Origin of the sequence: Flavobacterium zhoui (genome assembly GCF_042787235.1) — a bacterium.
GTDB lineage: Bacteria > Bacteroidota > Bacteroidia > Flavobacteriales > Flavobacteriaceae > Flavobacterium > Flavobacterium zhoui.
Genome location: NZ_JBHZPY010000003.1, coordinates 230687 through 288357, shown reverse-complemented (window position 1 = coordinate 288357; position 57671 = coordinate 230687). Strand labels below are relative to the sequence as shown.

Here is a 57671-nt window from a genome sequence, read left to right as displayed (position 1 = left end):
AAATAACCTAATATCCAATAAATAATTATAAAAATTATAATTGTTCCGAAACAGCCACCACCTAATTTTTTGGCACCGTAACCCGCTAGTATTGTTTTGAAGAAACCATTCATATTTTTAAAATTTTAGTATTTATAAAAGTAAAAAAAATTATGGATGAACAAAGTTAGTTCAATTCGATGAAAATTTTCTTAATTAGTGCTATTTCTTCCAGATATATTGTTTTTTTCTCGTTCGTCGAAATGACAAAATTAAATACATTGGTTTTAGTACCGTTATTATCGATTACTCAATTTTGCTTTTTCTTTGATAATATCACTGATTTTTCGGTTTTCAATTTTGCTTTCTAACCAGGAGATAATATCGAGATAAAGAAATGCTCTTTTTTCATAAGTATTTTTTTCTAATTCGATGAATCGCTCTCGCATTTTAATAAACTCCTTCTTGATATCGCCAGGATATATGGAGTTTAAGTTTTTCAAAAACTTTATGATTTCTTTTTGCACTTCATGCAAATCATTCATTTTTAATAAAAATTTATAGGTGTTTTTCAACTGATTTTCTAAATAATAATCATTACCCAATTCATAATGAGCAATTAAACTCAATAATCGGGCAAAACACATCAAATCTTCTCTCATGGAAAGATTTTTGTTGTTTATAATTTTCTCAAGATAGAATATTGATTCAACATATTTTTCATTTCCAAAATAGATGCTGGCAATTTTATAGTAAAACAACATTTCGTGATGTTCATCAAGATGCTCGCTATGCAACTTTAATTTACTTAAAATTTCTGGAATTAGGTATTCGCTTTCAGCAAAAGTGCCTTCTAGAATATGATAGTTTAATTTGTTGTTATACAAATACAAGAACGATAATGATGCAATATTATCATTTACTGGGAAACGGGGATCATTGGTAGTTTCTTCCAGTAGAAACAAATATTTTTTAAATTTGGATTTATATTTTAACATGAATAAAGACTCCAGTAAATAATGATTCCCTTTTAAGAAAAAGACCGGATTCAGATAAATCATATTGGGATTATCATAAAAAAGAGTTACCCATTTATAAGCATATTTATAACTGGCTAAAAAGTCCTGTACTAAAAAACTACGCCAAAGATTAGCATTGTAAAACCAATATTTTTCCCGAAATCCAAATTTTTTTTCATCTAATTTGGCAATATGTTTGTTGAAATAATTATCAATGTATTTATATTCTTCATCACTTTTTACATATCCTGTTTTAAGCATTATTCCGTACAACTGCAGTGATAAATTGGATAATTTACTGGAAATGGTGTTCCTGTAATTTAACTCTTTTGCTTGTATAACTAGTTCATCGGCTCGACCTTGAATACTTCGGGTGATGTATTGGGATTCAATAAGTTTTTCAAATTCGACAATTTCATAGGCCATGAGTTTTTCGTCATTTTCTAAAGCTGCAATTTTTGTTTTATCCAAGATTTTCAAACTTTGCTTGTACAAACCTTTGTTGTATAATATTGCTGCAAAATCAATTTGTTCTCTTAATTGATAACGAATGTTTTGGCTAGGAATATTCAACCGGATACTGACTAATATTTGTTTATATAAATAGGACTTTAGGTTTGATAATTGTACTTTTTTTATAACACCACTTTTCAAGATAAGCTTCTCATCGTACACGTCGGACTTGTCCAGAATGTTGAATAATTCGATAAATTTTGTATTAGAACTTGTTTCCAATCTACTTGCAAAAATCTTAAATTGTCTCTTTTCGGACTTTGAAAGGGATTTTATTAAAACAAATAAAAAATCTTTTTGATGGTTAGCCATTGTAAAATATAGAAGTATAATGCACTGTAAATAAACAACTTAAGTCTTTATTAGTTGCTTTATAAGCAGTATATTTGGTTAAAATGAATTTTATATTTAAGTATTGAAATCTATTTTTGTTATGAAGATGTGAAATTACATTAAATAAATGAAAATGAATAGAGAGAAAGTTCAAATTTTTGATACCACTTTAAGAGATGGAGAACAGGTCCCAGGATGTAAACTAGATACCAAACAAAAACTTGTTATAGCAAATCGCTTAGATGAGATGGGAGTTGACATTATTGAAGCTGGCTTTCCTGTTTCTAGTCCAGGTGATTTTTTATCTGTTACAGAAATAAGCAAGATTGTAAAAAATGCTACGGTTTGTGGTTTAACCAGAGCAGTAAAAAATGATATCGATGTTGCAGCAGCCGCTTTAAAATATGCAAAAAAACCTCGTATTCATACTGGTATTGGAACTTCAAATTCTCATATAATACACAAACTTAATACTACAAGAGAAGATGTTATAGCTAGAGCAAAATTTGCTGTTTCGCACGCTAAATCGTATGTAGAAGATGTAGAGTTTTATGCAGAAGATGCTGGTAGAACTGATAATGATTTCTTAGCAAAAGTATGTGAAGAAGCAATAAAATCAGGCGCTACTGTACTTAATATACCGGATACCACAGGCTATTGTTTGCCGGAGGAATATGGAGCGAAAATTAAATATCTTAGAGAAAATGTAAAAGGAATTGAAAATGTAATTCTTTCTTGTCATTGTCATAATGATCTTGGTATGGCTACTGCCAATTCTATTGTGGGAGCTGTAAATGGAGCTCGACAAATTGAATGTACTATTAATGGAATTGGTGAAAGAGCAGGAAATACGGCACTTGAAGAAGTAGTTATGATTTTCAAACAACATCCTTATTTGAACTTATATACTGACATCGACTCCAAACAATTGAATGAAATGAGTCGATTGGTTTCAGAAAGCATGGGAATGATTGTGCAGCCTAATAAAGCTATTGTTGGTGCTAATGCATTTGCACACAGCTCAGGAATTCATCAGGATGGAGTAATAAAAAATAGATCAACTTACGAAATCATGGATCCATTAGATGTTGGCGTAAATGAATCTTCAATAGTTCTTACAGCGAGAAGTGGTAGAGCTGCATTGGCTTACAGAGCCAAAAAAGTAGGTTACGAACTTACCAAAGTTCAACTTGATATTGTCTATATTGAGTTTTTGAGATTTGCAGATATCAAAAAAGAAGTCTTAGATGAGGACATTCATCAAATTATTGAAGTCTGCAAAATACAAAGTGAATTAATTAGAAGCTAATACAAATAGTTAGATAAAAGGTTTAGTACACAATTTTAAAAAATAATACCATGAACTTAAAAATAGCAGCACTAGCAGGAGACGGAATAGGACCAGAGGTAATCTTACAAGCGAAGAAAGCGTTATATGCTATTGGATTGGTTTTTGACCATGAATTTGTTTTTGAAGATGCCTTTGTTGGCGCTATTGCCATTGATAAAACAGGTAATCCTCTTCCGGAACAAACATTGAATCTTTGTCTTAATACCGATGCCGTTTTATTTGGAGCTATTGGTGATCCAAAATACGATAATAACCCGGATGCCAAAGTCCGTCCAGAACAAGGTTTATTAAAATTACGAAAATCACTGGGTTTATTTGCTAATATCAGACCTATAAAACCATATGCTTCTTTATTAAATTCGTCTCCTTTAAAAAAAGAAATAATCCAAGGTGCTGATTTTATCATTTTCAGGGAGTTGACTGGCGGTGTTTATTTTGGTGAAAAGAAATTAAATGAGACTGGAACAATAGCCTCGGATTTATGTGAATATTCAGAAGAAGAAATTACCAGAATTTCCCATTTAGCATTTAAAAGTGCGCAAAATAGAAGAAAAAAAGTGACTATGGTTGATAAGGCCAACGTCCTTGAAACATCCAGATTATGGAGAAGAGTAGTAAAAAAAGTAAGTGAAGATTACCCTGATGTATCGTTAGATTTCCTTTTTGTCGATAATGCAGCAATGCAAATTATTCTTAATCCAAGACAATTTGATGTGATATTGACTGAAAATTTATTTGGTGATATCTTATCTGATGAAGCTAGTGTAATCACAGGTTCTATTGGATTATTAGCATCGGCATCATTAGGGAATACAAATGCTCTTTTTGAACCTATTCATGGTTCTTACCCCCAGGCTACCGGAAAAAATATCGCGAATCCAATTGCTTCGATTTTATCTGCAGCTATGTTGTTAGAACATTTTGGACTCCATAAAGAAGCTACAAAAGTGTATGAGGCGGTAGAAAAAGCCATCGAGTATAATGTAGTTACAGTAGACTTAAATAAAGATTCAAAATTTGGAACCAATGAAGTAGGTGATTTTATTTCAAACGTCATTTTAAGCAAAGATGACTTATATTTTAAAATTGATAATATCAAAATAGGACAATCAACAATCGTTTAATGGTAAGGTAATTTCTTAGTCTTAAAACATAAAACGCATACACAAATTAACAAATAATGGAATTAAATAAATACAGCAAAATAATCACACAAGATGAAACACAACCTGCAGCGCAAGCTATGCTGTACGGAATTGGTTTGACCGAAGAAGATTTGAAAAAAGCACAAGTTGGAATTGTCAGCATGGGTTATGAAGGAAATCCTTGTAATATGCACTTGAATGATTTAGCAAAAGATGTTAAATCAGGAATTTGGGCAGAAGATTTGGTTGGGTTAATTTTTAATACTATCGGTGTAAGTGATGGTATTTCAAACGGTACTGAGGGTATGCGTTTTTCATTGGTTTCTAGAGATGTAATTGCTGATTCTATCGAAACAGTGATGGGAGCACAATGGTATGACGCCATGATTGCAGTTGTAGGTTGCGATAAAAATATGCCAGGTTCTGTCATGGCTATGGGAAGAGTTAATCGTCCTGCAATAATGGTTTATGGAGGGTCGATCCATTCTGGAAAATGGAAAGGAGAATCACTTAATATTGTTTCTGCTTTTGAAGCATTAGGAAAAAAATTCAACAATACAATTACACCTGAGGATTTTAAAGGAGTAATACAAAACGCTTGTCCAGGTGCTGGTGCATGTGGAGGAATGTATACCGCAAACACCATTTCATCTGCAATTGAAGCTTTAGGAATGAGTTTACCTTATAGTTCATCGAACCCCGCTTTAAGTCAAGAGAAAAAGCAAGAATGTTTGGATGCAGGTAAAGCTATCCGAATTTTACTAGAAAAAGATATCAAACCAAAGGATATTATGACTAAAAAATCCTTTGAAAACGCGATTACCATGGTGGCAGTTTTAGGAGGTTCCACTAATGCGGTTATGCATTTAATTGCTATGGCACATTCTGTTGATATTGAAATCACATTAAAAGATTTTCAAGACATAAGTGATAAAACGCCATTGCTTGCTGATTTAAAACCAAGTGGTAAATATTTAATGGAAGATTTACATGAAGTAGGAGGAGTTCCTGCTGTAATGAAATATTTGTTAAAAGAAGGATTTCTTCACGGTGATTGTTTGACAGTAACGGGTAAAACATTGGCTGAAAATTTAACAACTGTACCTGATTTGCAAGATGGACAAGACGTGATTCATGAAATCCAAAAAGCATTGAAAGCAAGTGGAAACATTCAAATTTTATTCGGAAATCTGGCTTCAGAAGGTTGTGTTGCCAAAATAAGCGGAAAAGAAGGAGAGTATTTTGAAGGGCCTGCCGTTGTTTTTGAAAGTGAATTTACGGTTATTCCAGGTATTCAAAGTGGAATGGTAAAACCGGGAGATGTAGTTGTTATTAGGTATTGTGGACCAAAAGGTGGCCCGGGAATGCCTGAAATGCTTAAACCTACATCAGCTATTATGGGTGCAGGATTGGGTAGCAGTGTTGCTTTGATTACGGATGGCAGATTCTCTGGAGGATCACATGGATTCGTGGTAGGTCACGTAACACCCGAAGCATATGACGGAGGTGGAATAGCCTTGGTAAAGAATGGAGATGTCATTACTATTGATGCTATAAATAATACCATCAATTTGAAAATTTCTGACGAAGAATATGCGAAAAGAAAAGCGAATTGGGTCCAACCTGATTTGAAAGTAACAAAAGGAGTTTTATTGAAATATGCAAGATCGGTCTCGAGTGCTTCAACAGGTTGCGTAACAGATAAATAAACCCCTAAACCCCAAAGGGGAAATAATAAATAGGATTGGACTTTTATTTGAAAGTAAAAAAAAAGAATACTATATCAATCTTGGCTTACTCCGCAAAGGATAGGGCTTGGATGTGAAAAATAATAAACGTACCCATGGGAACAAATAAAATATCTGGCGCAGAAGCCGTTATTAGATGCTTATTAGAAGAAGGAGTAGACTTGGTTTATGGATATCCAGGAGGTGCCATAATGCCAGTTTATGACGAATTATATAAATTTAAAGATCAATTGCATCATGTTTTAGTACGTCACGAGCAAGGGGCAACGCATGCGGCTCAAGGATTTGCAAGAGCAACGGGAAAAGTAGGTGTCGCAATTGCTACTTCTGGTCCTGGAGCAACAAATTTAGTTACGGGAATTGCCGACGCTCAAATTGATTCTACGCCAATGGTTTGCATTACAGGCCAGGTTGGAAAACATTTATTGGGTTCCGATGCTTTTCAGGAAACCGATATTATTGGAATTTCAACTCCAGTAACCAAATGGAATTATCAGATTACAGAAGCTTCTGAAATTCCGGAAATTATGGCTAAAGCTTTTTTTATTGCAAAGTCTGGACGTCCAGGTCCAGTATTGATTGATATTACCAAAAATGCACAATTTGACGAAATTGAATTTAGTTATAAAAAATGTACCAGCATTAGAAGTTACAATCCAAAACCGACTTTAGATATTGAAAAAATTAAAGAGGCTGCGGAACTAATCAATAATGCAAAAAAACCATATATCGTTTTTGGTCAGGGAATTATTCTTGGCGAAGCCGAAGAACAGTTAAAAGCATTAGTGGAGAAATCAGGAATTCCTGCTGCATGGACTATTTTGGGACTTTCTGCAATGCCGACAGATCATCCATTAAACGTAGGGATGTTAGGAATGCACGGTAATTACGGTCCAAATGTTTTGACCAACGAATGTGATGTTTTAATAGCACTTGGAATGCGTTTTGACGATCGTGTGACAGGAAATTTAGCTACGTATGCGAAGCAAGCCAAAGTAATTCACTTTGAAATTGATCCGGCAGAAATAGATAAAAACGTAAAAACTACTGTTGCTGTTTTGGCTGATGTAAAAGAATCGCTAGCTGCTTTACTTCCTTTTATTGAAAGTAAAACGCATGAATCTTGGCACAACGAGTTCAAAGAATTATATAAAATCGAATTAGAATCTGTTATAAATGAGGAATTAAACCCTACAAATGACAAGGGAATTTCGATGGGTGAAACGATCGAAATGATCAATAAACACTCAAAAGGAGATGCGATTATGGTTTCGGATGTAGGGCAACATCAAATGTTTGCTTGTCGTTATGCCAAATTCAATTCGACTAAAAGTAATGTGACTTCAGGCGGTTTAGGTACTATGGGATTCGCTTTACCGGCTGCTATCGGTGCCAAAATGGGAATGCCAGATCGTGAAGTGGTAGCAATTATTGGCGATGGAGGTTTTCAAATGACCATTCAGGAGTTGGGAACGATTTTTCAAACGAAAGTTCCAGTGAAAATTGTGGTATTGAATAATGAATTTTTAGGAATGGTTCGTCAATGGCAGCAATTGTTTTTTGACAAAAGATATGCTTCTACTGAAATGATTAATCCAAACTTTACTGCTATTGCTGAGGGGTATTATATTAAAGCTAAAAAGGTAACTAAACGAGAAGATTTAGATGGGGCTGTTGCCGAAATGATGGCTTCAAAAGAATCTTATTTTCTTGAAGTTATGGTAGAAAAAGAAAATAACGTATTCCCAATGATTCCAACAGGAGCATCGGTTTCAGACATTCGTTTGTCGTAAAATAGTTTAAAGTTTAAGGTTTAAAAGTTGTTAGAATAAAAACACTCATAGTACAAATAAGAATCGTATTCAACTTTAAACGTTAGACAAAAAAACTTTAAACAAAAAAAATGGAAAATAAAACATTCACTATTTCTGTCTATTCAGAAAACAACGTTGGCTTATTAAACAGAATATCTGGAATATTCTTGAAACGTCATATCAATATTTTGAGTCTAAATGTATCCGAATCAGAGATTGAAAATGTCTCAAGATTTATCATAGTTGTGGATACAACGGAAAAATGGGTGCAAAATATCGTAGGCCAAATCGAAAAACAAATCGAAGTAATCAAAGCCTTTTATCATGTTGATGAAGAAACAATTTTTTTAGAAAATGCACTTTTCAAAATACATTCCAGCTTACTTTTTGACGAAAGGCAAATTCAAAACATTATTAAAGAAAGTCATTCGGAAATAGTTACGGTCTCAAGAGACTATTTTGTGATTTCAAAGTCAGGAAAACGTTCTGAAATTGAAGAATTATATGAAAAATTAAAACCTTTCGGAATCATGCAGTTTGTGCGATCGGGAAGAATATCTGTTTCCAAAGAAAAAATGGAAATATCAACTTTATTAGAAGATCTTAAACTGTAATCAGTGTTTCATTGCAATGGCTCTTCGCAATTGCAAAGTGCTAATCTGTTTAATTCTCCAGTAAATAAACCTAATCAATTATTAAATTTTACATTCATTAAATATTAAAAAAAAATGGCAAATTATTTCAATTCATTACCACTTAGATTACAATTAGAACAATTAGGCGTTTGCGAATTCATGGATCAATCAGAATTCGTAAATGGTATAAAAGCATTAGCAGGAAAAAAAGTAGTTATCGTAGGTTGTGGAGCTCAAGGTTTGAATCAAGGTTTGAACATGAGAGATTCGGGTTTAGATATTTCTTACGCATTGCGTGCAGAAGCAATTGCTCAAAAAAGAGCTTCTTTTATGAATACTGCTGATAATGGTTTCAAAGTGGGAACTTATGAAGAATTAATTCCAACTGCTGATTTGGTTTGCAATCTAACACCAGATAAGCAACATACAGCTGTAGTTACAGCAATAATGCCTTTGATGAAAAAGGGTTCAACATTAGCCTATTCCCATGGATTTAATATAGTTGAAGAGGGAATGCAAATTCGTAAAGACATCACCGTAATTATGTGTGCTCCAAAATGTCCTGGATCTGAGGTTCGTGAAGAATATAAAAGAGGTTTTGGTGTACCAACACTAATAGCGGTTCACCCTGAGAATGATCCAAACAGTGAAGGTTTTGAGCAAGCAAAAGCGTATGCAGTTGCTACGGGTGGTCACAAAGCGGGAGTTTTGAACTCTTCATTTGTAGCGGAAGTAAAATCAGATTTAATGGGAGAGCAAACCATTCTTTGTGGAATGTTACAAACAGGTTCTATTTTATGTTTCGATAAAATGGTTGAAAAAGGAATCGAGCCTGCTTATGCTTCAAAATTAATTCAATACGGTTGGGAAACTGTAACTGAAGCTTTAAAGCATGGTGGAATTACAAACATGATGGATCGTCTTTCTAATCCAGCAAAAATTGAAGCTTACGAAATTTCGGAAGAATTGAAAGATATCATGCGTCCATTGTTCCAAAAACACCAAGACGATATCATTTCTGGAGAATTTTCAAAAAACATGATGATTGACTGGGACAATAATGATGTTAATTTGTTGACTTGGAGAGCTGCTACGGCAGAAACAAATTTTGAAAAAACAGCACCAACAGCAGCACATATTTCAGAACAAGAATATTTTGATAATGGTGTTTTGATGATTGCCATGGTCAAAGCCGGTGTAGAATTAGCTTTTGAAACCATGACACAATCAGGTATCATTGAAGAATCTGCTTACTATGAATCTTTGCATGAGCTGCCTTTGATTGCTAATACTGTGGCAAGAAAAAAATTATATGAAATGAACAGAATCATTTCTGATACAGCGGAATACGGTTGTTATCTTTTTGATCATGCTTGCAAGCCTCTATTGGTTGATTTTATGAAAACGGTAGACACAAATGTTATTGGAAAACCATTTTCAACTTCAAACGGAGTAGATAATGCGGTACTTATTGCAGTAAATAAAAGTATTCGTCAACATCCTATTGAAGAAGTAGGAGAGTGGTTGAGAGAATCTATGACTGCGATGAAAAAAATAGGATAATAAAAATTAGGAATTACCACGCATGAGGGTGTGTTGGGATCTGCATTATATCATTTGAATCCATAGTATTTTGAATTAGTAGCACTTATTAAGAGAAAAAAGATATCGATGCACATTACATTCACTTAACTCCAAACGAGCTGAGAGTTAAGTGAAGTAATTCCTTTATTTAAAATAGAATTGTAAAAACTATTTTCATTTTAAAAAAAGTTAATGGTTTTATTATTGAAGATTTTGGTAGTACCTATATTGTTGTAAAATCTAAATTATTTTGGTTAGTATATTTAGAAATTAGGGTTAATTATTACTAAATTATTTTGTTGTTAAATTTTGTTGAGACTAAGGGCGGGGTAGAGAAAATCTATCTCGCTTTTTTTTGTGTCAAACATTTTTATCTAAAACAATAAAAAACAAACAAATCTTCAGTAAATAGCTATTTTTTTTACGTGATAATGATTTTTTTATAGAAATTAATATTTTAAATAATTTTAGGAATAGCGAGAGATTTGATACTTTTATAAAAAATTAAAACATGAGCTATTATAAAATTGAAAATTTAGAACAATATTTTAAACATTATAACAAATCAGTTCGTGAACCAAGAAAATTTTGGGGAAAAATAGCAGAAGAAAACTTTACCTGGTACCAACAATGGGATAAAGTGGTTGACTTTAATATGGCTGAAGCGGAAGTAAAATGGTTTACGGAAGCTAAAGTAAATATTACAAAAAATTGTATTGACAGACATCTAAATAAAAGAGGAGATAAAACGGCGATAATTTTTGAACCCAATGATCCCAGTGAAAAAGCATTACACATTACTTATAATGAATTGCATCAGCAAGTTTGTAAAATGGCAAATGTATTGCGTGAACAAGGAATAAAAAAAGGAGATCGCGTTTGTATCTACTTACCAATGATTCCTGAATTAGCCATTACTACTTTGGCATGTGCCAGAATTGGTGCGATACATTCGGTAATTTTTGCAGGATTCTCATCCTCTGCAGTAGCAACAAGAATAAATGATAGTGATTGCAAGCTCGTTATCACTTCAGATGGTGGATATAGAGGGAATAAAACTATTGATTTAAAGGGAATAATTGACGAGGCATTGACAAACTGTCCTGGAGTAGAAAAAGTACTTGTTATTAAGAGAACAAATACAACAGTTAATATGAAAGCGGAACGTGACCAATGGTTGCAACCTCTTTTAGACCAAGCCTCAGACAACAATGTAGCTGAAATAATGGACGCCGAAGATCCATTATTTATTCTTTACACTTCCGGTTCTACTGGAAAACCAAAAGGGATGGTGCATACAACTGCGGGATACATGGTTTATACAGCCTATACCTTTAAAAATGTTTTTAATCATGAAGAAAATGACATATTTTGGTGCACCGCTGATATCGGTTGGATTACTGGGCATTCTTATACTTTATATGGTCCATTATTGAACGGCGGTACAACTGTTATTTTTGAAGGAGTTCCTTCTTATCCTGATTTTAGCCGTTTTTGGGAAATTATCGAAAAACACAAAGTCACTCAATTTTATACTGCCCCAACAGCTATCCGTGCTTTGGCAAAAGAAAGTTTAGAATATGTGCAAAAATATCCTTTGAAATCTTTAAAAGTGATTGGATCTGTAGGAGAACCTATAAATGAAGAAGCATGGCACTGGTACAATGACCACGTCGGAGATAAAAGATGTCCCGTGGTAGATACTTGGTGGCAAACTGAAACTGGTGGAATTATGATTTCGCCAATTGCATTTGTTACTCCAACTAAACCAACTTACGCTACTTTGCCATTACCGGGAATTCAACCCGTTTTAATGGATGAAAAACGAAATGAAATAGAAGGTAATCAAGTGGTAGGAAGTTTATGTATCAAGTTTCCTTGGCCTGGAATTGCCCGAACTATTTGGGGTGATCATCAAAGGTATAAAGACACCTATTTCTCTACCTTTCCTGGGAAATATTTCACAGGTGATGGAGCTTTGCGCGATGAAGTGGGTTATTATAGAATTACTGGTAGAGTAGATGATGTAGTTATTGTTTCAGGACATAATCTAGGAACTGCTCCTATTGAGGATGCTATTAATGAGCATCCGGCCGTTGCTGAATCAGCTATTGTCGGTTTTGCACATGATATTAAAGGAAATGCGTTATACGGTTTTGTAACGCTAAAAGAAACCGGTGAAACTAGAAATAAAGAAAATCTGATCAAAGAAATTAATCAACACATAGCGGATCATATTGGGCCAATTGCTAAGTTAGATAAAATTCAATTTGTTTCAGGTTTACCAAAAACGAGATCCGGAAAAATCATGCGTCGAATTCTGCGAAAAATCGCGGAGGGTGACTATTCAAACTTTGGAGATACATCGACCTTATTAAATCCAGAAGTTATCGATGAAATAAAGGAAGGAAAATTGTAAATAAAATTAAAAGCTGTTTGTAAATCAAGCGGCTTTTTTTAGACTTAATTACTTTTCAGATGTTAAAAATAATTAAGTTAATTATTTAGGTTTTATATTCAATTACATAGCGACATTCGCTTACAAATCCATAAATTTACTTCTGTATGAAAAACAAGGAAGTTTTAATTATTGGTGGTGGTTTAGCAGGTTTGACTGCAGCTATTCATTTATCCAAAATTGGATTTCAAGTTACCGTTGTTGAAAAAAATGAATTTCCAAAACACAAAGTTTGTGGAGAATACATATCGAATGAAGTTTTGCCATATCTCAATTGGCTTAATTTAGATATTGAAGATTTGCATCCAACACATATTACCCATATTGAATTTTCAACAGTTTCCGGAAAAACAATTAAGAACAGTTTACCGCTAGGAGGATTCGGAATTAGTCGCTATGTGCTTGACGAATATTTATATAAAAAAGCAATTGCGAATGGCTGTGAAATAATTAAAGATACGGTAGAATCGATTATTTTTGATAATGATGAATTTACAGTAACCACTTCAGATAAGACCATTTTAAAATCGGAGATTGTAATTGGTGCTTTTGGAAAACGGTCCAATATTGATCAGAAATTAAATCGTAATTTTATTCAGAAAAAATCTCCTTGGTTGGCTGTAAAGGCGCATTATTCTGGAGATTTTCTCAATCATTTAGTGGGTTTGCATAACTTTAAAGGAGGATATTGTGGTGTTTCGAAAGTAGAAAGTGACATTGTTAATATTTGTTATTTAGCAGATTACGAAACCTTTAAAAAATTTAAAAATACGGACGACTACCAAGAAAAAGTAGTTTCTCAGAATCCACATTTGAAGACAATTTTCGAAAAAAGTAACTTGCTTTTTGAAAAACCTTTAACGATTAGCCAAATTTGTTTTGAGGAAAAGCTAGCTGTTGAAAACCATATTTTAATGATTGGCGATACTGCTGGTTTGATTCATCCGCTATGCGGAAACGGAATGGCAATGGCTATTCATAGTGCTAAAATTGTTGCAGAACTAATTGATAGATATAACAGTGACAAAATAAAATCCAGGGCTGAATTAGAAGAAAAATACATTCAGGAATGGAATTTTAATTTTAGCCAACGATTGAAAATGGGAAGATTTTTATCGAATCTTTTGCAAAAGCAAAAACTATCTGTTGTATTGATGCGTATATTAATTATATTTCCGTTTTTATTGGCAATAATTATAAAAAAGACACACGGGAAACCGATAATTTTAAACTTATAAATGCTTATAAACACCAAATATAGGACGGATGAACCTGAAACGATGGACGATTTTGCCATGGAAGGAGAAATCTTACGGGACGCATTAGATAAAATAGCCAAAATCAACCAGCTTTTAGGAGGAAACCAACTAACTTTACTAGGGGTTCAGGAATTGATAAAAAACATTCCAAAAACAACAGCAATTACAATAGTGGATGTAGGCTGTGGTAATGGTGATATGTTGCGAACCTTGTCAGACTATGGGTTAAAAAATAATTTAAACCTTCAACTGATAGGAATTGATGCAAATAACTTCACGGTTAATCACGCGCAACAATTATCTCAAAATTATCCTAATATAAGGTACCAATGTGAGGACATATTTGATAAATCTTTTAACGAATTAAAATACGATATTGTTTTGTGTACTTTGACATTGCATCATTTTAAAGACAATGAAATAATTCATTTATTAAATGTGTTTAATGCCAATTCGAATATTGGAATTGTTATTAATGACCTGCAGAGGAGTGCAATATCCTATCGTCTATTTCAAGCACTGTGTTTTGTCTTTAGATTGAATGATATGTCACGAGAAGACGGATTAATTTCAATTTTAAGAGGGTTTAAAAAAGTAGAATTGATAAATTTTTCAGAAAAATTAAAGTTCAGCAACTATAAAATCCAATGGAAATGGGCTTTTCGCTACCAATGGATAATTTCAAAAATATGAGTGTAAAAATAAAAACGATAAGCAAACAATTACCAAAATATTCAAGAAATACGGACGAAATTATTCCTTTTTTGGATGCTTGGCTAGAGGGTCAGGAGGAACGTTTTATTAGAAAGGTAAAAAAAATTTTTGAAGGTGCTGCAGTCGATAAGCGCTATTCTATTATGGATCCCATTGAAGTTTTTACGAAAACATCCTTTGAAGAAAGAAATGATATTTATGTACGTGAAGTAATTGAATTAGGTGAAAAAGTACTCGAAAAAGCATTGAAAAAAGCCAATTGGAATCCTAAAGATTTGGACTATATCATTACCGTAAGTTGCACTGGAATTATGATTCCTTCTTTAGATGCCTATTTAATTAATAAATTAAAATTGCGTCAGGATATTGTTCGGCTTCCCGTTACTGAAATGGGCTGTGCAGCGGGAATTTCTGGAATCATTTATGCTAAAAATTTCTTGCAGGCCAATCCTGGAAAACGAGCTGCCGTAATTGCTGTCGAAAGTCCTACAGCAACGTTTCAATTAGATGATTTTTCGATGGCAAACATTGTAAGCGCGGCAATTTTTGGTGATGGAGCCGCTTGTGTTTTGCTTTCTTCCCATGAAGATGATGAAGGACCAGAAATTCTAGCTGAAGAAATGTATCATTTTTATGATAACATTCATATGATGGGCTTTAAGCTCACCAATTCCGGTTTACAAATGGTTTTGGATATTGAAGTTCCGGAAACGATAGCTTCTCATTTTCCGGATATCATCCATCCATTTTTAGAAAGAAATACTCTAAAAATGAAAGATATCGACCATTTAATTTTTCATCCAGGAGGAAAGAAAATTGTACAAACGGTTGAAGCTTTATTTTCTGATTTAGGAAAAAATATAAACGATACCAAAGAAGTATTACGCTTGTATGGGAATATGTCGAGCGCTACCGTTTTATATGTTCTGGAAAGAATTATGGATGGTAATCCGGAAAAAGGGTCAAAAGGATTGATGCTGAGTTTTGGACCAGGATTTTCAGCACAACGAGTATTACTGCAGTTTTAAACAATAAAATGAATAGCCAAGATATCATAGCACAATTGCCCTATTCAAAGCCTTTTCTATTTGTGGACGAAATAACCCATATTGATGAGAACGGAGTGGAGGGCAGTTACACTTTTGATGAAAATCTAGATTTTTACAAAGGCCATTTTAAGGATTTTCCAGTTACTCCAGGTGTTATTTTAATAGAAGTTATGGCTCAAATTGGGTTGGTTTGTCTGGGTATGTTTTTACTAAATAATACATTTAGTAAAAGCACTTCAATTGCTTTAACATCAACGGATATTGAATTTTTAAAACCAATTTTTCCTACTGAAAAAGTAATTGTGATTTCTGAAAAAATATATTTTAGATTTGGAAAATTAAAATGTAAAGTAATCATGAAAAATGAAAATGAAGAAGTTGTTTGTACGGGAATAATTGCAGGAATGGTAATCCGTAAATAAATGAAAAAAAGAGTTGTAATAACGGGACTAGGTGTAGTTGCTCCAAATGGAGTAGGGCTTGATGCGTTTACTCATGCAATCAAAAAGGGTGTTTCAGGAATTAAAAAAGACCCGGAATTAGAACGATTACAATTTTCCTGTCAGATTTCCGGAAAGCCTGAAATTTCTACTGAATTGTCATTGCAATATTTTTCTGAACTAGAATTGCGAAATTTTAACTCAACGGGTATTTTATATGGCGTAATTGCAGGAATAGATGCTTGGAAAGACGCGGGATTAGCAATAGAAATCATTGAGGATCCGGATTGGGATAGCGGGACCATTTTTGGCACTGGAACTTCTGGAATAGATAAATTTCGGGAAAGTATTTATAAAATTGATGATTTTCAAACTAGAAGGTTAGGAAGTACAGCCGTGGCGCAAACCATGAATAGTGGTGTTAGTGCTTATTTAGGAGGAAAATTAGGTTTAGGAAATCAGGTTACTACAAATTCTTCTGCTTGTACTACTGGAACCGAAAGTATTCTCATGGCTTACGAACGTATACAATCAGGTCAGGCAAAACGTATTTTGGCAGGAAGTACCAGCGATTCTGGGCCGTATATTTGGGGGGGATTCGATGCTATGCGCGTTTGTACTTTTAAACATAATGATTCCCCAGAGCAAGGTTCAAGGCCAATGAGTGTCACTGCTTCGGGGTTTGTGCCTGGAAGCGGAGCAGGAGCTTTGGTTTTGGAAGATTTAGAAACTGCGTTAGCTCGCGGGGCAAAAATTTACGCCGAAGTTTTAGGCGGAAATGTAAACTCTGGTGGGCAACGCGGATTAGGAACTATGACTGCGCCAAATCCTGTCGCCGTTCAGAAATGTATTAAAAATGCTATTGAAAATGCAGGAATTCATGCAAATGAGATCGATGCTATTAATGGACACTTGACAGCAACATCAAAAGATAGTTTAGAAATCCAGAATTGGAGTGAAGCTTTAGGAAGAAAGGGAATTGATTTTCCGTATATAAACTCTTTAAAATCAATGGTGGGTCATTGTTTATCTGGCGCAGGTAGCATTGAAAGTGTAGCTTCGATATTGCAATTGCATCAGGGATTTGTTTTTCCGAATATAAATTGTGAAGATATAAATCCTGAGATTACAGCTCTTATTGATGAGTCTAGAATCCCAATAAAATTAATTGAAAAAGAATTAAATATTGTTGCAAAAGCCAGTTTTGGTTTTGGTGATGTCAATGGTTGCGTGATTTTTAAGAAATATAAATCCTAGCCTAATTCAGTGTTAACTGGTAAAAAGCAGAATCAAAAATAAACATCTAATTAGAATAAATAAACGTATCAACTTATTGCCTTTGTTGGCTAAAAAATTAAATATGAATAAAGAACAAACAATTGAAGAATTAAAAAGTATTGTTAAACCGTACATTGCAAATCAGGAAGCATTTGACACATTGACGGAAGAAACTGATTTCATCAATGACTTGAAAATTAACTCTGCTAATTTAGTTGATGTTATTTTAGATATAGAAGAAAAATACAACATCGTGATTGATAATGAATCTATGGAACGAATGATCAACGTAAAATCAGCAATGGAAATTATAGACGCTAAATTATCAGAAAAAGAGTAAGAGATATTCAAAATAGATAAATAAAGGTGATTGGAAACGATATAGTAGATTTGGCTTTGGCTAAAAAAGAAAGCAACTGGCAGCGGAAAGGTTTTTTGGATAAAATTTTTACGCAACAGGAACAGCTGCTTATTACTCGTGCGAACAGTTCGGAAGTAATGGTTTGGAACTTATGGACCAGAAAAGAAGCTGCTTATAAAATCTACAATAGGGAAACCGGTATTCGGGGCTATTTTCCATTGCAATTCGAATGTCATTTTGAGAATGAAGTTTTAGGTACGGTTATTTGTAATGGAAATATGTATTTTACACAAACAGATATTTCAGATGAATTTATGCACACTATTGCAGTTGCAGAAAAAAAATATTTTATGCGAATAAAGAATTTAGATTCTGATGCTAATATCTGTAAAATGAATGGAATTCCCTTTATAATGGACCAATTGACTGAAATCACAAAACCAGTTTCAATTTCTCATCACGGGCGTTTTTGGAGAGGTATTACCCTTTGATTTATAAGGAAAAGTGTTATTTAATCCCCAATCTGGACTTTAATTTTAAGAAAAGTAAAGCAATTCTATAAGCGTCTTCGGAGGAAGAATTACGATCACTTTTGGGTAAGTTGTATATGGTACTTAATTCGTCTAATGAAAATTGCCTGTTGTTGATATCTTGAAGTTTACGATACATTACATCAATATCTAAAGCTTCATTTTTTAGGCGCCCGCAATCTAGTCTTTCTAGTGCGGCATTAATCATTTCTACATCAAAATCAATATGATGTCCTACCAATACAGCATTTCCAAGGAATTCAATCAGTGATTTAATAGCCTCAAGTTCACCTAATTTTTTCATTTTACTCTCTACGATAAATTCGTTTGAAAGTCCATTATCGTGAAGAAATTTATATTGTAACAAAACGGCTTCAAAACTATCCCCAATAACAACACTGTTATCGATTACCGCAAATGAGCCAATAGATAGAATAACGTCTTTTACCGGATTTAAACCAGAAGTTTCAGTCGATAAAATTACGAATCGTTTTGATTTTTTATCAAATTTAGTAAGATACTCCTTCCAAAATTCGGGATGCTCTTTATTTATATTTTTCAGCCAATCGATCATACTTTATGAAAATTGCGTAAGTTGAAATTTACTTTTTATTAATTCCTCTAATTCTTTCATTGGAGTCAATGCATTTTTTAATTTTTCTTTATCAATTTTTGATAATTCATTCAAATTTATAAATTGACCGGAATCATCATTTTTCAAACCTTCTATTGTTCTAAATTTTGACAAGATCAAAAAAGCTTCGGCACAATTAAGATAAATTTCTGAATTTTTGACATCGGTAATTGCTAATTGTTTGAATCTTTGGTAAGTATTGTTGATTCCTCTGATGTTGTAATTTAAAGCAAACAAACGGGCGCCATCTATTAATGGCATTAAAGCACGTGTTTTTATATCAAATTTATTTTTGTTTGGTCCTTCTTCTTCCACATTGAAATTTTTGAAAAAAGTCAAAGGAGCATTTTTTCTTAGGGCATCATTTCCTAAAAAGTCAAAGAACAAAGTATTGTTTTTAGCATTTTTGAAAACGGTATTAGTTATGGCTTCTTCAATTTTTTGTTCTCCAAACGCAATTTCATAATCAAAGAAAATACTACTCAAATCATTACTATTCTCACCGGGAGTATTCATCCAGCTGTTGTACTGTTTTATCCAGTCTGTCAGTGATTTACACCAAAGCATATTGCTTCCCATATGCCCATTTGGACATAGTTCATAACCTATTTTCTCTAAGGTTGCAGTTGTTTTCTTTCCTAATTTTAGAAAATAGTCTTTTACGTCTCTATATTTATCAGGTGTTACATCTTCAAAAATTAAAATACTATCTTGATCCGTTGGTAGTAATTGTTCTTTTCGTCCTTGACTACCAATACTTAACCACGCAAAACGAGCAGGAGGGGAGCCTAATTCTAAAATTGATAATTCGACTGAACGTTTAATAAGTGCCATATTAATTTCACTGGCAATATTATTTATATGAGAAAGAGGAATATTTTTATGAATCGAATTTTGAATAAGATCAGCGAGTCGCTCTCGTATTTGTTTTAGATCTTTTGGAGTTTGGGAACGTTTAATTTCTTTTATTAAAACACCCGGATTACTGGCTTGAGCAATGATTAGATCTCTTTCTGAAATTATTCCTTTTACAGTAGATTTATTTGTACCATCTTGGGTCACACACAAATGAGTCATATTGTGTTTTATCATAAGCAATTGGGCTTCTGCCAAGGAAACATTCTCTTGCACGGTTATCACCGGAGATGACATTATTTTATCAACAGATGTAGTAAGAGGAAACCTACCGGTTGCAATTTTTGAACGCATATCGCTATCAGTAACTATTCCAATAGGCATATTATTATCACAAACAATGACATTATTCATTACTGTTTCGGTCATGAGTTGTGCAACTTCTATAACTGTGCTTGTGATTGTTGTTTTTAAAGGCGAATTATTATAATTTAGAGATTGAAAATACTGCATTTCAGACTGTTGAACTGAGTAATATACATTATCTGAAATCAATTTTCCTCTTAAATTTTCTTTATCTTTTGGATTTGGGGTATTTGTTGCAAAGCTCTCCAGTAAAAAATTTAAAACTTCTGAATTATTAGCCACAAAAGGACGAAAAGTGGCAATTGGAATGGCATAAACAATGCTTTCTTCTCTAGCCTTGGCCGTCATCATGTAATTGTTTTTAGCAAAAAACGGACGTAAACCAAAAATATCGCCATCATGACATTTGTTTAATAATGTCTCTTCAGCATCAGCTATAACTGATAAATTGATGACGCCAGAAGCCACAACATAAAAACTATCGTGCAAAGCATCATTAATTTGAAATAATATTTTGTGCTTTTCTAAATTTACAACGCGAATGCTAGTAGCAATTTCAGATAATTCTTGAAAAGTCAAATGATTAAACGGTGGGTATTCCTTTAAGAAATCAGCAATGTGTTCAGCAATTGAATTCATAGTTCGACAAATAAATAAAGTATTGATTGTAAAAATAACAAATTAAATAATTACTATAAGATCAATTTTATAGTAAAAATAATAATTTATATAATCCTTATTTTTTTCTTAAAATTAGTAAGAATTTTTTATTAATTTAATAAAGTTATTTAAGTTTGCATTTATAACTAAAACATTTTAAATCATGGGATTACTTAGAAAAATATCATTTTTAGCATTGGCTTTATTGTTTGTGAATTTCATAAATGCTCAAGAGAAAGCTAGTCCTGCAGCGGTTGCGACAGGAAAAATTAATGGAGCGATTATCAGTATACATTACAGTAGTCCATCTGTTAAGGGAAGACAAATCTGGGGTACTTTAGTCCCATACAATGAAGTTTGGCGTGCTGGGGCTAATGAAGCTACCACATTTGAAACAGATAAAGAGCTAATAATCGAAGGATCAAAATTACCTGCAGGAAAATATTCTTTTTTTGTTATTCCAAACGAAAAGGAATGTGTTATCATTTTTAATAAAGAACCTAAACAATGGGGCGCTTATAAATATAATCCTAAACAAGATCAGTTGAGAGTTACAGTAAAACAAAAAGGTACTGCTACTATGACTGAAAAATTAGTTTACATAATAAATAATGATAACATTGTTTTAAGTTGGGAAAAATGGAACATCCCATTTTCCGTTAAATAATTTATGGTAAAGTATTATAATTTTGAAAGCATTACTGGGAAGTAGTGCTTTTTTATTTTAGTTAGCTTTAATGATTTATATAATCTGTATTATTCTATTTTACATAATATAAATTATAGTTCAATAAACTACATTGAAATATAGGACTGTTTATCTTTATTCAAAGAAACAAACATTTTCATAACTCCAATTTTAAAAAAATTTGTTTTAATTATTGGTCTATTTGCTCTAATTGTAGTTTTAGGAAAAAATAATGATTTATAAAAAAGCCTTGTTTGTTATTTTGTTCGTTATAAATTATAAAACACAATCTACGTTATACCTTTTTTTACATAGTGCATTTATAATTAAATGCTGTTCTTTAAAAAATACTATGTTGGTCCGCTTTAAATATCTGCAATCATGTTATTACTAAATAAAATAGCAATTATGTAAAATTAGCATCTAGTTTTAAAGCAACAAACCCCGGACAAGTCCGGGGTCTATCTACAAATTATAATCTAAATATTGATTAAAAGAAACCAACTGGTTCTTTATCGTAAGAAATCAACATGTTTTTTACCTGACGGTAATGGTCTAATGCCAATTTGTGATTTTCACGACCAAAACCTGATTTTTTAACTCCACCAAACGGTGCGTGAGCAGGATAAGTATTGTATTGGTTTACCCAAACTCGACCCGCTTGAATTGCTTTTGGTACTTGAAATAATTCATGAGCATCTCTACTCCAAACTCCGGCACCTAAACCATAAATGGTATCATTTGCAATTTCAATCGCTTCTTCAGTAGAACTAAAAGTAGTCAAAGCTACCACTGGTCCGAAGATTTCTTCTTGAAAAACACGCATTTTGTTATTTCCCTTCAAGATCGTCGGTTGAATGTAATATCCATTAGCGATATCGCCTTCATGATTTCCGGCAGCACCACCTGATAACACTTCTGCTCCTTCTTCTTTCCCTATATTGATGTATCCAAGGATTTTATCCATTTGACCTTTCGAAACTTGAGAGCCAATCATCGTTTCAGGATCCAATGGATTTCCTACTTTGATTTTTTTGATTCGTTCCAACATTCTTTCGATAAATTTATCAGCAATACTTTCATGCACTAAAATTCGTGATGGAGTAGTACAAATTTCACCTTGATTCAAGGCAAACATAAGGGCACCTTCGATTGCTTTACTGAAGAAAGCATCATCATGATCCGCCACTGATGGGAAGAAAATATTTGGAGATTTACCACCTAATTCCATTGTTACGGGAATTATATTTTCGGCAGCATTGTGGTATACTTTACGTCCGGTTTCCGTAGATCCTGTAAAGGATAATTTAGCAATACGATCTGAAGTTGCTAATGCGGTTCCTGCTTCATTACCAAATCCGGTAACAATGTTTAATACACCTTTTGGCAAAATATCACCAATCAGTTCCATTAAACACATAACACTCGTTGGTGTTTGTTCTGCTGGTTTAACCACCACTGTATTTCCTGCTGCTAAAGCCGGAGCAATTTTCCATGCTAACATTAATAATGGAAAATTCCAAGGAATTATTTCACCTACAACGCCTACTGGTTCATGTAAAACAATACTTACTGTGTTTTTATCATGTTCAGAAATACTACCTTCATCAGCACGAATTACACCTGCAAAATAGCGGAAATGATCAACACAATAAGGAATATCAGCTGCGCGGGCTTCACGAATTGGTTTTCCATTATCAATGGTTTCCAATGTTGCCAAATATTCTAAATTGTCTTCCATTACTTGTGCAATTTTCAACAACATATTACTTCTTTGTGTTGCAGATGTTTTACTCCAAGAAGGAAAAGCTTCGTGTGCAGCATCTAACGCAAGATTAATATCTTCTTGAGTAGAACGTGCTGCTTGAGTAAATACTTTTCCATCAACTGGTGACACGTTATCAAAATATTGACCTTTAACAGGTGCTACAAATTTACCTCCAATAAAATTACCATATTTTTCTTTAAAAACTGGTTTTGTTACATTAGCCATAATTATTTTTTTAAATTAAACAATTGTAATTTAAGACCTAAAACAGGTATCAAACTACATTGCAAATTTAAGGAGAGAGTAGCTGCATAGAGTTACCGATACAGTTCAAATACTTATTAAAAAAGTTCAAATATATTTTATCACCCTACTAAAATCATTAATATTAAGTATTAATCTATTGAAATATAGTTAGTTAATATAAATAAAATCTATTATTTAATTTCTTTTGGACTTATTCCAAATTTATTTTTAAAAGCAATGCTGAAATTGGAAAGATTGTTGTACCCACAATCTAAATAAATATCTGATGGTTTTAAAGTTCCTTCCTGTAATGTTTTTTTTGCGTTTTGTAACCGCTTATCCTGCAACCATTTCCCGGGAGACATGCTATACTCATTTATAAAATGGCGTTTAAAAGTAGAAAGACTCATATTACATAAAAAGGCAATTTCCTCAATCTTTAAATTTGAATTGATATTGCTCTCCACTATATTTTTAAATGAATAAGATTCTTTTGAAATTAAGGAATGCAGATACAATTCAAATTTAGATCCGTATTTATGAATAAGATAAAGCATTATTTCTTCAAATTTCACAGCCAGTAAATTTTCCATATAAATAGTATCTGAACCGCTTATTTCAGATAACGAATTCAAATAAGACAAGATATAAGTGTCATTTTCAATAACAAAATAAGGGATTTCTTCCTTGTTTGAGGCTGTGTTACTCGTGTGTTTAATTAAAAATTCAATGAGTTTATTTTCAGAAAAAAACAAAAGCTTACAATAATAAATATCATTCTTATCCAATAATTCGGTCCAAAGGCTGTTTCCCTTTTTAAGTAACAACGATTGTTCTTTGTTTACGGCTATTGATGTGTCGGCAAAATGGACTTGTTTTTTACCAACTTGTAGAAAACTAAACATATTCATACTTAAATTGACCTTGCTTTTAACAACATTATTAGTCATCTTAAAATCATATACAAATAAATCTTTTTTTGATTTATTTGTTTTCAAATATATTTCAGGTATGTTTTCTATGGCCATTTTAAAATTTTAAAGGCCATAAATGTAGTTCATATTTATGGTTACAATTACAATTATACCTGCTATTTATTTTATTTTATTTCAAATCGATTCATTGCAATACTTAATATTAGTCACGATTGTTGTTTGATTCGATTCATTAATATTTACCTTTGCAAAAAAAATTAAAAAAGTTCAATTTTCATGACTGATATTGCAATCACAAAGACAAAATATATAAAATTAATATTAATTTTAGGTTCATTAACAGCACTTGGTCCATTTTCAATTGATATGTATTTACCCGGTTTTGCAGGAATTGCTGCCGATTTAAATACTTCGGTTGCAAATGTCTCTATGACTTTGTCTAGCTATTTTATTGGAATTTCCGCTGGACAATTACTTTATGGTCCATTGTTAGACCGTTTTGGTAGAAAAAAACCATTATTTATGGGATTGTTAGTTTACATTTTAGCCTCTTTAGGTTGTGTTTTTGTCAAGGATATTGATACTTTTATTGGTTTACGATTTATTCAGGCTGTTGGCAGTTGTGCTGCGACTGTAGCTTCTGTATCTATGGTTCGGGATTTATTTCCTCTTAAAGATATTCCAAAAGTATTCTCCTTATTGATGCTTGTTGTTGGGCTTTCGCCAATGTTAGCGCCTACACTTGGAGGTTACATCACAGCTGATTATGGTTGGCATACTGTCTTTTTTATATTAATGTGCTTGGGAATTTTGATTCTTTTGGCTGCCCAAATTGGTTTACCAAATACTTATAAACCGGACACTTCGATTTCATTAAAACCAAAACCGATTATTACAAATTTTATCAACATTGTAAAAGAACCTCAGTTTTATACCTATGCTTTTACAGGAGCAGTAGCTTTCTCCGGATTGTTTACTTATGTAGCGGCTTCTCCTATTATATTTATGGATATTTTTAAAGTGGACGCAAAAGTTTATGGTTGGATATTTGCTTTTATGTCGTTGAGTTTTATCAGTGCCAGCCAGCTGAATTCTGTTTTATTAAATAGATTCAAAAGTGAACAAATGATTTTTGGGGCTTTAATTATGCAATCTGTCATTGTAATTTTATTTCTTTTACTGTCCATAAATAGTGTGTTAAGTTTGTACGGAACAATTACTATGTTGTTTCTATTTCTGGCCTGTTTGGGAATATCAAATCCTAATACAGCAGGACTTACCCTTGCCCCTTTTTCAAGAAATGCAGGAAGTGCCTCTGCTTTGATGGGTGCTATTCAGTTAGGGCTGGGAGCTTTGGCATCTTTTGCAGTTGGTATTTTTGTAAAAAATTCTATTTTGCCTATGGTTGTGATTATGACCTTTACAACACTTTTGGCATTATTGATTTTAATTCTTGGAAAACGAAACATAAAAAAAACTATTACAACTTCTCATGATGAAGGTGTTGCAATACTTCATTAATATTGAATCTAATTTAGTCTTATTTTGATTCTATTTTAATTTTTTTATCGGGTCTGATGATCATGCGCAAAGACTGATCTTTTGCAAAATAAGCAATCATCCAATTAAAAAAAGTTTTTATCCTGTTGCGATATGTTATTAATGAAATAAGATGAATAAATAGCCAGATAATCCAAGCAAAAAATCCTTTGAAATGCATTTTTGGTTTGGGTAAATCAACCACCGCTTTGTTTTTTCCAATGATTGCCATAGATCCTTTGTCATTATATTTAAAGGGTATTAATTGCTTATTTTGATTCATTAACTTAAAGTTATTGGCCAAATTTACACCTTGTTGAATAGCAACTTGTGCTACTTGTGGATGTCCATTTGGGAAATCTACATCTGTAAGTTGAATACAAGTATCGCCTATCGCAAAAATGTTTTCAGTGCCGTTAACTTTATTGAAAGCATCAGTAGCCATTCTTTTTCCGCGACCATAACTTTCAGATGGAATTCCTTCGAAAACCATTGCTGAAACTCCTGCTGCCCAAATTAAATTTTTAGTTTGAATTGTTTCCCCATTTCCAAAATATACCGTATCATCAATATAATCCACCACCGTGGTATTTAATTTCACTACAACCCCTAATTTTGTCAGCGCTTCCAGTGTATCTTCCTGTGAAGCCTTGCTCATTGGGGACAATACGGCATTGGCTCCATCAACCAGATAAATATTACTTGCTGTTGTACTTAATTCCGGATATTCTTTCAGCAAAATACTTTTTCTCATCTCAGCAAACATTCCCGAAACTTCAACACCTGTTGGACCACCACCGGCAACAACAATCGTTAACAATTTTCTGCGTTCGCGAATGTCTTTGCAAATGGCTGCTTTTTCTAAGTTTTTAAGCAGTGTATTTCGCATTACAATGGCGTCATTCAACGTTTTCATCGGAATAGCATTTTTCTTTACATTTTCCATTCCAAAATAACTCGTTTCAGCTCCAGTGGCAAAAACTAAATAATCGTAATTTAATTCCCCATTATTGAGAATAATTTTATTTTCGGAAGGATTAACTTTAAGTAAGTTTCCCATACGGAATTTTAGATTTTTTTTACCGGCAAAAAACTTTCTAAAAGGATAACTGATACTTGATGGCTCCAAAAAAGCAGTAGCTACTTGATATATAAGAGGCGCAAAGAAATTATAATTGTTTTTATCAACTAATGTAACATGAATTCCTTTTTGATTTAAAAGTTCTTTAGCAAGATTCAATCCTGCAAATCCACCCCCAATTATTACAATCTCCATATCGTGTTATTTATAATTCAAAAAAAAACATCCATAAATATACTCTATTTATGGATGTAATTAAATATAACAAGTATTAAAAAACTTATAAAATTTACTTCATTTTTTGTCTTTTAACTGGTTTTTCTGATGGTTCATTTTTGTGTTGTAACAAATAATTAGCCAATAATTTTTCTATTAATTCATCTTTTGTCAAATGATGAAAAACGGTTTTAATTTTATTTTTAAGTTCCGAATCAACATCGTGATTGGGTTTCGTTTTAAAAATTTGCTTTGCCCATAAAAGGGTATTGTTTTCGTCGATACTGGCAACAGTTGGCTTTTTGAATTGAGTGAATTTGATTCCTAACTCTTTTTCAAAATCTGCAATTTCAGAAACTTCTTCTTCTTGTAAAACAGTCAAGGAAAGCCCCTTTGCTCCTGCTCTGGCTGTTCTTCCGCTACGATGAACATAAGTTTCATAAACGTCCGGTAGATGGTAATTGACTACATATGAGATTTCCTTTACGTCTATTCCTCTCGCGGCAAGATCCGTGGCTACTAATATATTGATATGGCCTTCACGAAATTGTTCCATAATTCTATCCCGAATTCCTTGCGATAAACTGCCATGCAATGCTCCAGATGAAAAGCGGTTGATTGCCAAATTTTTAGCTAATTTATTGACCGCTGCTTTCGTTTTACAAAAAATAATACCGCGTTCGCCTTCTTTTGAATTTAGAAAATGCATCAAAACATCGAGTTTCTCAATAGGATTAACTACAATGTATTCGTGATCAATTCCTTGATTTCCGACCGTTTCCATGTTAGCACTAACTTGCACCACATTTTTATTCAGGTAATTTTGAATTAGTTGCTTAATGGTTCCAGGCATGGTTGCTGAAAACAAAAAGGTTTTGTGGGATGTAGGTAATTCGGCAATTATTTCATCTAAACCTTCTTTCAAAATGGTAACCATTTCATCGGCTTCATCAAGAACTAGGAATTTGGTTTCTTTTAAGTTTATCGCTTTACGCTGAATCAAATCTATTAAACGTCCAGGAGTAGCCACCACAATATGTGTAGGTACTGAAAGTCTTTCTATTTGCGGCTTGATTGGTATTCCTCCGCAAGTTGCTACAATTGAAACTTCAGGCAGGAATTTAGCAAACGATTCTAAATTCTTAAATATTTGTTGCCCCAATTCTCTTGTAGGTACAAGAATTACTGCTTGTATAACAGATAAATTGGTATCTATTAATTGTAAAATGGGTAATCCAAATGCCGCTGTTTTTCCAGTTCCAGTTTTGGCAAGACCCACTAAATCAGTTGTGTTTGATAATAGTAACGGAATTGTTTTTTGCTGAATTTCTGTTGGTACAACAATATTCAAATCAGAAAGTGCATTCAATATGGGAGTAGAAATTCCTAAATCAGAGAATTGTTTTGACATTTTTTTGGATTTTATAATTTTATAAAAAAGTTGTTTTGTAAACGTAATTTTTAGCCCCGATGGAAACGGCATCCTGTTGTGGCGGGGTTCGCCAGAACAGATATAGTGTACAGCGGGATTAGCTCCTTGAAAAGAAAATATTAATCTTCATCCGGTTCGTTCATGATTTTCTCACGATATTTTTTACCAGTTAACAATATTAACTTTAATTTGTAATCGTCCACAAGCCACTCGCGGTAATTTTTACTGCATTGACTCAAACATTTTGAATAGCGCTTGATACGACAATCGATATCGTCTTCTAAGAGTTTTCCTAATGCTTTAGCTTCTTGTAAAGTCTCCGAATTATCAACACACATGGCAGCGTGCTGTTCCAACGATTTATCGAGTACTTCTTTTGAGCGTAAATTTAATGCAATGATTAACTTGTGTTCTTCATCTACATCAAAAGTTACCACTTCTGTCTTACTAAATTTAGCGCGTAATTCCGGAGGCATTGAATATTTGAAATACAATTCGATTTCAGTATCATCACGTAAATTTTCTAGATAAAACTCAGGTGATTTAAAAATATGTTGCCAGTTTACCGGTTCGCTCCACAACCCAAATCGGGCAGCATTATTTCCTAAATCGATAACATTAAATATATCTTTATTGGGGAGTTTTCTAGAACCACGACCAATCATTTGATAGTAAAGTGTTAAAGATTTTGTTGCTCGGTTCAAAATAATAGTTTCTACTGTAGGTTCATCGAAACCTGTGGTAAGAATTCCAACGGATGTTAAAATAGCGTCCGGAGTATTCTTAAACCAGTGTAAAATATCTTTTCGTTCTTCGTTATTGCTGGTGTTGTCAAGATGGCGAATTTCATAACCGGCTTCTCTAAAAGTTTCATATACATACAAAGAGGTATTGATACCATTATTGAAAATCAGGGTTTTCTTTCCCAAAGATTTCTCCGTATAGGCATGCAATAATTTTTCCTGCATGGCCATGTTGGTATATAAATCATCCGATGATTTTACGGTGTAATCTCCATTTATCCCTACTTTCAACGAGGTCAATCCTACGTCATAACTATAGGTAATTGCTTTTGCCAAAAAGCCTTTATCAATTAGTGAACTAATAGTATCTCCTACAATTAATTCATCATAACTTTCATGCATTGGCAATTTAATATTCGAACTCAATGGTGTTGCTGTTACTCCTAATATGAAAGCATTTTTAAAAGAGCTTAGTAATTTTCTGAAGGAGTTGTAATGTGCTTCATCAATAATTACAAGACCAATATTGTCTAAATGTAATTTTTCATCATTGATTCGGTTTTTTAATGTCTCTACCATGGCCACAAAACAAGAATAATCGTTTTGGTCTGGAAGTTCTTTTACTTTGCTGTTGATGATTTTGTTTTTGACATCAAAACCCTTCAACATTTTTGAAGTTTGTTTGCAAAGCTCTATTCTGTGTGTTAAAACAACTACTTTTTTGTCATGTTTTGACAAATAACGTCGCACGATTTCAGAAAAAACGACTGTCTTTCCTCCACCAGTGGGCAGTTGGTATAACAAATGATGTTGACGAGGTCCATTGTCGATACGTTCAAAGATAGCATCTATGTCCCCCTTTTGGTAGGCATAAAGTTCTTTTTTGTCTTCGATTTCGATTTCTAAAGTGTTTTGGGACATTGCTTATTGTTGGATTTTTGCAAAAATACGCCTAAAAAACAGTTTTATTGTCAATTTTAATTAAAAAAAAAGAGGAGTCATTAAATAAAATAGAATTATACAACACCTTAGTAATCCAATCGCTCTATTATAGCATTAAACTCGGTTTCATTGTGCCATTTTTGTTTAATGGATTGATTATGAATAGATAAAATTCTTGTCTTAAAATCATTTATAATTCCATTAGCAATCAAAAATATTACTGCTTGTTCAAAGGAGTTGAACATACTTTTGAAAAATAATTCGGGCTTTACGATATTTTCTGAAGAGAAAGTTTGTGCAATTTCAATATTGTAGAGCATTACATCGGCAATTATAAAAGGATCTACCCCCAAAAGAATAAAATGTTTGATGTATTTTTGAGCAACGGATCGTCTCATTTTTGGCTTGCTTCGCCTTCCTGGTTTTCTTGCAGGATAATATTCATTTGAGATTTTCAGTTTGCATTCCTGCAAAAGGATTTCTTCCTTTGGATTGAAAACAAAATTATAATACACTTTGACGGGGCTGAATTTCTCGTACAATTCGATAATTTGTTCTTCGAGTTGTTCTTTATTCAATTCAGCTAAATATTTTTTTAAATCGCGCTTGCTCATTATCAAAGTTTAAGAATACAAAAGTAAATTACTTTAGGAATCAATAGATTAAAAATCAATGATAATACTTATTTTTGTACATTATCAATCAAAAATATAGTAAATGCTCAAGATTTTCAAGGTTACAGCAATTCTGGAAGGAATATCTTATCTAGTTTTATTTTCAAATATGCTTTTTATCAAGCCTACAAATTTTGCCCTTTATAAAACATTACTTTATCCAATAGGAATGAGTCATGGAGTATTATTTATAGGATATATTATATTGGCAATTTTATTGAAAAAATCTCAAAAATGGGATTTCAAAAACTTTATCATTATTCTAATTGCCTCTTTAATTCCGTTGGGCACTTTTTATGTAGATAGAAAATACCTTAAAAATGTATAAATTCATAGAGAAATTATTCACTTTTTTATATCCAATATTTAGAAAATGGGGATTAGGAAGCAATTTTGCCTCTTATCTGAGTTTACTTGTAAATATTGCCATTCTCTGCTTATTGGCTTATGCCATTTATATCATATTCAGACTTGTATTAGTAACGGTCATGATGGTAATAGCTCAGAAAACCAAAACTAAATTTGACGATTTACTAGTAACTAATAAAACGGCAAAGTACATTGCCCATTTAATCCCGTTATTATTCATTTATAAATCAGTTCCTATTATATTAGATCGATATGAATACTGGGAAGGGGTTTTTGGTAAATTGGTGGGGATTTATATTGTCATTTTGATTTTATGGATTATTCGTACCATTTTTAATGCTTTAAGGGATTATTTAAAACTGAAACCAAGATATAGCGATAAACCTATTGACAGCTTTATTCAGGTAGTTATGATTGTCCTTTGGATGGTTGGAATTACAGTGATTATCTCTAAATTATTTGATATTGACCAAAAAGAGCTTTTAACCATTTTAGGAGCCGTATCTGCGGTGATAATTTTGATTTTCAGAGATACAATTTTAGGTTTTGTATCTAGCGTTCAAGTCTCTATAAATGACATGGTTCGCATTGGCGATTGGATTACAATGGACAAATTTGGTGCAGATGGCGATGTGATTGAAATCAATTTGGCAACGGTAAAAGTTCGAAATTTTGACAATACCACTACTACAATTCCAACGTATAGTTTGAGTTCTGATTCTTTTCAAAACTGGCGCGGAATGCTAAATTCAGATGGGAGACGTATAAAAAGACACATCCTTATTAAAACAAGTAGCATTCGATTTTTGGAAGAAGATGAATTAAACAAACTAAAAAAAATTCAGCTGATCTCAGAGTACATTGATTCTAGAAAATTAGAAATTGATAATTTTAATTCCGGTCATAAAATTGATAAGACAATTGCTATTAATGGTCGTAATCTCACTAATCTTGGATTATTTAGAAAATATATTACGGAATATCTTCATCACTATCCCGGATTAAATAAAGACATGTTGATGCTTTGTCGTCAATTGCAATCTACTTCACATGGAGTTCCTCTAGAGGTTTATGCATTTTCTCATGACAAACGATTTGAAAATTACGAGTATATCATGTCCGATATTTTTGATCATATAATTGCATCTATTTCTTATTTTGATTTGGAAATTTTTGAATTACCTTCTCATGATAAATTTATAGCGGAGTAATTTCTTAAGTTTTTGTAGGAAAAATATATAACGTGATCCAATGGACATGCTAACTTAGCCAACACAGAAAGTTAAGAAATAATCTTAATTTTAACCTATGAAACAAGTGCTCAAAATTTACGACAAAGCTTTCAAAGAAAAAGCCGTCCAATTGAGTTATGAGAGAACAATCATATCAGAACTGGCCAGAGAGCTGGGAGTAACAGCACCACAGTTGTACAAATGGCGCAAAGAGTTCAAGAATTTGGAGAGGGAAGTTTTCCTGGAAAAGGGAATTTAAAACTAAGTCCCGAACAAGAAAAAAAGGTGAAACTGAACTATTACGACTGTTTTTTCGATGCGTTAAGTCCTCGATTTTATCAAGTAATTTTTGAATTAATGATTCTAATCGGATAACTTTGGTCTCTAATTCAGCAATACGTTTTTTGTCGGAGTTCAATTTCTATTTATTTGACACAAAGGAAACAAACACCCATAAAAAGCAAAGCAAATCAAGTAGATAGTTGTTAATTAGTAATGAACAAATGTTCACAACGACGCTGTTTTTTCAAAAAAAAATCAAAATTATTCATAACTATGTTTTTTTTTTAGAACAGGCTGAATAGTTACTAACTTTTTTATTTAACTAAAATGTACAATATATTATTAAAAGGATAATTATATTTGTAAATATATTCCTAAAAAAATTTCATAACACTCATAAAATGAGGATAATATTAAATTAAGTCTTTTACTACTTCACTCGGTTTTTTTAAGGTATGTTAAGGCATAATTAAAAAATTATGAGCAAAAAATAACCCATTTGAAAAACAAATGGGTTATATAAGACTACTATTTTATTTTTAAATTGTATCAGTTGGTACCGTTTCAATTTCATCTCCCGCTTCCCATTGGCCTACAACAGAAGTGGCTAATGCATTTCCTAAAACATTCGTAGCACTACGAAACATATCACAAAAATGATCTATTGGTAAAATAAGTGCAATTCCTTCTATAGGAATTTTAAACATACCACAAGTAGCGGCAACAACAACTAAACTAGCTCTTGGTACACCTGCAATACCCTTACTGGTAAGCATTAATACTAATAACATGGTCATTTGTGTCCCTAAATCTAAATCAATTCCGTACGCCTGTGCAATAAAAATACTGGCAAATGTCATATACATCATACTACCATCTAAATTGAAAGAATAACCAAGAGGCAACATAAAAGAAACGATACGATCTTTAACCCCAAAACGTTCCAATTCTTCTGTAAGCTTTGGAAAAACAGCTTCGCTACTAGTTGTGCCAAACGCTATGATTAACGGACTTACAATACGTTTAAGCAAAATAGTCATTCTACTCTTTAGGAAAATATACCCAACAAGTATTAAAACAACCCATAAAGACGAAATTCCAATTAAAAAAGATCCAAAGAATTTAAAATAAGTAATCGCTAATTCCTGAAAATCTCGTACTGCAAATACGCCCGCAATAGCACCAAAAACACCTATTGGGGCAAACTTCATTACATAGTTTACCATTTTTAAAACAATATGCGAGGTTTTATCCAAACCATTTATAACTGGCTTTACATAATCTCCTAATGCAGCTGCAGCCAAACCAAAGAAAATTGAAAAAATTACAATCTGTAAAATTTCATTAGTTGCCATTGCTTCAAAAATACTTTTCGGTACAATATGCTCAATAAAATTTTCGAAGGTCAAACTTTGTGTTTTAGCGGTAACTTCAGTAGCTGATGCTAAATCAATATTCGATAAATTAAGTCCAACTCCTGGTTTTAATATATTCACAAAAAACATACCTAATAACAAAGAAATGAATGAAGCTGTAAAGAACCATCCTAATGCTTTACCGCCAATTCTTCCTACCGCTTTAATATCCCCTAATTTTGCAATTCCAACAACCAATGTCGTAAAAACTAATGGAGATATAATCATTTGAACCAATCGAATAAAAACGGTCGCCAACATCTTTATTTTGCCACTAAAGGATTGGGCTGTGGCGGCATCCGTTGAATTATGAATTATAATTCCTAAAACAGCCCCGAAAAGCATTGCTATTAGAATTTGACCTGTTAAGCCTTTAAAAAATGATGGTTTCTTAGTTGTAATTGTATTCATTAATGTAACAAATTGATTTCAAGGTTATGGTTCAGGATTTAGCTCGTCAAAATCCGGAGTATGCAATGCTATTTTAAATAGGTTTTGTTTATTAAATAAAAATCTGCAAGAACAATCGCTGCCATGGCTTCAACAATAGGAACTGCACGAGGAACAACACAAGGATCATGACGTCCTTTACCGGTCATTTCAGTAATATTACCTTGATTATCCAATGATTCTTGTTTTTGCATTATCGTTGCAACAGGTTTGAAAGCGACACGGAAATAAATATCCATTCCGTTACTGATACCGCCTTGAATTCCACCTGAAAGGTTAGTTTTAGTGGTTCCGTCAGGATTATACAAATCGTTGTGCTCGCTACCTTTCATTTTAACGCCTTCAAATCCGCTTCCAAACTCAAATCCTTTTACGGCATTTATAGAAAGCATGGCTTTACCCAATTCAGCATGAAGTTTATCAAAAACAGGTTCCCCTAAACCAATAGGCACATTCTGAATTACACAAGATACGGTTCCTCCCACGGTATCGCCTTGTTTTCGTATGTCACGAATATAATCTTCCATTTCGATCGCCATGGCTTCGTCTGGACAACGAACCGGATTATTCTCCGTTTTAGAAAAATCCAATTCTTGGTATGGTTTTTCTAAAAATATAGGACCTACAGAAGATACGTAAGCATTAAATTTTATTTCAGGTAACATTTGTTTTGCTATCGCACCAGCAACAACTCGACTGGCTGTTTCACGAGCAGAACTGCGTCCTCCGCCACGATAATCACGAACACCGTATTTTTTTTCATACACATAATCGGCATGACTTGGTCTGTAATTATCTTTTATATGAGAGTAATCGTCCGATTTTTGATTGGTGTTTGGAATAATAAAACCAATTGGAGTTCCAGTTGTTTTCCCTTCAAAAATTCCGGAGAGAAATTGTACATCATCCGGTTCTTTTCTTTGGGTGACAATTGCTGATTGACCTGGTTTTCTTCTAGACATTTCAAGTTGAACTGCTTCCAGGTCAATTGTTATTCCAGAAGGACAGCCATCTATTATTCCGCCTAAAGCTTCTCCGTGTGATTCTCCAAAAGTTGTAATTCTAAATAGGGTTCCATAGCTATTTCCTGCCATTGTAGTAAGTTTTGAACAAATGTATGATTTTAGTTTAAAGTTCAAAAGTTTATCCCGAGATTTCAGAATAAACTTTTAAGAAATCTTTAAGAATCATTCACTTTAAATTAATCCTCGCTGCTTTTTCTTAACCTTTAATTAAATTTCAATTAATAACAAGGTCCTTAATTTGTTAAAATTCAAAAAAGAATCAATTGAAAAAAAGAAAAGTTGAAGTAGTTGTGATTTCTGATGCGCATCTTGGGACTTACGGAAGTCATGCTAAAGAGCTTTATAATTACCTATCCACCATAAAGCCCAAAATTTTGGTATTAAACGGCGATATTATAGACATCTGGCAATTTAGGAAATCCTATTTTCCTAAAGCCCATTTAAAAATTATTCAAAAAATTATAAGTCTGGCGACCAAAGGCACTAAGGTTTATTATATAACAGGAAATCATGATGAAATGCTACGAAAATTTAGCGATATGAACATGGGAAATTTTACTTTGGCAGATAAATTGATACTTGATTTAGACGACAAAAAAGCTTGGATTTTTCATGGAGATGTTTTTGACACTTCCGTTCAACACTCTAAATGGATTGCAAAACTAGGTGGTTTAGGATATGATTATTTGATTCTCTTGAACCGACTTGTAAATTGGTGTTTATTAAAAATAGGAAAAGAACCTTATTCCTTTTCTAAAAAAATAAAGGCAAGCGTAAAAAAAGCAGTAAAACACATTTCTGATTTTGAAAAAACAGCCACCGAATTGGCCATTGAAAAAAAATACGATTATGTTATTTGTGGTCATATTCATGAGCCCAAAATGGTGCTGAAAGAAAATAAAAATGGATCGACTATGTATTTGAATTCAGGTGATTGGGTTGAAAATTTAACCGCCTTAGAATACAACAAAAAAAGATGGAAATTATATCATTATTCGGAAGCTAACTACCCATTAGAAGAAAACCTCCTAGAAATGGAAGACATTTTAAGCAATGAACTAATAGCCTCAATACTATTTCCAAAGTAAAATCATTTTATTAAGTTTGCGTTATTAAAAATCACGAAAAGTGGAAATTATATAACATTTAACAAAAATTTTGTAATTCATTATTCAACTTTAATTATATCTTTGTATCATAAAAAAACACTTATGAAAAAAATTATTTTATCAGTTATAATGCTAGTTGGATTAGCTTTTACTGCACAGGCTCAAGATATTTCGAAAAACGCATTAGGTCTACGTTTTGGTGACAATGGAGGATTTGGTACTGAAATATCTTACCAAAGAGGTCTATCTAAAAACAACAGACTTGAATTAGATTTAGGTTGGAGAAACAGAAATGATTATAAAAATGGTAATTATGACGACAAAGCAATTAAATTAGCAGCATTATACCAATGGGTTTGGAACATTGATGGTGGTTTCAATTGGTATGCAGGTGTTGGTGGTGGTTTAGGAAGCTATAATAGAGATTATTATGATGGAAGAAATTACAACAATGGAACTTTTGCTTTTGCTGCAGGAGATATAGGTATTGAATATAATTTTGACATTCCATTATTGATTTCGGTAGATTTCAGACCTGAATTTGGTAATAGTGATTATTACAATAATAATTATGGATCTGATATTGCCTTATCTCTTCGATACCAATTCTAAATATTTAGAAAAATTTTTATAAAAGAGAGCTCCCAAAAATGGAGCTCTTTTTTTTATGAATAAAGTTATCCCAATAAATGTTAATTAAAATTTGTTGGCACAGTTCTTGGATTTACAGAAAAAGTATTGACACAAGGAGTTAATATAAAATGATTACTAATTAAATATTTGAAAAGATGAAAACATTAAAACTACTCGCCTTAGGAATAATCCTTTTTGCCTCAAGTGCCATACATTCACAAGTCTCAGTAAGTTTAAATATCGGAACAGCTCCATCATGGGGTCCAGTAGGATATTCTGAAGTAGACTATTATTATTTACCTGATGTTGAAGCCTACTATGACATCAGAGCTACACAGTTTATTTATTTCAATGGTGGAAGATGGACACGATCTAGATATTTACCAGGACAATATAGAAATTATGATTTGTACAGCGGATACAAAGTTGTCTTGAATAATTATCACGGGTCAAGACCTTACAGCAACTACCGAAATGACAGAGTTAAATATTACAGAGGATATCAAGGTAGACCACAAAGAAATATAGGGTACCGTAACAATGATCGTAGAGAATATGAAAATCAAAGACACGACAATCGTGAATATGAAGGACGCGAGAATCATGGAAATGAAGGACGCGGGAACAACGGTCATGGAAAAGGAAACGGACGTGGCCATGGTAAAGACTAAATTAATTACTGATTAAAGAAATGATAAAAAAGAGAGAACCTTAATTGGTTCTCTCTTTTTTGTTAAATACTTTTTCTTTTTTTTAAAGAAAATCAAAAACATTTCAAAAAAAATTTAATTAATTCCTACATTTGAAGCTATTGCAAATAAATTCTAGAAAATGCAAAATAAATATATACAGACCTTTATACTTTTCCTTTTTTGTTTTCAAATAGCAATCGCTCAACAGCCTCAGAAACTAAATTCGGTCGAAATTTATAACCAGATTCAAAAGCTTAATTTTTTAGGTACTGTTCTTTATATAGCTGCACATCCAGATGATGAAAATACCCGATTAATTTCTTATTTGTCAAACGAGAAGAACGCAAGAACCGGTTACTTATCTTTAACACGAGGCGACGGCGGCCAAAATTTAATAGGCCCTCAGTTGCGAGAATTATTAGGAGTAATACGCACACAGGAACTTATTGAGGCCCGAAAAATTGATGGTGGAGAACAGTTTTTTTCACGTGCCAATGATTTTGGGTTTTCTAAAAATCCTCAGGAAACATTAGAAATTTGGGACAAACAAAAAGTTCTTTCTGATATTGTATGGGCAATTAGAAAATTTCAGCCTGATGTAATTATCAATCGATTTGACCATCGTTCATCGGGAACGACACATGGTCATCATACAGCATCAGCACTATTAAGTGTAGAAAGTTTTAATTTAGCGAACAATCCAAGCATTTTTCCGGAACAATTAAAATTAGTGGAGCCATGGCAACCTAAACGCCAGTTTTTCAATACATCATGGTGGTTTTATGGAAGTAAAGAAAAATTTGATGCAGCAGATAAATCTAATTTAATGGAAATGCAAACCGGCGTTTATTATCCCACCATCGGTAAATCAAATCAGGAAATTGCCGCACTAAGCAGAAGCAGACACCAGTCTCAAGGTTTTGGAAGTACAGGAACCCGAGGGGAAGACATAGAATATCTTGAATTTATAAATGGTACTGCATTGCAAAACAAGAATTCACTTTTTGAAGGGATTGATACCAGTTGGAACCGTGTAAAAGGCGGAAAACCTGTCGGAGAATTATTGACAGCCATCGCTTCTCAATTTGATTATAACAACCCTTCGGCCAGCATTCCAAATTTGGCGAAAGCCTATACCATGATGCAATCTTTAGAAGACAAACATTGGGCAACTCTAAAATCTTCCGCAATAAAAGAAATTATTGCCTCTTGCTCCGGTTTGTATCTAGAAGCAGTAGCTCAAAATCAAGAAACTACTCCCGGAAGTACTATAAAACTAAAACTTGAAGCCATAAACAGAAGTTTAATTCCAATGCAATTAATGAGTGTAACCACTTTGCCGGAACAAAAAAATATTTCTCAAAACATAGCATTAAGCAATAACATTTTAAAAAACATTAATATCGATTTACAATTACCTATTTTCATTGACTATACACAACCGTATTGGCTAAAAGAAAATGGAACAGTGGGAATGTACACCGTTACTAAACAAAAAAATATAGGAATTCCTGATATAATTAGAGAAGTAAAAGTGGTTTTTAATGTCTTAATTAATGACATAGAAATTCCTTTTGAAAGAACGGTTGTTTATAAATACAATGATGATGTAAAAGGCGAAATGTATAATTATTTAGATATTGTTCCTGAAGTAACTACAAGTATTCTTGATAAAGTTTCTCTTTTTAAAAACGGGAAAAATAAGGAAATAGCCGTAAAAATAAAATCTGGAAAAGATGCTGTAAAAGGAGATTTAATACTTGAATTACCTGATAACTGGATTGTTTTACCAAAAGTAATTCCTTTTAGTTTAGATAAAAAAGGAACCGAACAAATCGTTTATTTTCAAGTAACGCCACCTAAACAAACAGACGAAGTAATAGCCAAAAGCATTGCCGTTGTCGATAACAAACGATACGATAAAGACCAAATCAGTATTGATTACAGTCACATTACAAAGCAACAAGTATTGAAACTTGCTGAAGCAAAATTCATCAAATTGGATTTAAAAACTAATGAAGAAAGAATTGGTTATATAATGGGCGCTGGAGATGAAGTCCCTAAGAGTTTATCTCAAATGGGGTATAAAGTAACAATATTAAAACCCGAAGAAATAACTCCTGAAAAATTAACAACGTTTGATGTCCTTATGACTGGGGTTCGCGCTTATAATACGGTACCAGAATTAGCAAATAAACAATCGATACTTTTTGATTTTATCAAGGAAGGAAAAACAATTATTGTACAATACAATAACCCTAATGATCTTGTAACTAAAAACATAGCACCTAATACCCTGAAAATTTCTGGTGACAGAGTAACCGAGGAAAATGCAGAAGTTCGCTTCTTAGCGCCTAATCATCGTATACTGAATTTCCCAAATAAAATCACAGCTAAGGATTTTGAAGGATGGAAACAGGAACAAGGACTATATTATCCTAATGAATTTGATAAAACCTTTACTCCTATTTTATCATCCAATGACAAAGGAGAAACGCCTAAAAATGGCGCCTTATTAGTCGCTCCTTATGGAAAAGGATATTATATTTATACCGGTTTAAGTCTTTTTAGAGAATTACCGGAAGGAGTATCAGGCGCTTTTAGATTATTATCCAACATGATTTCATTGAAAGCCAACGTGAAAATTCCTGCTCAAAGTACTAAGCCTTAACATCTTAAAAAATGGAAACAAAAAAAATAAAAACCTGGAAAAAAAACTACACTTGTGTTCTTGTAGTCAACGCCATCTATATTTTGATTTTTTATCTAATAATGCACTTATACTCTTAACTTATGCAACTATTTGATTGGATTGTACTTATAGTCACACTATTATTTATTGTTATTTATGGCGCTTGGAAAACCAAAGGAAGTAAAAATGTAGAAGATTTTATTCTTGGCAGCAACGAAACCCCTTGGCATGTTGTCGGACTTTCGGTTATGGCAACCCAAGCCAGTGCCATTACGTTTCTATCGACACCTGGGCAAGCCTATCATGATGGAATGGGGTTTGTACAATTCTATTTTGGACTCCCTATTGCCATGGTCGTTATTTGTGTCACTTTCATACCAATCTATCATAAATTAAAAGTATACACTGCTTACGAGTACCTTGAAAAAAGGTTTGATCTTAAAACCCGCTCTCTGGCCGCAATACTTTTCCTGTTTCAACGAGGATTAGGAACTGGATTAACCATTTATGCACCGGCCATTATTTTATCGGCATTATTAGGCTGGAATTTAACCATTATGAACATTATTATTGGCGTTTTGGTCATCATATATACCTTTTCCGGTGGAACAAAAGCGGTAAACGTGACTCAGAAACAGCAAATGTTTGTAATCATGTCTGGAATGTTAATCACGTTTTTTCTGATTTTACATTACTTACCAAATGATATGACTTTTACTAACGCTTTGCATATTGCTGGTGCAAATGATAAAATGAATATTGTTAGTTTTTCAACAGATCCAGAAGAAAAATATACTTTTTGGAGTGGTATTACGGGAGGTTTTTTCTTAGCATTAGCTTATTTTGGTACTGATCAATCTCAGGTTGGACGCTATTTATCAGGAAGATCCGTTCGGGAAAGCCAAATGGGATTGATCATGAACGGTCTTTTAAAAGTTCCTATGCAATTCTTTATTTTACTTACTGGAGTCATGGTTTTTGTTTTTTTTCAATTCAATCCAGTTCCATTGAATTTTAATCCAAATAATAAAATAATAGTTGAGAAATCCGCCTTTAAGGGAGAATATCACACACTGGAAAAAAAATTGGATGATTTATCCGAAGACAAAAAAGTGATTAATCTACTCTATATCGATCAGTTAAATCAAGATTATGACAATCCAATTCTTCGAAAAGAATTAATAACTTTATCCAATAAGGAAAAAGATTTAAGAGATCGAGCTAAAGAAATTATTCTAAAAGCCGATAGTGGCAGCGAAACTAACGACAAGGATTATGTTTTTTTTCACTTTATCCTGCATTACTTACCTAAAGGCCTTATTGGTTTATTACTGGCAGTTATTATTTCCGCAGCCATGTCTTCAACAGCTTCTGGACTGAATGCACTGGCGTCAACCACAGCAATTGACATTTACAAACGCAATCTAAAAGAAGAAAAATCAGAAAGGCATTATTTGAATGCCACTAAGTTTTTTACGCTGCTTTGGGGAATTGTCGCTATTCTTTTTGCTTGTATTGGTACTTTATTTGAAAATCTGATTCAATTAGTAAATATAATCGGATCTATTTTTTACGGAACAGTTCTTGGAATTTTTCTGGTAGGATTTTATGTTAAACAGGTAAAGTCTCAAGCTATATTTTATAGCGCCGTATTTAGCCAAATTACAATTTTTGTTATATACTATTATGCGATTTATATTTACCCAAGCGGCGAAGAAAAACTGGGTTATCTCTGGTTGAATTTTATTGGAGCAATGTTAACAATTATAATTTCGTCAATATTACAAACGACTATTTTTAGAAAAGAAAAAGCAGTAGCTTAACAGTAAGACCTTTTATAAATTAATCATTTAAAATAGAAAATCCCGTCTTGAAATTAACGAGACGGGATTTCTATTTAGTTAAAAAATAAAGCATTAATTTTTACTCCACTCTGCTATGCTTTCTTTATTCATTTTTACGTAGTCTTGGTTTTTTGCCTTTTCAGCTGAAGCCAATGAAATTTTAGCAGTTTCAATAGCTCCTTTTTTATCACCAAGTTTTGCTTGTATCAATGATTTTAAACGGTAGTAAAAAAATGGTTTGTCCTGATTCATATCTAACGCTTTATTTACATAAACTAATGCTTTAGCATTATCGCCATTTGATTGATATAAAAATTGTGCCGCAGAAAAATAATCACCTGCAGTTGGACCTGCTAATGCTTTTTCTATACTTGCCATTGCCGTTTTTTGAGTAGGTACATCAAATTTTAAAGCTACATAAGAACTTTCCCAATACATTTCTAAGTTGGCAAAATTATTATCTAAATTACTTATTCCGATGGTAAAAGTTTCAACTGGTTTTGGCAAAGTCTCTTCCTTTACAGTTGTTCTTAATATGACATTAGCTTCGTTCCAAACTTCTGGATTTCCCCAATTATCAGTCGTGGAGTAAAATATTATGTCCCAGCTTTCTATTTTAGGTACAGTGTACAAAGCATATTTACCTTTTTTGAGAGTCTTACCATCAATAACTACATCATCACTAAATGATATTGTTGTATTTTCATTAGCTCCAGTTCTCCATACTTTTCCAAAAGGGATTAAATTCCCAAAAACGGCTCTTCCTCTGGCACTTGGTCTGGAATAATTAATTTCAACTTGGGTTAAACCAACGGTTTGATTGATTATAGCTCTAGGACTGGCTTGCGGTGTTTTAACCTGTGCTTCAATGGTGAAATTTGCAATAATGATAGCAAATGCAATTAGAATATTTTTCATGGTTTTGATTTTTATGTTCTCCAAATTTACAAATTCAGCTATTCTTAAATGTTAATTATTCCTTAATTTGGAATCAATATTTCTCACTTCATTAAAACCTAATTCATTGAAATGATTGATTACTACATCTGCTTCTGATAAATCTTGGTCTTTTGAATGAATGCTGTTATAACCCACACATAAAATCCCAGCAGCTTTTGAAGCTTTAACCCCGTTAGTACTGTCTTCAATTGCAATACAATTTTCCTTTGGAGCAATCGATAAACTCGCCGCGTGTTCAAAAATTGCCGGATGTGGTTTTGATTTAGGAAAATCTTCACCACTCACGACATGCGTAAAATATTGATGCAGCCCAAAGCGCGCAAAAACGCGCTCAATGGTAACTTTAGAAGCAGAAGAAGCCAATATCAATTGCATTCCATCCTGATGTAATTCTTTGATTAAGTTTTCAACGCCTTCCAGTAATTCTAAGTCTTCTTTACTATCAAAAACATCGTTAAAGATTTTTCTTTTTCTTTGAATTAAATCCTCAACATCATGATTCAATTGAAAAGCTTCTTTCAAAGTCTGGAATGTATTTCTTGTTGAAAAACCTGTAAATGAGGTATACATTTCTTCCGTAACAGCAATATTTAGTTCTTCAAATTGTTTGAAATATGCATAACGGTGAACTGGCTCTGTGTCAACAATTACACCGTCCATGTCAAAAATCACTGTTTGTATCATTTTTTATATTTTTAAATTTTTAGACTTCTTAGATTATTAGATTCGTTAATTTAGGAAGATTCCTTTCTAGGAATCCAAGTAAAACACCGTGATTAAAACCTTAAAAACTACTCTTTTTTAAGTAAATACCGAATCACGTTTTCTGCAGCATACAAACCAAATAATCCCGGCATATAGCTGTTCGTTCCATAAAATGATTTTTTAAAATTGGAACCATCAGTCATTTTTAAACTGGATTCATCTTGAATTTCAGAAGAAAAAACGACTTTCAATTTATCAATTTTAAATTCTTTTAAACGTCTTCGGATTGTTTTTGCAAAGAAACAATTGACGGTATTAGTAATGTCAGTTACTTTTACTTTAGAAGCTTCCATCTTACCGCCAGCTCCCATGCTACTTATGATTTTCACTCTTTTTCTTTTGGCTGCAATAATCAAATTCAATTTTGGAGTCACACTGTCAATACAATCCAAAACATAATCAAATTCCTCCGAAATAATTTCAAAAGAACGCTCGGGCGAAAGAAATTCCTGCACCCGAGTCAATTTTAATTCTGGATTAATATCCATTAATCGATCGCCCACAATCGTAACTTTAGGTTGTCCTACCGTAGAATGCAAAGCTGGTAATTGTCGGTTTATATTGGTAATATCAACTACATCTCCATCTACAATTGTCATTTTCCCCACTCCTGCTCTCACCAAAAATTCAGCCGCAAAAGATCCCACACCACCAAGTCCTACGACTAGTACATTTGCATTTTGCAATTTATTTAAACCTTCTTTTTTAAATAAAAGTTCGGCTCTTTCTGTCCACTCTGCCATAATTAAAGTTTATTCGTTAATTTGGTTATCTGTTTATTTGGTTAAAAACAGTATTAAAATTACTATTTATTTGTTTCTGAATTTCTTCTACCGAAATTCCTTTATATTTTGCTGCTAAAGCATAAACGGTTGCTAAACTTTCGTCAACCGTATCCGTTTCTAAGAAAAATCGATCATTCGGCATGTTTCTGAAAACAGCTTCCAATTCTGTCCCGAAACTTCGGGATTGCAATAAATATTTCCCAAAAGAAATATAAAATCCGTTTTCCAATAACTGTTTCGCTAGCTGTTCACTTTTGGAAAATCCATGAATTAATATTGGAACCGTAATATTTAATTTTTTCACAGTTTCAATTAATTCCTGAAAAGCGGCAACACAATGAATCACAACGGGTTTTTGATATTTCTGTGCCAAAAGCAATTGCTTTTCGAAAACAAACTGCTGTAATTCCAATGGAACTTCTATTCGTTTGTCAAGTCCACATTCGCCTATTGCAAGGCAACCCAATTCTTGCAGTTTACTTTCGATTATCGCAAAATCATTTTCAAGACGCTCTTCAACAATAAACCAAGGATGAATTCCAATGGAATAAAATGGGATCGTTTCATCAAATTCCCATGGATATTGATTGACTAACTCTAAGACATCAGATTGATTGGTAAACTTATGGGTATGTAAATTAAAGAACTTCATTAGTTGTGGAATTTTTTAACTCCTGCTTTTATTTCGATATTTAAATCGTTTTCCAAAGGTACTTTTGGACAGGAATATTTGTGACTATAAGCACAATACGGATTATACGAAGTATTAAAATCAATAACCATCGTTTCACCTTTAGGAACTTTCATATCAATATATTTCCCTCCTATGTAGCTTTCATTTCCACAAGTCAAATCTGAAAACGGTAAAAACAAATAGTCTTCATACTCCTTTTTCTTTGAAAGTTCAATGTTTTTATAAATATTCAGTTTAAAATCTTTTCCCTCTAAAACAAAATAAGCTTCCCCGTATTTCACATACATTGGTTTTCTTTCCCCAGTGGTCTTCATTTCAAATGGTTTTTCATTTTCTGTTCTAACAAATTTTGCGATCACAAAGAACTTCTCGTTTATGGGATAAAAATCCAACGTTTTGAATACCGCTAAATCTTCCGCAGACAAAGGACTTGTCTTTGCATCAGCATATTCTGCGTTTATCACTGTTTGAAATTTGGCTACAGCCGAAACATCAAATTTTTCTTGGCCAAAGCCAAAATTCAATTGAACCAAAAGAAACAAAGTAAATAGCGTTCTCATATTAATATCTTTTTGACTTTCTGCTTTTAATAACATTAGATTATTTTTTGTCACTAAAAATAAAGTTATTTTCTCTTGAACCATTAAGAAATTAAGGTTCATTAAGAATAAAACTTAATTTTCTTAATTTCTTAATGGTAAAAAAATATTTTGTCTTATTTGCGGATAGTCTTTATAATTTTAAGCAAAAATAGTTTAAAAGTTACAATGCTACAAAGACGCAACACTACAAAGTTTTCTACCTTTGCAAAATTAGAACTTTATATATGATCCAAACCGCTTTCCAACGTTACATTAATAATTTTAGAGGATTCACAAGAGAAGTATGGATTCTTACTTTGATTACTTTTATCAATCGTGCCGGCACGATGGTTTTGCCTTTTCTATCCAAATATTTGAAAGAAGATTTACAATTTTCCTACGCTCAAGTAGGATGGATCATGGTTGCTTTTGGTTTTGGATCCATGTTAGGTTCGTGGCTAGGCGGGAAATTATCTGATAAAATTGGGTTTTATAAAATCATGGTTTTCAGTTTATTTACCAGTGGAATCCTATTATTCTTAGTCCAATACATCCGTACTTTCTGGGGATTGTGTATTGGGATGTTTGTTATTATGACCGTTGCCGATATGTTTCGTCCTGCCATGTTTGTTTCCCTTGGCACGTATGCAAAACCTGAAAATCGCACCAGAGCATTAACTTTAGTACGACTAGCTGTAAATTTAGGTTTTACAGCCGGACCTGCTTTGGGAGGTTTAATCATCATGAATTTAGGATATAGTGGGCTTTTTTGGGTCGATGGAAGTTCTTGTATTGTCTCTATTTTGATTTTTGCCTTATTGGTAAAAGAACGTAAAAAACCAGCCGATTTAAATACAATAAATAGTGAAACCGAAATCCCTGCTTCCGTTTTCAAAGATAAAATATTCTGGATATTCCTTTTTGTATGTTTTGCGACAGCAATGTTGTTCTTCCAACTTTTCACTACTTTACCATTGTATCACAATGAGAAATTTGGACTTACAGAATTTCAAAGCGGACTGTTACTATCCTTGAACGGATTATTAATTTTCTTTCTGGAGATGCCAATTGTCAGTTTTAGCCAAAGGAAAGATATTCAAAAACTCAAAATTATCCTTTGGGGATGCGTACTCATGTCCATTAGTTTTTACCTGCTTTTGATAAACACTTGGGCTGGAATATTAGTAATCAGCATCATTATAATCACTTTTGGGGAAATGTTCATCTTTCCTTTCTCCAATTCTTTTGCTCTAAGCAGAGCTCCAAAAGGACATGAAGGACGTTACATGGCGTTGTTTACCATGAGTTTTAGTTTAGCGCATATTGCGAGTTCCAAGACTGGACTGGAACTCATTGGACATTTTGGTTACCAAACCAACTGGTTTTTCATGGGTACCTTAGGACTTCTTTCTGTGTTAGGTTGTATTTGGCTGCAGAAACTCGTTCAAATAGAAAATAAATAGCTGGTTCTTTCGATACATTATTATTCGATTTTTTTTATCTAAATAATTTCGGTTTAAGTTTCAAACTTAAAATTTAGTTAAATAACTATAAAAATAGTTTTTAAACTAGAAATATAGTTGTAGATTTGATTTAAATAAAGAAATCATGCAAAAGTTAACGAACAAAGAAGAAGAAATCATGCATATTTTATGGAGGCTCAAAAAAGCATTCGTAAAAGAAGTCATGGCAGAAATCACTGAAGACCAACCTCATTACAACACACTTTCAACCATTGTACGCAACTTAGAAGAAAAAGGATTTGTGTCACACAATGCTTTTGGAAATACCCATCAATACTATCCTATCGTGAGTTTAGAAGACTATAGAAAACGCTTCATGAATACTGCGATTGATAATTATTTCAATAGTTCCTATAAAAACATGGTATCCTTTTTTGCTAAAGAAGAGAAAATTTCTGCTGCCGAATTACGGGAGATTTTGATTATGATCGAAAGTAGACAAGAGGAAAAATAATTCTTCTGTAAAAAATAACTCCAGAATAAAATCAAGAATCGTTATGGAAGAACTATACATTTACCTCATTAAATCCAGCGGATTAATCGCACTTTTTTATGTGGCATATTATTTTATGTTGCGAAAAGAAACCTTTTTCACCAGTAATCGCTGGTTTCTGCTATTGGGTTTATTTACTTCTGTCGTTTTGCCGTTACTCGTTTATACCAAAAGAATTATAGTAGAATCAAGTTCTAAAAACATCGACTGGTCAAAATTTCCGGTGACAACTAGTGTCGAAAATGAAGCTTTTGAGATAAATTGGTATTTGATATCTGGAATTGTTTACACAATTGGAATAGTTTTATTTCTAGTCAAATTTGCTTTTGATTTTTATAGTTTAAATACTGTTTTAAAAGGAAAATCCATTCAACAACAAGCCGATTTTAAATTTATTGATACAACCGAAAACGTTGCTCCTTTCTCTTTTTTTAATACTATCGTTTACAATTCGTCATTATACAGCAGCTCCGAATTACAGAATATTTTGGAACACGAAAAAGTGCATAGCGAACAAAATCATACCATTGACGTATTGATTTCGAGATTGTTTTGTATCCTATTTTGGTTTAATCCATTCATTTGGTGGTATAAAAAAGCAATTTTACAAAACCTTGAATTCATTGCAGACAATGAAGCCACAAAGAAAATATTCGACAAAAAAGCCTATCAAATCACGCTTTTAAAAATAACAACACACGAGAATTGTGTTGCCATTACCAATCATTTTTATCAATCATTAATCAAAAAACGAATCGTTATGTTAAACAAAAATCAATCAAAAAAATCGAATTCCTGGAAGTATGCTTTAGTACTTCCATTATTAGTGGTATTTGTATTCTTATTCCAAATTAAAACTATTGCGCAGGAAAAAACGAATCCGAATGTCTCAAAAAGTGTACTGGATGTCGTTACAACGATTAACAAGAATTTTTCAGATGAAGAACTAAAAAAGAAAGCTGAATTTTTCAAAAAAGAATTTAATTGCGATTTAGTATTCTCTGAAATAGAACGTAATTCAAGTAATGAAATCACAGGAATAGCAGTTAATTACAATGGAAATTTATATGGTAATGGTACTTACAAACAACATAGTTCGAATGCAATCAAAGATATTTACATCAAGCATGAAGGAGGAAAAATTAATATCACTGATGCTGAAATTGATGCAAAAATTAAAAATAATAAAATAACGGTATCATCAGATAAAACGCTTTCTATTGACAAAGAAATTTTCATTAATGGAGAAAAAGTAAGTCAAAATGATATGGATAAATTAGATCCTAATGAAATTGAGCGCATGGATGTAAATAAAAAAAACAATCAACAAGAAATCAGAATAGTTACAAAAAAATTCCACAAAACAATTACTGAAAATGACATTTATATCAATGGCGAAAAAGCAGATAAAAATGAATTGTTACAATTAGACCAAAATACAATTGACAAAATGGATGTCAATAAAAAAGAAAAAATAATCCATATTATAACCAAAAACAGAACGTATATTCAGGACAAGAATATGCCACTTCCTCCAGTACCACCTACCCCTCCAGTTATGAAATTTAAAGCTCCTGTTGCTCCTGCATTCCCAAAAGCACCCAAAGTCCCAAAAGGAGATCCTGTAAATGGAGATAAAAAAGCATGGAAAGAGTTTGAAAAGAAAATGGAAGACTATGACGCTAAAATGAAAAAACTAGAGCCTCAAATGGAAGCTTTTGACAAACAAATGGCTGAATTTGATAAACAAATGGAACCGTTCAATAAAGAAATGGAAGCTTTTGATGAAAAAATGAAAATTTTTGATAAACAAATGGAAGAGTATCAGTCCAATTTGGATAAAGAAAATAAATAATTCTATAACTAATCAAAGAAAAGACGGTCTCCATCAAGACCGTCTTTTTTTATATCTTTGAAAAAAATTACCTATGTTTAAAATTTTAGCCCAAATTAACAAAGTCATTCTTCCAAGTTTCACTAAACAGCTATTGGATTTGGCTAAAGCCAAGAAATGGCAAATGGCAATTATTGGCTATAGATATTATGTAACAACCCGCGCTTTGGATTAATACGTAATTGCTGCAAAAAATCTCGTTTCCTTTAATTTTTGCTCTTCCATTAAAAAAAGCCAATTCCATCAAGAAATTGCATTGCACGATTTCACCACCCAATCGTTCTACCAGCTCACAAACCGCTTTGGCCGTCCCTCCAGTTGCCAAAACATCATCATGAATCAAAATTCGGTCTCCTTTTTGAATAGCATCGATGTGAATTTCTAAAGTATTTGTTCCATATTCTAAATCATATGTTGCTGAAATCTTTTTATAAGGAAGTTTTTTAGCTTTCCGAACGGGTATAAAACCTACATTTAATTCCTGTGCAATCAGCATCGCGAAGAAAAAACCACGGCTCTCCACTCCTATTACCTTGTCTATTTTTTTATCTTTGACTGTTGAAACCAATATTTCAAGGCATTTATTTCTCGCTTGTGGGTTAATTAATAACGGAGTGATGTCTTTGAACAAAATTCCTTCTTTAGGAAACCACTGAATATCACGTATGTAATTCTTTAATGGCATATTTTTTTACTTTTTTATAAATTTAGACTTGCAAATTACACAATTATACCTATATTTGCACCCGCAATAAGGCGTTGAATAAGCACTCGAATTGTAAAAAATGGCCTTGTGGCGCAACTGAATAGCGCACTTGATTACGGCTCAAGAGGTTACTGGTTTGAATCCAGTCAAGGTCACAAAAAAACCCTAAACATTATCAAAATGTTTAGGGTTTTTGCTTTTAAAATCTTGTTTAAAGTGTAGCCATATCAATCACAAAACGATAACGTACGTCTCCTTTTGTCATTCGGTCATATGCTTCATGAATATTTTTTATATCAATCATTTCAATTTCTGAAACGATTCCATGTTCGGCGCAATAATCTAGCATTTCCTGTGTTTCCGGCAATCCCCCTATCAAAGAACCAACAAGACTTTTTCTACCTCCAATTAAGCTGAAAGCATGAACTTCGTAAGGCGTAGGTGGCACTCCTACACAAATATGCACACCGTCTCGTCTTAATAATGAAAGATATAAATTTAAATCATGTGGCGCAGAAACCGTATCAAGTATGAAATCAAAATAACCGTTCACACTTTTTAACTGTTCCGCATCTTTAGTTACTACAAATTTATGGGCTCCTAATTTTAAAGCATCGACTTCTTTTTTAGGAGAAGTACTCAATACAGTAACTTCAGCACCAAAAGCCACACCAAATTTAACTGCCATATGTCCCAAGCCACCCAATCCCAATACAGCCAGTTTGTGTCCTTTTCCTACTTTCCAATGTTTTAATGGCGAATATGTTGTAATTCCTGCGCACAATAAAGGCGCTACAGCAGCCAAATTTAATTTATCGGAAACATGCAATACAAAATCTTCATGTACTACAATTGTATTAGAATAGCCGCCATAAGTAGGCGTTTTATGATCTTGCTCTAAACTATTATAGGTTGCCGTGCTACCGTTTACACAAAACTGCTCAAGTCCTTCCTGACAGTTTTCACAAGTCCTGCAAGAATCTACTAAACAACCGGTACCGGCTAAATCCCCTACTTTAAACTTTTTAACATGACTTCCTACTTTTACAACTTTCCCTACAATTTCATGTCCTGGAACCATTGGGAAAATAGATCCGCCCCAATCATCTTTAATTTGGTGCAAATCACTATGGCAAACGCCACAAAACTGAATGTCAAATTGCACATCATGTGGCCCTACTTCACGTCTTTCAAAATTCCAAGGAGCTAAATCTGTCTTGGCATCTTGCACTGCATATCCTTTAGTCTGTATCATAATTTTAATTTTCATAAAATTAATCCTTTTATTCCAACCCGTTGTTATACATTTTGTGAAGAAAAGTATAAAATTTAGTGAAGTAACACGCTCTAGAAAGTCCATAAAAAAAAGTTGTGAAATGAATCTAACGTTGTTTTTTTGCAATTACAAAATTTGTTTCATCCAAAAGAGCTTGTTTTTACTACCTTTAAAAGAAAATCATGGAAACACAATCTTACAAAAATCATATTCGGTATTATCCACCACATCATTTTATCTATTATCCAATCATAATAGCATTGTTGTCCTTCAGCATTTATTTTAGTTTTACAACTAAGGATCAATTAATTTGGACTTTTATCAGTGGGATTTTCGTTGTGTTATTTTGCCTGGCATTTATGTTGCGTCAACATTATGCCTTAACATTGCAAAACCGAATTGTGCGATTGGAACTTCGGTACCGCTATTTTTCTATTACAGGAAAAAGATTGGAAGATTTTGAATACCAATTGAATGATGATCAATTATTTGCCTTGCGGTTTGCACTAGATAAAGAACTTCCAGCACTTATCGAAAGAACTTTGAATGAAAATATCACAGGGACAGCAATTAAAAAAGCGATTATTAAGTGGAAAGGTGATTACGAAAGAGTTTAAAATTTCAAAATATTTTTTTGCCTACCTGAATTTTATAGATTCATAATTTTGTTACTTTGTCCCGCAACACAATCCTATTAAACCTGAATTTAAAACCCATAATGCCAGAATACTTATCAGATCTCGAGTACAACAACATCTTTTATAGCGAAGAGGAAGTCAATTTTAAGGAATTTGAATGTTGCACGTTTACAAACTGTAACTTTTCCTCCTGCGTATTTCTAGCTGTAACCTTTATCGATTGTACCTTCAACGATTGCACTTTTAGCGGTGCCAAGATCAATTATGTAGCCTTTAGAACTGTAACTTTCAATCATTGTGAAATTAAAGATGTTAATTTTGCCATGTGCGACAAATTAATTTTCGAAGTTACTTTTAATGATTGTATTTTGGATTTCTCCAAATTTTATACGCTAAAAATTAAAGGTACATCTTTTACCAACTGCAGTTTAATTGCAGTAGATTTTATGGCTACAGATTTGACCGAAGTTCTATTTGAAAATTGTGATTTATACCGTTCTGAATTTGCAAAAGCAATCGCTAACAAAGCTAATTTCAAAACAAGCTATAACTACACTATTGATCCAACCAAAACCAAAATTAAGAAAGCTGTTTTTTCTCTGGAAGGACTTAAAGGACTACTCTACAGACATGAGATTATAGTTAGATAGTTTTACGAAATAATACTCCCATCCTCCATGGTAATGATTCTATTAGTCCGTTCAGCAAAATCAGTATCGTGAGTAACGACCAACAAGGTTTGATTTTGTTCCTGTGTCAATTTTTTAAAAATATCAAAAACTAAATCGCTATTTTTTTTGTCCAAATTTCCTGTAGGCTCATCCCCCATTATAATCAACGGATCGTTTATCAAAGCACGTGCGATAGCCACACGCTGTTTTTGTCCACCACTTAACTGATTAGGCATTTTAAGTGTCTGGTCTTGCATGTCCAATGTTTTCAAATGTTCCATAGCTCGATGTTCCAGTTCCTGATTGGAATATTTACCTAATTTCATTCCCGGAAGCATCACATTTTTCAAGACATTATACTCCGCAAGTAAATAATGAAACTGAAATACAAAACCAATCTTTCCATTTCTAATCAAGGCTAATTCTTTGTCAGTTTTTCCTGTTACAAGTTCATTGTGAATAAATATTTCACCGTCATAATCTGTATCCATCGTGGAAAGCAAATACAACAAAGTTGATTTTCCACAACCTGATTTTCCTACAATAGATACAAACTCGCCGTGATTGATGCTCATGCTAATTTCCTTCAACACTTGAAATTTTACAGGATCATAAAAATATTTGCTTAATCCAACAGCCTCTAAAACTTTGTTATTTTCCATCTTTATTTTCCTCTGATAATTTCTACGGGATCAATTTTACTGGCTTTCAGAGCAGGAAAAAGTCCGGCAATTGTGGTTGTAAATAATGCAAAAGTGATTCCAATGATGTAATATAACGGATTGTAGTTGATAGGATAGGTTTTTACCGTGGGTAGTGAAGCCGTTTCAAAAGGAATAATATCTATAATGGAGGAAAAAATATATCCAAACAACAAGCCGAATAATCCGCCTGCAAGACCTATAATTATGGAAAGCGAAACAAAAATCCATTTTACATCATTACCTGAAAAACCAGTAGCTTTTAGAATCGCGATGCTATCCATCTTTTCATAAATCATCATATTCAAAATGTTGTAAATTCCAAAACCAGCTACAATTAGTAACACTACCCCTACTGCATAGGAAATAATATTTCTAATGGTGCTTCCGGTTTCAAATTGGGAATTAGCTGTTTGATAATCTATCGTATCAAGATTGAATTTGTTATGAAACTCTTTGGCGACAGCCGGAGCGGAAATCATTTGATACAACTTGATTTGTATATCAGTAATATAATTGGTGGGTTCTCCTAATATTTTTTGTGCTGTCGATAATGACGTATAACTCATAGTATTATCGATATCAGCAATTCCAATTTGTGAAATACCAACAATTTTTAAAGAAGCCAAATTCCCTTTAGAAGAAGTAATCCTTATAATATCTCCTTTTATTAGTAGCATTTTGTCCGCTAGTCCTTTACCTATTATTATACTGTTGTTTTGCGATAAATCTGCAATACTTCCTTCAATTATATAATCGCTGAATTTAAATAATTTTTCTTCGGCTTGAATATCAATTCCATTGATTAAACCAGAAATCTCTATCGTTCCTGAATTAAAAAAAACGGGAGTAGTTATTTTTGGTGCAACATCTAAGATGCGAGGATCTTTTTTTAAATAACTAATAATCGATTTGCTGTTGTAAATTGATTTTCCAATATCTTTCGGCTTTATGGAATGAATAAAATTAGCTTTATCCTTATACTTTTCGGATAATAGTATTGGCTGATTTGCTGATGGTTTTATTTCATTGTACAAAAGAACATGTGGAGTTCTATTCAGCATTAGTCCGTCCAACAAATCATTTAGACCATTCATGAAACTTACTAAAGAAATAAACATTGCAATACCAAAAGTGACACCGACAGCTGCAACAACAGTTTGCTTAAGTCTGGCTTGAAGTAGATGCAGCGCAATATTTAAAATAAGTTTAAAATTCATCGCTAAGGTTTGTAAATCGTTTCTTCTGCTTTTAAACCTTCTAAAATTTCTACTTTTTGATAATCACTTAAACCAATTTTCACTTTGCGTTTTTCGTCTTTGTTTACCAAAACATATCTATCCTGAATTAAATAACTTTTAGGAATAGTCATTGCATTTTTTTTAGTTTTAATGACAATATTAGCTTCAGCGGTAAGATTCGGATACATTTTTTTTGGTGGATTTACAAAGTGTGCTTCAATTTTAAAAGTACGGGAACGCTCCTGCATAATAGGGTAAATTTTATCAATAGTTGCTTCAAAAACCTGACCCTTATAACTATCCATAGTCACTAAAGCCTGTTGCCCGATATTGACACGAACCATATCATTTTCATCAACTTCCAATTCCAATAAAAAGGAATTCGCTTTACCAATAATTGCTAAAGGAACTTGAGCACTAATTAGCGCCCCTTCTTTGACTAAGACGTCAAATAATTCTCCCGAGAAAGCACTTTTTATAGTAAAATCATTTTGTGACTTCTGACTGATTTTAAGATTTATGTTATTTCGATTTTGATCATTTTTTAATTGTGCCTTGAGCTGCGCCAATTGTTTTATAGTAGCTTCATAATTGATTTTGGAACTTTTGTATGCCAATTCTACTCGTTCAAAATCCACTTCTGAGATTCCACCTTGATTTTTAATGACTTTGTTCCTAGTATAAATGGATTCATCTAAGGTCAGTTTATCTCGTGCTGATTGGACTTTCATTTCCATTTCAGCAATTTTATCCTGAATAAAACTGTTACTTTGCTGACTTAATTGATAAGCCAACCGTGCGTTTTCAGTATTTAGATCCGCTTTTTCACTTTCTAGTTCGAATAGTGATTGTCCTTTATGTATTGATTCTCCCGCCGTCACATTTATTTTTTGCAGCGTTCCATTTACAGTTGAAAAAACAGTGTATTGACCTTCAGCCTTTACGACTCCTGAAGCATAAACGCTTTCCGTTACATCTCTTATAGTGGGCTTTGTCTCTTCATTACCTTTCTTAGAACAAGATAATATGCTGAAAATAAGCAAATAAAATAGGGATATTGATTTTAAACTCATTTTATTTTTATTTAAAACATCGATAGGTTAAAAAATGTTCATACTATCAAATGTACGAAAATATACATTTTGGCAGCAGATTCATTCTTACATAATTACGTTAAAAAAAAACAGATTTGAAAACACTTATAATTGCTTTTCCATTACATAATCTTCCATCAAATAACCAAAATCCAATTCAATATCTTCTTCACACACCACTTCAAAACCTATTTTTTGATAAAATGAGAACGCTTTATTAAATTTATTTACATTTAATGAAATAGCCACAGAACGATTTTCCATAGCTAGACGTTCAACGGTATCAATTAATAACTTTCCGGCTCCTTTACCTTGTGCTTCAGGGACTAGGTAAATTTTATGCAATCGAGTAACATTTTTATCCAAATAATTATGCTCATAAGATGCAAATCCTATGCAACAGCCATCGTCATGAACGAGTATGAATTGATGCCCTTTTTTATTTAAATTCTCGCACAAAGTTTCATCCGAATAAAACAAATTAAGCATATAAGCAATCTGTTCTTTAGATAAAATCGTACCGTAAGTAGCTGGCCAGGAACGATACGCAATTTCTCTAATTAATTTGATATCTTTAATTGTAGCCTCCGAAATTAGTAACATTAAGTATGTGTTTTTGAATTTATTAAAATTATACTATATCTCCTTTGGGGAGGAAAATAGAGAATTTTGCACCTTCATTGGGTTGACTTTTTGCCCATATAAATCCGTTATGGTTATCTACAATGCGGCTACAAATAGCAAGTCCAAGTCCTGTTCCCGAATACTTAGGGTCAGTTTCTAAACGTTTGAATAAAAGAAATATTTTTTCAGCATATTCTTGTTTGAATCCAATTCCGTTATCAGCTACTACTATTTTATAATAGTCCTCCTCATTGATTATTTTGTATTCAGACGCTTCTTCTTCCGTAATTATT

The 57671-nt window shown here is 32.8% G+C and carries 52 protein-coding genes, 1 tRNA gene and 1 pseudogene (1 of these 54 cut by a window edge); 31 read left to right on the top strand and 23 right to left on the bottom strand.

The genetic code is table 11. From position 1 onward, the window contains the following. Nucleotides 1-278: 278 nt before the first annotated feature. On the bottom strand, nt 279-1823 hold the full coding sequence (locus ACFX5F_RS06010; RefSeq protein WP_379850871.1) for a hypothetical protein: 1545 nt from the start codon (nt 1821-1823) through the stop codon (nt 279-281). Nucleotides 1824-1977: 154 nt separating this feature from the next. Here ACFX5F_RS06010 and ACFX5F_RS06005 point away from each other — a divergent pair, with 154 nt between their 5' ends. From ACFX5F_RS06005 to ACFX5F_RS05940, 14 genes are all read left to right on the top strand, one after another. Beyond that, nucleotides 1978-3153: a 2-isopropylmalate synthase gene (locus ACFX5F_RS06005; protein ID WP_379850869.1), complete on the top strand. Its 1176-nt coding sequence runs from the start codon at nt 1978-1980 to the stop codon at nt 3151-3153. Between the two features lie 50 nt (nt 3154-3203). After that, nucleotides 3204-4319, top strand: a complete 1116-nt coding sequence (gene leuB / locus ACFX5F_RS06000) for a 3-isopropylmalate dehydrogenase (protein WP_379850867.1) — start codon at nt 3204-3206, stop codon at nt 4317-4319. Nucleotides 4320-4375: 56 nt separating this feature from the next. Beyond that, nucleotides 4376-6049, top strand: coding sequence for a dihydroxy-acid dehydratase (ilvD, locus tag ACFX5F_RS05995; protein ID WP_379850865.1), 1674 nt, complete (start codon nt 4376-4378; stop codon nt 6047-6049). A gap of 134 nt (nt 6050-6183) precedes the next feature. Then, on the top strand, nt 6184-7881 hold the full coding sequence (gene ilvB, locus ACFX5F_RS05990; RefSeq protein ID WP_379850863.1) for a biosynthetic-type acetolactate synthase large subunit: 1698 nt from the start codon (nt 6184-6186) through the stop codon (nt 7879-7881). A gap of 110 nt (nt 7882-7991) precedes the next feature. Further along, nucleotides 7992-8516, top strand: coding sequence for an acetolactate synthase small subunit (gene ilvN, locus ACFX5F_RS05985; RefSeq protein ID WP_073208791.1), 525 nt, complete (start codon nt 7992-7994; stop codon nt 8514-8516). 114 nt (nt 8517-8630) lie between these two features. After that, a complete protein-coding gene (gene ilvC / locus ACFX5F_RS05980; protein ID WP_379850861.1) occupies nt 8631-10100 on the top strand; it encodes a ketol-acid reductoisomerase in 1470 nt (489 codons plus the stop codon). Nucleotides 10101-10632: 532 nt separating this feature from the next. Then, entirely contained in the window at nt 10633-12540 is a 1908-nt protein-coding gene (acs, locus tag ACFX5F_RS05975) for an acetate--CoA ligase (RefSeq protein WP_379850859.1), read from the top strand. A gap of 146 nt (nt 12541-12686) precedes the next feature. Next, complete coding sequence (locus ACFX5F_RS05970) at nt 12687-13817, top strand: NAD(P)/FAD-dependent oxidoreductase (RefSeq protein WP_379850857.1); 1131 nt, start codon at nt 12687-12689, stop codon at nt 13815-13817. Next, a complete protein-coding gene (locus ACFX5F_RS05965; protein ID WP_379850855.1) occupies nt 13818-14531 on the top strand; it encodes a methyltransferase domain-containing protein in 714 nt (237 codons plus the stop codon). It abuts the gene before it with no gap. Continuing rightward, nucleotides 14528-15580 (top strand): type III polyketide synthase, encoded by a 1053-nt coding sequence (locus ACFX5F_RS05960; RefSeq protein ID WP_379850853.1) that lies wholly within the window; start codon nt 14528-14530, stop codon nt 15578-15580. Before ACFX5F_RS05965 ends, ACFX5F_RS05960 begins: the two co-directional genes overlap by 4 nt. A gap of 8 nt (nt 15581-15588) precedes the next feature. Next, nucleotides 15589-16023 (top strand): 3-hydroxyacyl-ACP dehydratase FabZ family protein, encoded by a 435-nt coding sequence (locus ACFX5F_RS05955; protein WP_379850851.1) that lies wholly within the window; start codon nt 15589-15591, stop codon nt 16021-16023. Continuing rightward, the gene (locus ACFX5F_RS05950; protein WP_379850849.1) at nt 16024-17298 is read left to right on the top strand and encodes a beta-ketoacyl-[acyl-carrier-protein] synthase family protein; all 1275 of its coding nucleotides are present in this window, start codon (nt 16024-16026) and stop codon (nt 17296-17298) included. Nucleotides 17299-17401: 103 nt separating this feature from the next. Further along, nucleotides 17402-17659, top strand: coding sequence for an acyl carrier protein (locus ACFX5F_RS05945; RefSeq protein WP_379850847.1), 258 nt, complete (start codon nt 17402-17404; stop codon nt 17657-17659). Between the two features lie 26 nt (nt 17660-17685). Further along, nucleotides 17686-18171, top strand: coding sequence for a 4'-phosphopantetheinyl transferase family protein (locus ACFX5F_RS05940; RefSeq protein ID WP_379850845.1), 486 nt, complete (start codon nt 17686-17688; stop codon nt 18169-18171). Between the two features lie 16 nt (nt 18172-18187). On the opposite strand, the gene ACFX5F_RS05935 is transcribed toward ACFX5F_RS05940, so the two are convergent. After that, nucleotides 18188-18784, bottom strand: a complete 597-nt coding sequence (locus ACFX5F_RS05935; RefSeq protein ID WP_379850843.1) for a 3'-5' exonuclease — start codon at nt 18782-18784, stop codon at nt 18188-18190. 3 nt (nt 18785-18787) lie between these two features. Further along, nucleotides 18788-20704, bottom strand: coding sequence for a DUF294 nucleotidyltransferase-like domain-containing protein (locus ACFX5F_RS05930; RefSeq protein WP_379850841.1), 1917 nt, complete (start codon nt 20702-20704; stop codon nt 18788-18790). Nucleotides 20705-20888: 184 nt separating this feature from the next. Between ACFX5F_RS05930 and ACFX5F_RS05925 the strand changes: the two genes are divergently transcribed. After that, nucleotides 20889-21392: a DUF2911 domain-containing protein gene (locus ACFX5F_RS05925; RefSeq protein ID WP_379850839.1), complete on the top strand. Its 504-nt coding sequence runs from the start codon at nt 20889-20891 to the stop codon at nt 21390-21392. A gap of 511 nt (nt 21393-21903) precedes the next feature. Here ACFX5F_RS05925 and ACFX5F_RS05920 read toward each other — a convergent pair. Beyond that, complete coding sequence (locus ACFX5F_RS05920) at nt 21904-23406, bottom strand: aldehyde dehydrogenase family protein (RefSeq protein ID WP_103999445.1); 1503 nt, start codon at nt 23404-23406, stop codon at nt 21904-21906. A gap of 212 nt (nt 23407-23618) precedes the next feature. Then, on the bottom strand, nt 23619-24455 hold the full coding sequence (locus ACFX5F_RS05915; protein WP_379850837.1) for a helix-turn-helix domain-containing protein: 837 nt from the start codon (nt 24453-24455) through the stop codon (nt 23619-23621). 198 nt (nt 24456-24653) lie between these two features. On the opposite strand from ACFX5F_RS05915, the gene ACFX5F_RS05910 reads away from it, so the two are divergent. Beyond that, nucleotides 24654-25883, top strand: a complete 1230-nt coding sequence (locus ACFX5F_RS05910) for a multidrug effflux MFS transporter (RefSeq protein WP_379850893.1) — start codon at nt 24654-24656, stop codon at nt 25881-25883. A 19-nt stretch (nt 25884-25902) separates the two neighbouring features. Here ACFX5F_RS05910 and ACFX5F_RS05905 read toward each other — a convergent pair whose 3' ends face one another. From ACFX5F_RS05905 to ACFX5F_RS05890, 4 genes are all read right to left on the bottom strand, one after another. Further along, nucleotides 25903-27177 carry an NAD(P)/FAD-dependent oxidoreductase gene (locus ACFX5F_RS05905; protein ID WP_379850835.1) on the bottom strand — a complete coding sequence of 425 codons (1275 nt, stop codon included), beginning with the start codon at nt 27175-27177 and terminating at the stop codon, nt 25903-25905. A gap of 94 nt (nt 27178-27271) precedes the next feature. Beyond that, a complete protein-coding gene (locus ACFX5F_RS05900; RefSeq protein WP_379850833.1) occupies nt 27272-28609 on the bottom strand; it encodes a DEAD/DEAH box helicase in 1338 nt (445 codons plus the stop codon). Nucleotides 28610-28749: 140 nt separating this feature from the next. Further along, nucleotides 28750-30294 carry a DEAD/DEAH box helicase gene (locus tag ACFX5F_RS05895; protein ID WP_379850831.1) on the bottom strand — a complete coding sequence of 515 codons (1545 nt, stop codon included), beginning with the start codon at nt 30292-30294 and terminating at the stop codon, nt 28750-28752. Between the two features lie 107 nt (nt 30295-30401). Continuing rightward, nucleotides 30402-30929: a DUF6155 family protein gene (locus ACFX5F_RS05890; RefSeq protein WP_379850829.1), complete on the bottom strand. Its 528-nt coding sequence runs from the start codon at nt 30927-30929 to the stop codon at nt 30402-30404. Between the two features lie 103 nt (nt 30930-31032). Here ACFX5F_RS05890 and ACFX5F_RS05885 point away from each other — a divergent pair, with 103 nt between their 5' ends. The 3 genes from ACFX5F_RS05885 (at nt 31033) to ACFX5F_RS05875 (ending at nt 32849) form a co-directional block, all read left to right on the top strand. Next, nucleotides 31033-31317, top strand: a complete 285-nt coding sequence (locus ACFX5F_RS05885; RefSeq protein ID WP_379850827.1) for a DUF3817 domain-containing protein — start codon at nt 31033-31035, stop codon at nt 31315-31317. After that, nucleotides 31310-32569, top strand: a complete 1260-nt coding sequence (locus ACFX5F_RS05880; protein WP_379850825.1) for a mechanosensitive ion channel family protein — start codon at nt 31310-31312, stop codon at nt 32567-32569. Before ACFX5F_RS05885 ends, ACFX5F_RS05880 begins: the two co-directional genes overlap by 8 nt. Nucleotides 32570-32666: 97 nt before the next feature. Further along, nucleotides 32667-32849: a transposase gene (locus ACFX5F_RS05875; RefSeq protein ID WP_379850823.1), complete on the top strand. Its 183-nt coding sequence runs from the start codon at nt 32667-32669 to the stop codon at nt 32847-32849. A gap of 562 nt (nt 32850-33411) precedes the next feature. Here ACFX5F_RS05875 and ACFX5F_RS05870 read toward each other — a convergent pair. Further along, entirely contained in the window at nt 33412-34698 is a 1287-nt protein-coding gene (locus ACFX5F_RS05870; protein ID WP_379850821.1) for a dicarboxylate/amino acid:cation symporter, read from the bottom strand. A gap of 68 nt (nt 34699-34766) precedes the next feature. After that, a complete protein-coding gene (gene aroC / locus ACFX5F_RS05865) occupies nt 34767-35831 on the bottom strand; it encodes a chorismate synthase (RefSeq protein ID WP_379850819.1) in 1065 nt (354 codons plus the stop codon). A 194-nt stretch (nt 35832-36025) separates the two neighbouring features. On the opposite strand from aroC, the gene ACFX5F_RS05860 reads away from it, so the two are divergent. The 5 genes from ACFX5F_RS05860 to ACFX5F_RS05840 all read left to right on the top strand — a co-directional run bounded on the left by ACFX5F_RS05860 (nt 36026) and on the right by ACFX5F_RS05840 (nt 42711). Further along, nucleotides 36026-36850, top strand: coding sequence for a UDP-2,3-diacylglucosamine diphosphatase (locus tag ACFX5F_RS05860; RefSeq protein ID WP_379850817.1), 825 nt, complete (start codon nt 36026-36028; stop codon nt 36848-36850). A 123-nt stretch (nt 36851-36973) separates the two neighbouring features. Further along, complete coding sequence (locus ACFX5F_RS05855) at nt 36974-37483, top strand: hypothetical protein (RefSeq protein WP_379850815.1); 510 nt, start codon at nt 36974-36976, stop codon at nt 37481-37483. A 176-nt stretch (nt 37484-37659) separates the two neighbouring features. Then, nucleotides 37660-38175: a hypothetical protein gene (locus ACFX5F_RS05850; protein WP_379850813.1), complete on the top strand. Its 516-nt coding sequence runs from the start codon at nt 37660-37662 to the stop codon at nt 38173-38175. A 160-nt stretch (nt 38176-38335) separates the two neighbouring features. Then, nucleotides 38336-40867 (top strand): PIG-L family deacetylase, encoded by a 2532-nt coding sequence (locus tag ACFX5F_RS05845; RefSeq protein WP_379850811.1) that lies wholly within the window; start codon nt 38336-38338, stop codon nt 40865-40867. Between the two features lie 122 nt (nt 40868-40989). Further along, nucleotides 40990-42711, top strand: a complete 1722-nt coding sequence (locus tag ACFX5F_RS05840) for a sodium:solute symporter family protein (RefSeq protein ID WP_379850809.1) — start codon at nt 40990-40992, stop codon at nt 42709-42711. 93 nt (nt 42712-42804) lie between these two features. On the opposite strand, the gene ACFX5F_RS05835 is transcribed toward ACFX5F_RS05840, so the two are convergent. The 5 genes from ACFX5F_RS05835 to ACFX5F_RS05815 form a co-directional block, all read right to left on the bottom strand. Beyond that, the gene (locus tag ACFX5F_RS05835) at nt 42805-43650 is read right to left on the bottom strand and encodes a DUF2911 domain-containing protein (protein ID WP_379850807.1); all 846 of its coding nucleotides are present in this window, start codon (nt 43648-43650) and stop codon (nt 42805-42807) included. Nucleotides 43651-43701: 51 nt separating this feature from the next. After that, on the bottom strand, nt 43702-44376 hold the full coding sequence (locus tag ACFX5F_RS05830) for an HAD family hydrolase (RefSeq protein WP_379850805.1): 675 nt from the start codon (nt 44374-44376) through the stop codon (nt 43702-43704). 107 nt (nt 44377-44483) lie between these two features. Beyond that, nucleotides 44484-45200: a tRNA threonylcarbamoyladenosine dehydratase gene (locus ACFX5F_RS05825; protein ID WP_379850803.1), complete on the bottom strand. Its 717-nt coding sequence runs from the start codon at nt 45198-45200 to the stop codon at nt 44484-44486. A 25-nt stretch (nt 45201-45225) separates the two neighbouring features. Continuing rightward, nucleotides 45226-45894 (bottom strand): TatD family hydrolase, encoded by a 669-nt coding sequence (locus ACFX5F_RS05820; protein WP_379850801.1) that lies wholly within the window; start codon nt 45892-45894, stop codon nt 45226-45228. Beyond that, a complete protein-coding gene (locus ACFX5F_RS05815) occupies nt 45894-46532 on the bottom strand; it encodes a DUF1684 domain-containing protein (RefSeq protein WP_379850799.1) in 639 nt (212 codons plus the stop codon). Before ACFX5F_RS05815 ends, ACFX5F_RS05820 begins: the two co-directional genes overlap by 1 nt. A gap of 230 nt (nt 46533-46762) precedes the next feature. Between ACFX5F_RS05815 and ACFX5F_RS05810 the strand changes: the two genes are divergently transcribed. The 4 genes from ACFX5F_RS05810 (at nt 46763) to ACFX5F_RS05795 (ending at nt 50602) form a co-directional block, all read left to right on the top strand. Then, nucleotides 46763-47980 (top strand): MFS transporter, encoded by a 1218-nt coding sequence (locus tag ACFX5F_RS05810; protein WP_379850797.1) that lies wholly within the window; start codon nt 46763-46765, stop codon nt 47978-47980. 145 nt (nt 47981-48125) lie between these two features. After that, on the top strand, nt 48126-48494 hold the full coding sequence (locus ACFX5F_RS05805; protein WP_379850795.1) for a BlaI/MecI/CopY family transcriptional regulator: 369 nt from the start codon (nt 48126-48128) through the stop codon (nt 48492-48494). 43 nt (nt 48495-48537) lie between these two features. Continuing rightward, nucleotides 48538-50388, top strand: a complete 1851-nt coding sequence (locus ACFX5F_RS05800; RefSeq protein WP_379850793.1) for a M56 family metallopeptidase — start codon at nt 48538-48540, stop codon at nt 50386-50388. Nucleotides 50389-50461: 73 nt separating this feature from the next. Further along, a complete protein-coding gene (locus ACFX5F_RS05795; protein WP_379850791.1) occupies nt 50462-50602 on the top strand; it encodes an SsrA-binding protein in 141 nt (46 codons plus the stop codon). 15 nt (nt 50603-50617) lie between these two features. Here the strand turns inward: ACFX5F_RS05795 and ACFX5F_RS05790 are convergent. Further along, nucleotides 50618-51112 (bottom strand): annotated as a pseudogene (locus tag ACFX5F_RS05790) (adenine phosphoribosyltransferase); the annotation flags it as partial. A gap of 102 nt (nt 51113-51214) precedes the next feature. Here ACFX5F_RS05790 and ACFX5F_RS05785 point away from each other — a divergent pair. Next, nucleotides 51215-51288, top strand: a tRNA-Arg gene (locus tag ACFX5F_RS05785). Nucleotides 51289-51344: 56 nt separating this feature from the next. Here the strand turns inward: ACFX5F_RS05785 and ACFX5F_RS05780 are convergent. Beyond that, nucleotides 51345-52388, bottom strand: coding sequence for an NAD(P)-dependent alcohol dehydrogenase (locus ACFX5F_RS05780; RefSeq protein ID WP_379850891.1), 1044 nt, complete (start codon nt 52386-52388; stop codon nt 51345-51347). Between the two features lie 203 nt (nt 52389-52591). Between ACFX5F_RS05780 and ACFX5F_RS05775 the strand changes: the two genes are divergently transcribed. Further along, nucleotides 52592-53026: a DUF6526 family protein gene (locus ACFX5F_RS05775; protein WP_379850789.1), complete on the top strand. Its 435-nt coding sequence runs from the start codon at nt 52592-52594 to the stop codon at nt 53024-53026. Between the two features lie 101 nt (nt 53027-53127). Next, nucleotides 53128-53697, top strand: coding sequence for a pentapeptide repeat-containing protein (locus ACFX5F_RS05770; protein ID WP_379850787.1), 570 nt, complete (start codon nt 53128-53130; stop codon nt 53695-53697). A 2-nt stretch (nt 53698-53699) separates the two neighbouring features. Here ACFX5F_RS05770 and ACFX5F_RS05765 read toward each other — a convergent pair whose 3' ends face one another. From ACFX5F_RS05765 to ACFX5F_RS05745, 5 genes are all read right to left on the bottom strand, one after another. After that, nucleotides 53700-54380 carry an ABC transporter ATP-binding protein gene (locus ACFX5F_RS05765; protein ID WP_379850785.1) on the bottom strand — a complete coding sequence of 227 codons (681 nt, stop codon included), beginning with the start codon at nt 54378-54380 and terminating at the stop codon, nt 53700-53702. Nucleotides 54381-54382: 2 nt separating this feature from the next. After that, nucleotides 54383-55639, bottom strand: coding sequence for an ABC transporter permease (locus ACFX5F_RS05760; RefSeq protein WP_379850783.1), 1257 nt, complete (start codon nt 55637-55639; stop codon nt 54383-54385). Nucleotides 55640-55641: 2 nt separating this feature from the next. Then, complete coding sequence (locus ACFX5F_RS05755; protein ID WP_379850781.1) at nt 55642-56733, bottom strand: efflux RND transporter periplasmic adaptor subunit; 1092 nt, start codon at nt 56731-56733, stop codon at nt 55642-55644. Nucleotides 56734-56859: 126 nt separating this feature from the next. Next, entirely contained in the window at nt 56860-57357 is a 498-nt protein-coding gene (locus ACFX5F_RS05750; protein WP_379850779.1) for a GNAT family N-acetyltransferase, read from the bottom strand. A gap of 28 nt (nt 57358-57385) precedes the next feature. After that, nucleotides 57386-57671, bottom strand: partial view of an ATP-binding protein gene (locus tag ACFX5F_RS05745; RefSeq protein WP_379850777.1) — the 3' end only. The gene runs 1511 nt beyond the window's last position; only the last 286 of its 1797 coding nucleotides appear in the window; its start codon lies beyond the right edge, outside the window; it ends in the stop codon at nt 57386-57388.

Coding starts and splice junctions, on each gene's coding strand:
- ACFX5F_RS06010 (WP_379850871.1), bottom strand. CDS start 1,823: ATGGCTAACCATCAAAAAGATTTTTTATTTGTTTTAATAAAATCCCTT.
- ACFX5F_RS06005 (WP_379850869.1), top strand. CDS start 1,978: ATGAATAGAGAGAAAGTTCAAATTTTTGATACCACTTTAAGAGATGGA.
- leuB (WP_379850867.1), top strand. CDS start 3,204: ATGAACTTAAAAATAGCAGCACTAGCAGGAGACGGAATAGGACCAGAG.
- ilvD (WP_379850865.1), top strand. CDS start 4,376: ATGGAATTAAATAAATACAGCAAAATAATCACACAAGATGAAACACAA.
- ilvB (WP_379850863.1), top strand. CDS start 6,184: ATGGGAACAAATAAAATATCTGGCGCAGAAGCCGTTATTAGATGCTTA.
- ilvN (WP_073208791.1), top strand. CDS start 7,992: ATGGAAAATAAAACATTCACTATTTCTGTCTATTCAGAAAACAACGTT.
- ilvC (WP_379850861.1), top strand. CDS start 8,631: ATGGCAAATTATTTCAATTCATTACCACTTAGATTACAATTAGAACAA.
- acs (WP_379850859.1), top strand. CDS start 10,633: ATGAGCTATTATAAAATTGAAAATTTAGAACAATATTTTAAACATTAT.
- ACFX5F_RS05970 (WP_379850857.1), top strand. CDS start 12,687: ATGAAAAACAAGGAAGTTTTAATTATTGGTGGTGGTTTAGCAGGTTTG.
- ACFX5F_RS05965 (WP_379850855.1), top strand. CDS start 13,818: ATGCTTATAAACACCAAATATAGGACGGATGAACCTGAAACGATGGAC.
- ACFX5F_RS05960 (WP_379850853.1), top strand. CDS start 14,528: ATGAGTGTAAAAATAAAAACGATAAGCAAACAATTACCAAAATATTCA.
- ACFX5F_RS05955 (WP_379850851.1), top strand. CDS start 15,589: ATGAATAGCCAAGATATCATAGCACAATTGCCCTATTCAAAGCCTTTT.
- ACFX5F_RS05950 (WP_379850849.1), top strand. CDS start 16,024: ATGAAAAAAAGAGTTGTAATAACGGGACTAGGTGTAGTTGCTCCAAAT.
- ACFX5F_RS05945 (WP_379850847.1), top strand. CDS start 17,402: ATGAATAAAGAACAAACAATTGAAGAATTAAAAAGTATTGTTAAACCG.
- ACFX5F_RS05935 (WP_379850843.1), bottom strand. CDS start 18,784: ATGATCGATTGGCTGAAAAATATAAATAAAGAGCATCCCGAATTTTGG.
- ACFX5F_RS05930 (WP_379850841.1), bottom strand. CDS start 20,704: ATGAATTCAATTGCTGAACACATTGCTGATTTCTTAAAGGAATACCCA.
- ACFX5F_RS05925 (WP_379850839.1), top strand. CDS start 20,889: ATGGGATTACTTAGAAAAATATCATTTTTAGCATTGGCTTTATTGTTT.
- ACFX5F_RS05920 (WP_103999445.1), bottom strand. CDS start 23,406: ATGGCTAATGTAACAAAACCAGTTTTTAAAGAAAAATATGGTAATTTT.
- ACFX5F_RS05915 (WP_379850837.1), bottom strand. CDS start 24,455: ATGGCCATAGAAAACATACCTGAAATATATTTGAAAACAAATAAATCA.
- ACFX5F_RS05905 (WP_379850835.1), bottom strand. CDS start 27,177: ATGGAGATTGTAATAATTGGGGGTGGATTTGCAGGATTGAATCTTGCT.
- ACFX5F_RS05900 (WP_379850833.1), bottom strand. CDS start 28,609: ATGTCAAAACAATTCTCTGATTTAGGAATTTCTACTCCCATATTGAAT.
- ACFX5F_RS05895 (WP_379850831.1), bottom strand. CDS start 30,294: ATGTCCCAAAACACTTTAGAAATCGAAATCGAAGACAAAAAAGAACTT.
- ACFX5F_RS05890 (WP_379850829.1), bottom strand. CDS start 30,929: ATGAGCAAGCGCGATTTAAAAAAATATTTAGCTGAATTGAATAAAGAA.
- ACFX5F_RS05885 (WP_379850827.1), top strand. CDS start 31,033: ATGCTCAAGATTTTCAAGGTTACAGCAATTCTGGAAGGAATATCTTAT.
- ACFX5F_RS05880 (WP_379850825.1), top strand. CDS start 31,310: ATGTATAAATTCATAGAGAAATTATTCACTTTTTTATATCCAATATTT.
- ACFX5F_RS05875 (WP_379850823.1), top strand. CDS start 32,667: ATGAAACAAGTGCTCAAAATTTACGACAAAGCTTTCAAAGAAAAAGCC.
- ACFX5F_RS05870 (WP_379850821.1), bottom strand. CDS start 34,698: ATGAATACAATTACAACTAAGAAACCATCATTTTTTAAAGGCTTAACA.
- aroC (WP_379850819.1), bottom strand. CDS start 35,831: ATGGCAGGAAATAGCTATGGAACCCTATTTAGAATTACAACTTTTGGA.
- ACFX5F_RS05855 (WP_379850815.1), top strand. CDS start 36,974: ATGAAAAAAATTATTTTATCAGTTATAATGCTAGTTGGATTAGCTTTT.
- ACFX5F_RS05850 (WP_379850813.1), top strand. CDS start 37,660: ATGAAAACATTAAAACTACTCGCCTTAGGAATAATCCTTTTTGCCTCA.
- ACFX5F_RS05845 (WP_379850811.1), top strand. CDS start 38,336: ATGCAAAATAAATATATACAGACCTTTATACTTTTCCTTTTTTGTTTT.
- ACFX5F_RS05840 (WP_379850809.1), top strand. CDS start 40,990: ATGCAACTATTTGATTGGATTGTACTTATAGTCACACTATTATTTATT.
- ACFX5F_RS05835 (WP_379850807.1), bottom strand. CDS start 43,650: ATGAAAAATATTCTAATTGCATTTGCTATCATTATTGCAAATTTCACC.
- ACFX5F_RS05830 (WP_379850805.1), bottom strand. CDS start 44,376: ATGATACAAACAGTGATTTTTGACATGGACGGTGTAATTGTTGACACA.
- ACFX5F_RS05825 (WP_379850803.1), bottom strand. CDS start 45,200: ATGGCAGAGTGGACAGAAAGAGCCGAACTTTTATTTAAAAAAGAAGGT.
- ACFX5F_RS05820 (WP_379850801.1), bottom strand. CDS start 45,894: ATGAAGTTCTTTAATTTACATACCCATAAGTTTACCAATCAATCTGAT.
- ACFX5F_RS05815 (WP_379850799.1), bottom strand. CDS start 46,532: ATGTTATTAAAAGCAGAAAGTCAAAAAGATATTAATATGAGAACGCTA.
- ACFX5F_RS05810 (WP_379850797.1), top strand. CDS start 46,763: ATGATCCAAACCGCTTTCCAACGTTACATTAATAATTTTAGAGGATTC.
- ACFX5F_RS05805 (WP_379850795.1), top strand. CDS start 48,126: ATGCAAAAGTTAACGAACAAAGAAGAAGAAATCATGCATATTTTATGG.
- ACFX5F_RS05800 (WP_379850793.1), top strand. CDS start 48,538: ATGGAAGAACTATACATTTACCTCATTAAATCCAGCGGATTAATCGCA.
- ACFX5F_RS05795 (WP_379850791.1), top strand. CDS start 50,462: ATGTTTAAAATTTTAGCCCAAATTAACAAAGTCATTCTTCCAAGTTTC.
- ACFX5F_RS05780 (WP_379850891.1), bottom strand. CDS start 52,388: ATGATACAGACTAAAGGATATGCAGTGCAAGATGCCAAGACAGATTTA.
- ACFX5F_RS05775 (WP_379850789.1), top strand. CDS start 52,592: ATGGAAACACAATCTTACAAAAATCATATTCGGTATTATCCACCACAT.
- ACFX5F_RS05770 (WP_379850787.1), top strand. CDS start 53,128: ATGCCAGAATACTTATCAGATCTCGAGTACAACAACATCTTTTATAGC.
- ACFX5F_RS05765 (WP_379850785.1), bottom strand. CDS start 54,380: ATGGAAAATAACAAAGTTTTAGAGGCTGTTGGATTAAGCAAATATTTT.
- ACFX5F_RS05760 (WP_379850783.1), bottom strand. CDS start 55,639: ATGAATTTTAAACTTATTTTAAATATTGCGCTGCATCTACTTCAAGCC.
- ACFX5F_RS05755 (WP_379850781.1), bottom strand. CDS start 56,733: ATGAGTTTAAAATCAATATCCCTATTTTATTTGCTTATTTTCAGCATA.
- ACFX5F_RS05750 (WP_379850779.1), bottom strand. CDS start 57,357: ATGTTACTAATTTCGGAGGCTACAATTAAAGATATCAAATTAATTAGA.